Raw genomic sequence first — 50,973 nt, forward strand, 5'->3', positions numbered from 1 at the left:
GTCAGCACCGGCCTCGGGCTCGTCCACCTCGGGCCCAGCTTGGGCAGTCTCGTCTTCGTGTTGGGTGGCTTCGAGGAGGAGTTGGAGGAGTTCGGCGGGGCGTCCCAGCCAGCCGAACGCTTGGGAGCGGAGCAGGTCGCGGCCAGTGTCGGGGTGGCGGGTGGCGAGGATGTCGGCGACGCGGTCCACGGTGGCGTCGACCCAGGCGGCGTCGCCGGCGGTGACCCGGGCGATCACGTGGCGCAGGCCGGCGGCGTCGGTGCGGGTCAGGGACACGTAGCGCCGTGCCTGTTCGGCCGCGACCCGTTCGGCGTGCGCGGCGGGGTCGGCCTCGATGATCTTGGCCGCGCAGATCGCCAGCACCCGCGAGGGCGACTCGGTGGCCACACAGGCCGCGACCGCGGCATCGACCAAACCCACGACCGCGTGCGGGAGCTCGCGGGTCAGGGTCGCGATCTTGCACACCAGCCACTGCTCCACGGCCCCGGTGGTGAACCGGGCCCAGGTCAACGGCAGGCGGTGGCGCAGGTCGAGGACGTCGGCGGTGACCTTGCGCGCCGCCAGCGGGTGGCACTGGCGGGCTACCGCGAGCTCACACAGGGCGAGCTCACGCACCCGCGGGGTGCCCTCGCCCCCGACCTGGACCAGCCGGTCCCCACCCACACCTGCGCTCCTGGACCCTGATTTCCTGGACCCTGATCCGCCGGCCCAGACGCGGCGGCCGTTGGCGCCGGGCTCGGTGCGTGGATCGCTGGCGTGCAGGTCGGCCCAGTGCGCGACCAGCAGCAGGTCCTCGACCTGCAGGGCGCGGCGCCGGGCGGTCATCGACTCCAGCCCACCCAGGGTCGCGGCCGGGTCGAGGTCATCGACCCAGGCGTCCTCCTCACGGGGCTCGCCGAGGAGCTCTGCGAGGACCTCGCCGAGGTCGGGGCTGGTGGTCATGGCCCCGACTCTTCCCGACCCGCATCTGCGAACACAAGAGCGAAAACAGAATCTGTGGATACTGTTTCCCCAGGTCAACGCCCGATCGGACGATCCCGACGCGCTGCTCGCAGGTGGCTGTCACCAGCCTCCCACCCACCACCGACACCCGCCCCCCAGCACCCGCACACGTCGTACCCCTGGGGATTACTTCCGCCGGGTCAGCGAGATCTAGAGCCGGGTCAGCGAGATCTGGCGCCGGGTCAGCTGAGGGCGGCGGCGGTGAGGGCCACCGACGTCAGGCGCTCCTCGAGGTGCGGGGACTGGTGGGCGACGATGAGCTCGTCGGCACCGGCGGCGGTCGCGAACTCGGTGAGGTAGTCGCCCACCTGCTCCGGTGTCCCCACCGCGGAGTAGCGCAGCATGTCGGCGAGCTGGCGCCCGTCGGGAGTGGTGAGGAAGGCGTCGATCTGCTCGTCGCTGAACTCGGGCGCGCTCGCTCCCGGAGCGGCGGGGCGGCTGACCATCCCGCGGACGAAGTCCCGGCGGCGCGACTCGAACTGCTCGCGAGCGTGCTCGGCGTCGGGGGCGGCCACGACATTGACCCCGGCGATGACGTGCGGCTCGGTGAGCTGGCGCGAGGGCTTGAAGTCGCGGCGATAGGTGGCCACCGCGTCGTGGAGCGCGGCGGGGGCGAAGTGGGACGCGAAGGCGTAGGGCAGCCCCATCGCGGCGGCGAGCTGGGCGCCGAAGAGCGAGGAGCCGAGGATGTAGAGCGGCACATCCGTCCCGGCGCCGGGCACGGCCTGGACGCCGGGGATCAGCGACTCGCCGCGCAGGAAGCCCTGCAGCTCCTGGACGTCCTGGGGGAACTGATTCGCCGAGGCCGGCGTACGACGCAGCGCGCGCATCGTGTTCTGGTCACTCCCGGGCGCCCGCCCGAGACCGAGGTCGATGCGCCCCGGGTGGAGGGTCTCCAGCATGCCGAACTGCTCGGCGATGGTCAGCGGGGAGTGGTTGGGCAGCATCACGCCGCCCGCGCCGAGACGGATCGTGCTCGTGTGAGCTGCCACGTGCGCGATGAGCACCGACGTCGCCGACGACGCGATGCCGGGCATGTTGTGGTGCTCGGCATACCAGACCCGGCGATAGCCGTGGGTCTCCGCGGCCTGGGCCAGCGACACGCTTGCGGCGAGGCTCTGCGCCGCGGTCTCGGTCGGGGCGATGGGGGCGAGGTCGAGGATCGAGAGCGGGACAGACATACCCCCCACGGTACGAACTTGGCCAAACCAATGAACCCTGTCCACGCCTCCCTTCTCCCCCGCGGTGATGTGATGCGGCGTACATTGGTGGCGACCGCGCGGGCCCTGCTCCTCGTCGCGGCAAGGGGAGAGAGGTCGTTGCACATGCCCAACACGAACGGCGGGCGAGCCCGACGCACCCCCGATCGGCCGACCGGCGGGGACGCCTCCGCGGCCGAGCTCTGGGAGGCCGTCCTGCAGGCCCGCGAGGTGCTGGCGCACGAGCGCACCCAGCCCCGCAGCTCTTCGGCGACCGAGGCGCGGGTCACGCTCCTGCACGCACTGGAGGCCTACGTGGACCATCTCGAGAGGCACCGCCGCCCGATCCCCTACGCGATCCGCGACGAGCTTCGCCTGCAGCGGCTCACCTCGTCCTGAGTCGTCGCAGCACGGCTGATCCCGAGCCGTCGCCCCCGGTGACCTAGCCTTCCTCCATGGACGACGCCGAGCGCTCCCTGCATCACCTGCTGGAGGAGTCCCACACCGCCAACCCGGACGACCTCGCCGACCTGGTCGCCCGACACGCCCGGGACCTGGGCGCCCACGACGCGGTGATCCACCTCGCCGACCTCCAGCAGCGCGTCCTGATCCCGATGATGCCCAACGGCACACCACGGCTCACCGAGTTCCACCCGCCTCTCGGCGTGGACTCCACGGTGGCCGGCAAGGCCTTCCAGCAGCTGCGGGTCCTCACCCAGGAGGCGCCGCGCACCGACGAGCGCACCGAGCACACCCGGGTCTGGCTGCCGCTCCTCGACGGCAGCGAGCGGCTCGGCGTGCTCGGCGTGACGCTGAGCGCCGAGGACGCCCACCGTCTCGACGACGGACTCCACGAGGGCGGCCCGTTCGCCACCCGCCTCACGAGCCTCGCCACAATCGTCGCCGAGCTGGTGATGAGCAAGACCCAGTACGGCGACTCGATCGTCAACCTGCGCCGGACGGCGCCGATGGGGCTGGCCGCCGAGATCCAGTGGTCACTGCTTCCACCGTTGACCTTCAGCAACGGCACGGTCACGATCGCCGGCGGCCTCGAGCCGGCCTACGAGGTCGCCGGCGACTCGCTCGACTACGCCGTCGACGACGGGACGGCGCGCTTCGCGGTCTTCGACGGGATGGGCCACGGCATCGTCAGCGCCCAGCTGGTCAACCTCGTCGTGGCGGGCTACCGCAACGCGCGCCGTGCGGGGCTGTCCCTGCACGAGACCGCCGACCACATCGAGTCGGCGGTCTCCACGGTCTTCCGGACCGAGTCGTTCTCCACCGGCCTGCTCTGCGAGCTCGACACCGCCGGCGGCGTGCTGCGCTGGCTGAGCGCCGGACACCTGGAGCCGCTGCTGCTGCGTGGCGGCCGGCTCATCCGCGCCCTGCAGGTCGAGCCCCGCCTGCCGTTCGGCCTCAACGAGGGGCTGGCGGGCACCGAGGCGGGCCAGGTCGGCGTGGAGCAGCTGGAGCCCGGCGATCTCGTGCTGCTCTACACCGACGGGATCACCGAGGCCCGCTCCCCCGACGGCGAGTTCTTCGGCCAGGAGCGTCTCGTGGACCTCGTCGTCCGCAACCTCGCTGCCGGTCTGCCGCCGGCCGAGACCATGCGCCGCGTCGTCCAGGCCCTGCTCGAGCACCAGTCCGGAGACCTCGACGACGACGCCACGCTGCTGCTCGTCTCCTGGCACGGCGGCTCCACGGACAGCTGAGCCGGGCGGCTGGTCACCGGGAACGGCGACTCTCAGACACGCCTCAGGCTGGGCTGGCACAGTGGACGCGTGAGTGCCGCCGCGAAGCCCCGGGTCCTCGTCGTCGATGACGACAAGGCGGTGCGCGAGTCACTGCGCCGCTCCCTCGAGTTCAACGGGTACGACGTGGCGCTGGCCACCGACGGAGCCGACGCGCTCGCACGCTATGCCGGCGTCGCGCCCGACGTCGTGGTGATGGACGTGATGATGCCCCGCCTCAACGGCCTCGAGGCCACCCGCGCCCTGCGCGCCGCGGGCCACGACGTACCCATCCTCGTGCTCACCGCCCGCGACGCCGTGGGCGACCGGGTCGACGGGCTCGACGCGGGGGCCGACGACTACCTGACCAAGCCCTTCGCGCTCGAGGAGCTGCTCGCCCGCTTGCGCGCGCTGCTGCGCCGCGTCGTTCCTCGCGACAGTGTCGACGAGGTGCTCTCCTTCGCCGACCTGAGCATGGACCTCGCCACCCGCGAGGTCCGCCGCGGCGAGCGGATGATCGAGCTGACCCGCACCGAGTTCACGCTCCTGGAGATGTTCCTGCGCCGGCCGCGTCGGGTGCTGGAGCGGGCGTTCATCCTCGAGGAGGTGTGGGGCTACGACTTCCCGACGACGGCCAACTCCCTCGAGGTCTACGTCGGCTACCTGCGCCGCAAGACCGAGGCGGAGGGCGAGGCGCGCCTGCTGCACACGGTGCGCGGCGTCGGCTACGTGCTGAAGGAGTCATGAGCGTCCCCGCCCCTCATGCCCCCGCCCCTCGTGAGTCCCTCCCTGACGAGCGCGCCGACCTCGCCAACCGGTGGGAGGAGCGGCGCTGGCACTACCGCCGCTCGCTCGCGAGCCGGGTCACCCTGCTGAGCACGATCGCGGTGGGCCTCGCCGTCGCGTTCGTCGCGCTGGGCGCCTACGGCACGGTGCGCATGCAGAGCATGGCCGCCCTCGACGAGTCGCTGCTCGAGCGCGCCGAGCGGGCCGCCGAGGCCGACGTGCTGAGCGGCACCCGGGTGCCCTCCTGGGCGCTGGGCGCGGCCGACGTGCAGATCCTCTTCATCACCGAGGACCGCCGTTGGCGGGCGCTGGGCGACGTCGCCCAGCTCAACCTCGGCGAGCCGGAGCTCGCGGTCGCCTCCGGCACCAGCGACCACTCCATCCGCACCCTCGTGGCCACGGACGGGGTGCGCTATCGGGTCGTCACCTGGCCCACCGACGAGGGGCAGGCGCTGGTCCTCGCCCAGTCCCTGGAGCCCCAGGACAGCACCTTGCGCAAGATGGGCACGGTCATGCTCGTCATCGGCGGGATCGGCGTCCTCGCCGCCGCGCTCGCCGGGTGGGCGGTGGCCCGCAACGGGCTGCGCCCGGTGCGCCGGCTCACGGTCGCGGTCGAGGAGATCGCCCGCACCGAGGACCTCCGGCCGCTGACCGTCGAGGGCGACGACGAGGTCGCCCGGCTCGCCACCTCCTTCAACACCATGCTGATGGCGCTCGCCGCCTCCCGCGACCGGCAGCGCCAACTGATCGCCGACGCCGGCCACGAGCTGCGGACCCCGCTCACCTCGCTGCGCACCAACCTCGACCTGCTCGCCCAGGCCGACGTCATCGGCGGGCTCCCGCCCGAGGCGCGCGCCGAGCTGCTGGCCGACGTGCGCGCGCAGATCGCGGAGTTCACCACGCTCATCGGGGACCTCGTGGAGCTGGCGCGCGACGAGCCGCTGCAGTACGTCGTGGAGGGCGTCGACCTCTCCGAGACCGTCGAGCGCGCGATCGCCCGGGTGCGCCGACGCGCACCCGGCCTGGCCTTCGAGGTCTCGCTGGCCCCCTGGTGGGTGACCGGCGAGCCGCCGGCGCTGGAGCGCGCGGTGCTCAACCTGCTCGACAACGCCGCCAAGTGGAGCCCCGACGGCGCCACGGTCCGCGTGCACCTCGAGGACGGCTGGCTGGTCATCGACGACGAGGGCCCCGGCATCTCCGAGGAGGAGCTCCCCCACGTCTTCGACCGGTTCTGGCGCTCCACGGAGTCGCGGGCGCTGCCCGGCTCGGGGCTCGGCCTCTCGATCGTGCGCCAGGTCGTGCTGCGCCACTCGGGCACCGTGGAGGCCACCCGGTCGCCGTACGGCGGGGCGCGGATGCGGCTGTGGCTGCCCGGGCGCCCGGACGGTGCCGAAGATGGAGGCGCCGGAGTCGGAAGTGCCAGAGTTGGAAGTGCCGGAGTTGGAGGTGCCAGGGATGAAGGAGCCTGAGATGAGGTTCGGAGTGGGCGCGCGTGGGGCAGGCTTGGCGCCATGAGCCAGCCGCCGTACCCCCCGCAGCCGCCCCAGGGCGGGCCCTACCCGGGTCCCCAGCAGCCCTATCGTGGCCCGCAGCAGCCGCCCTACCAGCCCCAGCCCGGCCAGCAGCCCGGCCAGCCCGGCCAGCAGCAGTGGGCCCCCTACCAGCAGGGCCAGCCCCAGCCCGGCCAGCCCCAGCCCCAGCCAGGGGGAGGGCGTGACCGCGTCGACCGGCGCAAGCCCGGCGGCGGCGGCAAGGGCGTGCTCGCGGGTGTGCTCGCCGGCGGTCTCCTGCTCGGGGCCCTCGGCGGCCTCGGCGGCGCCTGGGCCTTCGACGCGTTGGACGACGACGCCGAGAGCGTCCAGGTCGGCGGCGGCGACGTCGACACCAGCGAGCTCGACCCCCTCGACCTGGTCTCGGTCAACGTCGTGGCCCGGGAGGTGCTCCCGGTCGTCGTGAAGATCGACGCGCGGGACGCGCGCGGCGGCGGAGGCAGCGGCTCCGGGATCGTGATCAGCGATGACGGCGAGATCCTCACCAACCACCACGTGATCGCGTCCGCCATCGACGGCGGCAGCATCACCGTGTCGTTCGACGACGGATCGGTGGCCGAGGCCGAGGTCGTCGGCTCCGATCCCGGCACCGACACCGCACTGCTGAAGGCCGAGGGCGTCTCCGACCTCGACGTCGCGACCCTGGGCTCCTCCGACCTGTCCGAGGTCGGGCAGGCGGTCGTCGCGGTGGGCTCGCCCTACGGACTTCAGGCGACGGTCACCGCCGGCATCATCAGCTCGCTGCACCGCCCGATCGTGATGCCGCAGCAGGACGACGTCACCCGACGCGTGGTCTACGGCGCGATCCAGACCGACGCCGCGATCAACCCCGGCAACTCCGGCGGCGCCCTGGTCAACATGGCCGGCGAGGTCGTCGGCATCAACGCCTCCATCGAGCTGGCCCGCAACTCGTCGGGCACCGGGGGCGACCTGGGCTCGATCGGCATCGGCTATGCCATCCCGATCAGCGACGTGCTGCCGATCGTCGAGCAGATGCGCGCCGGGGAGACGCCCACCCACCCGCGGATGGGCGTGGTCGCGGAGGACGCCGAGTACACCGTCGGCGTCCCGTCCGGCGCCCTGATCACGGAGCTCGAGTCCGGCGGCCCGGCCGACGAGGCCGGCATCGAGGAGGACGACGTGATCACCGCGCTCGACGACCTCCACACCGGCAGCTCCGACGCCCTGATCGCGACGATGTACTCCTACCGTCCCGGTGACACGGCCACGGTCACGCTGGTGCGTGACGACGAGGAGATGACGGTGGAGATCACCTTCGGGAGCGACGACGAGTGACCCGTGCTCGTCGTCTCCTCGTCTCCCCCGCGGTGCTGCTGGTGGTCCTCGCCGGCGCGCTCGCGGGGTGCGGTGACGGCGACGATGCCGGGTCCGCTGCCGAGCAGAGCGCTCCGACGAACCCCCACACCGGCTCCGCCGGCGCCGGGGTGGGGGTCGCGAGCCCCTGCGAGACGCTCCCCGCCGCCGACGCCGGACGGCTGCTCGGCACCAACGTCACCGCCGTCCCCGACGAGCGCGACTCCGCGGTGTTGACGTCGTGCAGCTATGCGGCCGAGGACCCGGAGTCCGGCGTCTCCCTGGACGTGAGCTCGCTCTTCTTCGAGGGGGACTTCGAGGAGGCCTGGGCGACGATGGCAGGCAGCGTCCAGGGCAGGGTCTCCCGCATCGACGTCGAGGGCGCCGACGCCGCGCGGCTCGTCGTACAGCCACAGGGGGAGGCGCTGCTGGTCACCGGTTTCGTCCAGCACGGCAGCCAGGTGGACACCGCCAACCTGGTCGACCTCTCCCCGGAGAGCCCCGCGGCCGTGCGCGCCACCATGGGCGCGGTGCTGGCCCGGCTGGTCAGCGGCTGAGTACGGCGAGCAGCCGCTCGGCCTTCCACCGCGACTCGGCCCACTCGCCGGCGACGTCGGAGTGGACGGTGATCCCCCCGCCGGTGCCCAGCTCCCACGCGCCGTCGCCGGCGGTGGTGAGCGAGCGGATCACGACGCCGAGGTCGGCGCGCCCGTCCGCGGCGATCCACCCGAACGCCCCGGCATAGACGCCGCGCGGCGTCGCCTCGACCGCCTCGACGATCTCCATCGTGCGCAGCTTGGGCGCCCCGGTCATCGAGCCGGCGGGGAAGAGGGCGCGCAACGCGGTCGGCGTGGACACCTCGCTCCGCAGCCGCCCCCGCACGGTGGAGACCAGCTGGTGCACCGACGGGTAGGACTCCACGTCCATCAGCACCGGCACCTCCACGCTCCCCACCTCGCAGACCATCGCGAGGTCGTTGCGCAGCAGGTCGACGATCATCAGGTTCTCGGCACGGAACCGCTCATCGGTGGCCAGCTGCCGGCGCGCGGCGTCGTCGTCGGCCGGATCGGGGGCACGCGGGGTGGTGCCCTTGATCGGCTTGGTCTCGATGGTGCGCGTGCCGTCGCCCGCACGGCGCACCACGGCGTACCGCTCCGGCGACGAGCTGAGCAGCCAGGCCCGGTGGCCGGGGACGTCGTGTTGCAGCAGTCCGGCGTACGGCGCGGGGTTGCTGGCCCGGAGCGCCCGGTAGGCCGCCAGCGGGCTGAGGTCGGAGGCCGCGCGCAGGCGGTAGGTCAGGTTGACCTCGTAGGAGTTGCCCGCGCGCAGCTGCTCCTGCACCTGGGCGAAGGCGGCCGCGTAGGAGGCGGGGACCGGCTCGTGGGTCGCCGGAGCCGGCCCGGTGGGCGGCGGGGCGGGAGGTGGGCCGTGGTCGAAGAGCCGGAGGTGCCGCGGTCGCATCCACACGGCGTCCGGCAGCCGACCCTCACCCGGCGGCGCGACCTCGGCCGGCAGGTCGGGGCGGGCCGCGTAGCCGAAGTAGCCGAACCACTGGTCGGTCGAATCTCCCGCCAGCTCCGACTCCAGGACCGCGAAGATGTCGTCCCCGACCACGCGCGACGTGCCGCCCGCATGGCGGCGGACCTCGCCCAGCGCGGCGTCGTAGGTGAGCGACACGTCGTCCTCGTCGAGCCAGCCCACGAGCGACCGGCTCCCCGACCACTCCCGCGCGCCGCCGCCGTCGAGCCAGAAGCAGCGAGGATGGGCGGCCGACACGTCGGTGAAGCAGAGCTCCGGGTCCTCAGTCCTCATCCCGGCCCCCGCAGGAAGTTGGCCACCAGCTCCGCGCCCCAGGCGCTGAGCACGGACTCAGGGTGGAACTGCACACCCTCGAGCGGGAGCGAGCGGTGCCGCACGCCCATCACCACCGCCTCGCCCGTCCCCGCCGCGCCCGCCCCCGCCCCTGCTCCCGCCCCAGGCGTCGTGGCGCTCTGCTCCAGGCAGTCCGGCAGCTCCAGCGCGGCGAGGGAGTGGTAGCGCACCGCGGCGAAGTCCTGGGGGAGCCCGGCGAAGACGCCCCGCCCGTCGTGGCGCACCGGAGCCACCACGCCGTGGGCGGGCGCGACCCGGCCGACGCGACCGCCGTACGTCGTGACCAGGCCCTGCAGGCCCAGACAGACGCCGAGGACCGGACGGGTGGCCGCCCTCAGCACCTCCGTCCCCACCCGGAAGTCGCGGACGTCCGTGGGGTGGCCGGGGCCGGGCGAGAGCACGACGTGGGAGTGGGCGAGGACCTCCTCCGGCGTGGTCTCGTCGTGCTGGACCACGCGGGGCAGCACCCCGGTCACGCCCGCGACGAGGTGCACGAGGCTCCACGTGTAGGAGTCGTGGTGGTCGACGACGACGACGTCCGGGCGGGCCACGGGAGAAACCTACTGGGCAAACCTGCTGGGCAGCGGGAGCCTTCACTGCCCCTCGGCGGCCGACAGCGCACGGCAGGCCGGCGAGACCCGGTCGTCGCGGGTCGCGGCGGCGCACGCGTCGAAGCCCTCCAGCCGGCGGGTCAGCTCCCGGATCGTGTCGCGGTGCCGGGGCTGGCCATAGGTGTTGGTCCTCTCCCACCCGGTCTCGGAGTAGTCGTAGAACTCCCAGGCGTACGACGTCTCCTCCCAGTCCGGGTCGAGGTCGACGCGCACAAGCAGGGCGTCGCGCGAGCGCACCGCGACGTACGACGGGATCAGGTCGATGGTGCCGCCGGCGTAGGGCCGGTCGGGATCGTCGCCCAGCGAGGGCGCCCAGGTGTGCTCGAAGAAGACGTAGTCACGCCCCTCGGGACCCTGCGGCGCCTGCAGCTGCCGGTCGCCGCGCAGCGTGGCCGCGATCGACCGTCCGCCGCGGAACCTCTCGGGCCGCAGTCCGGCGAGCTCCTCGAACGTCGAGGCGAAGTCGATCGAGCTGACCACCACGTCGCGCTCGCCCTGCTCGACCCCGGGCCCGGTGACGATCAGCGGCACCTGCGCGTCGGTCGCGTAGGGCGCGCCCTTGCCTCGTCCCAGCCCGTGCTGCCCCACGTGGAAGCCGTTGTCGGAGGTCAGCACGACGTAGGTGTCCTCCGAGACGTTCGCCAGGATCTTGCCGAGCATCCGGTCGACCGACTGCGCCATCCGGGCCCGGTCGCGCAGCGTCTTGATCGCCTGGCCCTTGGTCATCGCCGGCGGCACTCCCTTCCACGAGGCGGCTTCGGTGCCGTCCTCGAGGCGGGGGGCGTTGTCCTGCTGGTCGTCGCCGAACCCGGGAAGGTCGTCGATCGTCAGCTCGCCGCACCGGACGACACCGCAGTTGCCCATCGGCCGACCGGGCCGCGGCCGGTCCCGGAACGCCGGCGGGAAGATCGGGTCCCCGGCATAGGCGCCGGTCGGGTTGGTCCGGCTGTGCGTGGCGTAGGGCGAGACCTGCAGGAAGTACGGCGACTCGTCGTCGCGTCGGTCCCGGATGAACTCCAGCGCCCCGCGCTCGATCACCGAGCCGACGTACTGCTTGTCCTTCTCGGCCGCGCTGGCCTCTGCGGGCGGCGCGAGGTGCGACTTGAGGTGGACCAGGCCGTCCTCGACGTAGGTGCTCTCGAAGTCCCAGCCGTCGTAGGCGGACCCGAACACCACCCGCCAGTCGTCCCAGCCCGGTGGAGGCGGCGGGATCTCGCCGCCGGGGACCCACTCGTACTGGTTGAGGTACTTGCCGATGAACCCGGTCGTGTAGCCGGCCTGCTGGAGACGGACGTTGACGGCGCGCTCGTTGTTGCCGTGCTCGACGAACGCCTCCCACCCCCCGATCGGGCCGACGTCGTTGGGCGTGTTGGCGGTGTTGGTGAAGACGCCGGTCTGGTGGGGGTACTGCCCGGTCGCGATGCTCGCGCGCGAGACACAGCACAGCGAGTCGACGACGAAGGCGTGCGGGTAGGACGCGCCCTTCTCCTGCATCCTCGCGGCGTTCGGCATGGTGGGCAGCAGGTCCATCGAGAAGTCGTCCATCAGCACCAGGACGATGTTCGGGTCCCGGGTGTCCGCGGCCGCGACCGGCGTGGCCGGCTGGACCTCCTCCGGGAGCGCGGTGGGCTCGATCTGGGAGACGCTCTCGCGGTCCTCGCTGCACCCGGCCAGCACGAGCAGCACTGCCAGCAGCGCAGCGCAGCGCCGCACCATCCGATTCATCGATCCCCCGCCCCGTCTGCTCCATCCTTCACGAGACAGACGCGCGGGGAGGCGAAATGGTTGCCCGTGCGGCCCAGAAATCTGGGAGATCCGAACCCGCTCAGCGGCGGAGCAGACCACCGACGAGCTCGTGGATCAGCTCGAAGCCACGCTGGGTGAGGATCGACTCGGCGTGGAACTGGATCCCGCGGTAGTGCGGTCCCCGCACGAGGTGGATGTCCCCGGTCGCCTCGTCCGCCTCGACCTCGACGCCCTCGGGCAGCCGGTCCCCCGCTCGCGCGACGAACGTGTTGTAGAAGCCGACCCGCTCCGTGCGCCCGTCGATCGTGACCGCCGACTGGGTGCCCTGGAAGACGATGTCCTTGTAGACCAGCGGCATCCCCAGCTCGTGGCACAGCGCCTGGTGGCCCAGGCACACCGCCAGGAACGGGCGCTGCTGCTCGAGCAGCTCGGCGACGGCCGCGCGCAGGCGGGCCATCTTGGGGTCGGCGTCGTCGCGCGGGTCGCCGGGACCGGGGCCGACGATGACCAGGTCGAAGCCGTCCAGCGCCCCCGCGACGTACTCCTCGTGCCGGAGCACCTCGCTGGTCATCCCGAGCACGCTGAGCGCGTGGCGCAGCATGTTCACGAAGTCGTCCTCGCCGTCGAGGATCACCGCGGACTTGCCCGCCAGGGCCGGGTCGGGCTCGGAGCCACCCTGGTCGGTCAGCCAGAAGCTGGACAGCCTCCGGTTGCGCGCGTTGAGGGCGATCAGCACGTCCTCGTCGCGGGTCAGCTCGGCCAGCCCGCCGGCGGGGGCGACCGCGGCGGGCACCAGTCCGAAGGCGCTGAGGATGCCGCCGGCCTTGGCGTGGGTCTCGGCGACCTCGTAGGCGGGGTCCGAGTCGCGGACCAGGGTCGCGCCCGCGGTCACCTTGAGGTTGCCGGCCGGGTCGACGTCGGCGGTGCGGATCACGATGGGGCTGTCCGCGGTGGGATGGCCCTGGGCATCACGGCCGAGCAGGGCCAGCGCGGCACCGTAGTAGCCGCGGCCCTCGGCCTCGTAGGCCTTGATCAGCTTGCAGGCGTTCTCCACCGGGCTGCCGGTGACCGTGGCGGCGTACATCGTGTCGCGCAGCACCTCGCGCACGTCGCGGCTGGTGCGGCCGGCGAGGAGGTACTCGGTGTGCACGAGGTGGGTCATCGGCTTGAGGAACGGGCCGAGCACCTGGCCCCCTTCGTTGCAGATCTCGCACATCATCTTGAGCTCTTCGTCGACGACCATGAAGAGCTCGTAGATCTCCTTCTCGTCGGCGAGGAAGTCGAGGAGACGGGTCTTCACGTCGTCGCCCGAGCCGTCGCCCACCCGGAAGGTGCCGCTGATCGGGTTCATCCGCACGTCGCCGCCGTGGATGCTGACGTGCCGCTCGGGGCTCGCCCCCACGAGGAACCGGTCGCCGGTGAAGAAGCAGAACGTCCAGTAGGCCCCGCGCTCGCGGGCCAGCAGGCGGCGGAAGACCGTCAGCGCCTTGTCGGGGCCCCAGTCGGCGACGACCGCGCGGTAGTGCCGGCCGACCACGAGGTTGGCGCCCTCGCCCTGACCGATCTCGTCGCGGATGATCGCCTCGACCACGACCGCGTAGTCCTCGTCGGTGGTCTCGAAGCCGCCGCGGTCGGTGAACTCCACCTTGGTGTCGGGCAGCGCGGCCAGCACGTCGTCGACGGAGAGCTCGGACTCGGTCTCGATGTCGACCACCACGAGCGGCGTGCCGTCGTCGTGCGCCTCGAACCCGCGCTCGGCCACCTGGCGGAACGGGATGGCGAGCAGCCGGTCGAAGTGGCGGCCGGCCGGCGGCGGACCCTCCTCGAGCGGCACGTCGAGGAGGCTGGCGACCTCCGAGCGGGTGCCGCCCACCAGCGTCACCGTGGTCCCGTCGGTCCCCAGGGTCTGGCTGCGCCGGATCACCGCCCACGCCTCGTGCCCCTGAAGCTCGTCGAGCGCTGCTCGTGCTTCCTGGGCTGCCGGGCTGGGGGTCTCAGACATGGCCAAACCCTACTGGCCGCCGGCCGTCGACCTCCCCCGGTCTCACCCACCCCGATCGGCCGCCGTAGCAGCTGACCGACGAGTAACTGGAGATCTCCACGCACCAAGTGCTGGGGATGCTCCAGTTACCTGCCGGTAGTCCTCACTCAGCGACAGGCTCGCGGTTCCAGGCGTAGTCCATCAGGCGCGCGGTGTCCGTGGCGATCTCCTCGTCGGTGATCAGTGACACCAGCTCCAGGGCGAGGTCGAGGCCGGCGGAGATGCCGGCGGAGGTGAACACCTGCCCGGCACGGACCCAGCGCGGGCCGTCGACGACGTCGAGCGCCGGGAAGCGCTCGGCGAGCTCGGCGACGTCGTCCCAGTGGGTGGTGACTCGCTGGTCGACCAGGAGGCCCGCCTCAGCCAGCAGGAACGCTCCGGTGCAGACCGACGCGACCCACGGCGTACCGGCGCGCGAGGCGATCCACGCGACCACGCGCGGATCCTTCTCGACCTCGGCGGTGACGCCGCCGGGCACCAGCAGCACGTCGAGCGCCGGCGCGTCCTCGAGACCGTGGTCGGGCAGCAGTCGGAGACCACCACGGGCGCGCACCGGCCGGGTGGCGTCGGCGGCGACGAGCACGACCTCGAACGGCGGCGCCGTGGCGCGGTCGCGACGCACCGCGACGCGGGACGCCGTCGAGAAGACCTCGAACGGGCCGCAGGCGTCGAGGACCTCGACGTCGTCGAAGACGAGGATGCCTACCCTCATCTGCTCTCCTTCGCCGGCGGCCGGGTGCGGACCATGCCGACGGTGCGGGGCGAGGGGTCCTCGAAGCCGTACGACGCGTAGAGGCGCCGGCCGGGCTCGTCGCCCATCAGCGTGACGTAGGGGTCGGGCGGCGCGTCGGCGTCGATCCGGGCGAGCAGCGACTCGAGCACGCGGGCACCGAGACCGCGGCGCTGGTGGTCGGGGAGGACGGCCATGTCGACGATGTGGAAGTACCACCCGCCGTCGCCCAGCACCCGGCCCATCGCGACCGGCTGCCCCGTCGACTCGTCGAGCACCGTGACCGCCGCCCAGTGCCCCGCGAGGGCGCGCTCGGCCTGCTCGCGCGTCCTCGGCGACAGCCCCGACTCGGCACGCAGCCGCAGGTAGTCGTCGACCCCCGGCGCCTCCTCGACCAGTCGGTAGCCCGGCGGCAGGCCCCTGGTCAGGATGGGGTTCGGGCTCACGAGATCGTGGTGAGCAGCTGCGTGGCGCGCGTGAGCACGACGTACAGCGTGGCGCGTCCGGTGGCGGACTCGTCCTCGATCTCCTGGGGACGGACGACGACGATGCCGTCGAACTCCAGGCCCTTGGTGTCGAGACCGGTCAGCACGACGACGCGGTCCTCGCCCGAGGGGGTCGCCGAGGAGTCCACTGCGGCCTTCGCGCTGGGGGCGTCCTCGGCGAGCTCGGGCCACGAGGCGAGCCAGGCGTTGACCTCGGAGCGGCGCGCGACGGGTACGACGATGCCGACGGTGCCGGCGACCTCGCCGGCGAGCTCGAGGACCGCCTCCCGGGTGGCCGCCTCGAGGTCGGGCACGTCCTCGACCACCAACGGGTCGATCCCCGTCGAGCGCACGGCCGTGGGCAGGTCGGCGTCCAGGCCGACCCGGCGGGCGTAGGCCTCGGCGTGGGCGTAGATCTCGGAGGAGTTGCGGTAGTTCGTCGACAGGTGGAACTCGTGCAGCACCTTGCCGTCGAGGGCCGCGGCGCGCGCGGCGGCCGACTCCTCGGGCACCGGCCAGGACGACTGCGCCGGGTCGCCGACGATCGTCCACGACGCGGTGCGCCCGCGGCGGGCGACCATCCGCCACTGCATCGGCGTGAGGTCCTGCGCCTCGTCGATGAGCACGTGGGCGAAGGGGTCGTCCTCCATGCGGTGGGTCGGCGGGGACCAGGGCCGGCTGTTCGGGGCGTACTCCCGGTCGGAGGCGGTGGTCAGCTCCTTGAGGTCGACCCCGCCCTCCTCGGCGGTGAGCACGTCGTCGAGCTGCTGGTCGGCGTCGGTCTGCTCCGGCACGTCGCCGAGCGCGTAGCGCAGCTCGTCGACGAGCGCGATGTCCTCGATGGTGAGTCCCGCGGCGGGGGTGTCGCCGCGGTGGTCGGACCACGCCTTGCCCAGCAGCGCCTGCTCGTCGTGGCTCAGGATCCCGTCGCCGACCCGCGCGAGCATCTCCGGGTCGTGCAGCCAGCCCAGGACCGTGACGGCGTCGAGCGGCGGCCACCACGCGACGGCGAACTCCACGAACGAGCGGGTGGTGAGCATGTCCTCGTTGAACTCGACCCGGCCGCGCTCCCGGCCGCGCTCGCTGCGCACCTGACGCCACATCGCGTCGAGCAGCGTGTGCGCCACGCGCGGCAGCTGCCGGTTGCGACGGCCCTGGCCCATCAGCTGACGACGCAGCCGGCCCAGCAGCTGGCGGTCGAGCACGATCGTGTTGTCGCGCCAGAAGATCTTGAACTCCTGCGGGCTGCCCGGGGCCTGCTGGCGCGCCGTACGACGCAGCACCTCGGCCATCCGCGCCGAGCCCTTGACGTCGGCCACCGCCGGCTCGTCGTGCCGGGTCGCGCGCATCCCGTCGACGACCTCGCCCAGCGAGCGCAGGGCGACCGCGGTCTCGCCGAGGCTGGGCAGCACCCGCTCGATGTAGCGCATGAAGACGCCGCTGGGCCCGACGATGAGCACGCCGCCACCCTCGAAGCGGCGCCGGTCGTTGTAGAGCAGGAACGCCGCGCGGTGCAGCGCGACCACGGTCTTGCCGGTGCCCGGTCCACCCGAGATGGTGACGACGCCCTTGGAGGGGGCGCGGATCGCCTTGTCCTGCTCGGCCTGGATCGTGGCGACGATCGAGTGCATCGACCGGTCGCGGGCCCGCGAGAGCTGCGCCATCAGCGCGCCCTCGCCGACGATCGGGAGGTCGGCGTCCATCCGCTCCAGCGCCTCGGAGTCGAGCAGCTCGTCCTCGACCCCGACGACGCGGGGGCCGTCGTTGCGCAGCACCCGACGCCGTACGACGCCGCTCGGCTCGGCGGCGGTGGCCTGGTAGAACACCGCGGCCGCCGGGGCGCGCCAGTCGATGAGCAGCGAGTCGCGCTCGTCGTCGCGCAGCCCGATCCGGCCGATGTAGCGGGGCTGGGGGTCGCGCTCGGGCTGCAGGTCGAGGCGCCCGAACACCAGGCCCTCGTGGGCAGCGTCGAGCTGGGCGATGCGGCGCGCAGCCTGGAAGACCATCGCGTCGCGCTCGACGAGGCCACCCTCGTGGCCGAGCTTGCCGCGCTCGTGGCCCTCGCGGGCCAGCTCGCGCGCGGCCTTCGCGGACCTCTCCAACTGAAGGTAGACGCGATCGACGAACTGCTGCTCACGCGCGACCTCGCGCGCTGCGACGTCCTCGGTCAAGGGATCCCCACCACACACTCGAACCCGTCGCCGGCTGCGACTCGGAAGGGAACAAGATTACTCGCCCCCGCTGGTCGTCGTGGAACCGCCCGGGCCGCGCGCCCGCGAGGGCGGCACGGATTCCGACATTCCCCGCGCTCCCGGGGCCGGCTGAGGGGATACTCGTCGACACACCGTCCTCCTGCCCCCCGGGGCCGCGCCCGATCGGACCCCCATGACCCACCGGCTCGGAGCCCGCCTCCTGTCCGTCGCTCTACTCACCACCATTGCGCTCGGCGTCCCCGCGGCGGCCCAGGCCGACCGCAGCGTCACCCGGGACGCCGCTCGTGACGCGATCGTGGTCGACTCCGCCGAGGACCTCGACGCGTCACACCCGGCGCCGTCGTTCACCTCGGTGGACATCGTCCGCACGATCGTCGACCACCGAGCGGCCCGGCTGCGGGTGTCGGTGCGCTACCGCGACCTGCGCCGCACGCCGATCCACTCGACGATGTTCCGCATCGCCACGCCGCAGGCCCCCTACTGGCTCACGGTCGACCGTGCCCTCGGCGAGGAGACCGCCGAGCTGACCACCCGTCGGGGCCGCGTGGTGACCTGCGAGGGGCTGCGCTGGTCCGCCGACACGAGCACCGAGCGGGTGTCTGCCACGGTGCCGGCAGGCTGCATCGGGTCCCCGCGCTGGGTCCGGATCGGCTCGGGCGCGATCAGCGCCGGGCCGGGCGCCGTCGCCGACCTCCCGGACTTCCGGATGTATGCCGACGACGGTCACCGCACCGGCACCGTGGGCGACACCCTGCGACTGGGCCGCAGGGTGTCCCGGGGCTGACGCGGGGTTCAACGCGGGGAGCGCTACTTCTTGCGCGACAGGAAGGCCAGCATGGCCTCGTGGGCACCCTCGGAGCCGAAGAGGCGGGCGCTCAGCTCGGCCACCTCGTCGCGCTGGGCGTCGATGCGGGCGAGCAGGTCGCGTGCCAGCAGCGCCTTGGTCTCCCGCAGCCCCTGCGGGTGACCGGTCGCCAGCGACGCGCAGACGGCCGCCACCTCCTCGTCGAGGTGGGCGGCCGGCACCGCCTTCGTCACCAGGCCCATCGCCACGGCGTCGCTGCCCGAGAAGACCTCGCCACCCAGGCACGCCAGCGCGGCGGCACGGCTGGTCATCCGCGGCAGCACGGTGAGCGAGATGACCGCGGGGGTCAGGCCGAGCTTCACCTCGGTGAGCGCGAACGTCGACTCCTCGGCGGCGACCACGATGTCGCAGCTGGCGATGATGCCGATGCCACCGGCACGCACGGGGCCGGCCAGCGAGGCCACGACCGGCTTGTCGAGTCCCACGATCAGCCGCTGCAGGTCGACCAGCGCACGCGTGCCCTCCTCCATGCTCCCGTCGGACGCCTCCGACAGGTCCGCACCGGAGCAGAAGACGCGACCCGACGAGCGCAGCACGACGACCTTCGCCTCCGGGTCGGCCTCAGCGGCGCGCAGGCGCTCGAAGAGCTCCGTGACGAGCTGGCGCGAGAGCGCGTTGCGGTTGGCGGGCGAGTCGAGGGTGATGGTGGCGACGGAGTCAGCCACGTGGAGGTGCACGAGTTCGGTCATGGGCGACATCCTGCCGGAAACCTCGTCAACCCATCCGAAAAGGCCCTCCGCAGCGAACCACTCCTATGAAGCGCCCCTCCGCATCCGCCCTGGCCCACGCCGGCGCCGGTGTCCTCGCCACCGTCACGGGCATGGCCGCCGGACACCTCGTGGCCGCCCTGACGGAGCCGGCCGCCTCGCCCGTGCTCGCGGTCGGGTCCACCGTCATCGACAACACCCCCACCCCCGTCAAGGAGTGGGCGATCCGCGAGATGGGCAACGCCGACAAGCCGGTGCTGATCGGCAGCGTCATCGCCGTGACCCTGCTGCTCGCTGCACTGGCCGGCGTCCTGGCGCGGCGCCGCTTCGCCCTCGGCGCGGGGCTGCTCCTGCTGCTGGTCGCCGCGGCCGGCACCGCGGCCCTGCTCCGCCCGGCGGCCGAGGCGGGCGCCGTACTGCCCTCCGTCGCGGCCGCCCTCGTCGGCGTCGGCGCACTGCTGTGGCTGGTCCGCGCGCTCGCCCCGCAACGGGCACACCTGCCCAGCGGGGCGGCGCATCCCGACTCCCGGGGCGCGACCCGGCGCGGCGTGCTGGTCGCCGGCGGCGTGCTGGCCACCGCGGCTGCCGTGATGGGCGGCGCCGGCCAGTGGGTGATCGACCTCAGCAAGCGCATCGGCGACATCGTGCTCCCGAAGCCGCAGCAGCCGATCGCGGCCCTGCCGACCGGGCTCGAGGAGCAGTACCCCGAGATCACGGCGTTCCGGACCCCCATCGACGACTTCTACCGCGTCGACACCAACCTGGTCGTGCCGGTCGTCGACCACGACTCGTGGGAGCTCACCATCGACGGTGACGTCGAGCGCGAGGTGACGCTCACCTACGACGACCTGCTCAAGATGCCGATGATCGAGCGCGACATCACGATGACCTGCGTCTCCAACGAGGTCGGCGGGACCTACGTCGGGGCCGCGCGCTGGCTCGGGGTGCCCCTGAACGACGTGCTGGCGCTGGCCGGTGTCGGCTCGAAGGCCGACCAGATCCTGTCCACCGCCGTGGACGGCTTCACGATCAGCACGCCGCTCGAGGTCGCCACCGACGGGCGCGACGCGATGGTCGTGGTCGGCATGAACGGCGAGGTCCTGCCCCGCAAGAACGGCTTCCCCGCACGACTGATCACGCCCGGCCTCTACGGCTACGTAGGCGCCACCAAGTGGCTCGAGCGGCTCACGCTCACGACGTACGACGAGCAGGAGGCCTACTGGACCGAGCGCGAGTGGGCGATCGAGGGACCGATCAAGATCGCCAGCCGCATCGACACCCCCCGGCCCCTCGCCACGCTGGACGCCGGCGAGCAGATCATCGGCGGCATCGCCTGGGCGCAGGACCGCGGGATCGGCAAGGTCGAGGTCCGCATCGACGGCGGCGCCTGGCAGGAGGCCGAGCTGGGCCCCGACGCCGGCGTCGACTACTGGCGCCAGTGGTTCCTGCCGTGGGATGCCGCCGAGGGTCGCCACGACCTCGCGGTCCGCGCGACCACCGAGGACGGCGAGGTCCAGACGGCGGTGCGTGCGGCGCCGTTCCCCAACGGCTCCAGCGGTCTTCAGGAGATCGTCGTCACCGTCTCCTGACCCACCGCCCCGCCCCGGCTCAGTCTGCCCGCTCGTAGAGCACCAGCGCCACCCGCCCGCTGCCGGGCTGCGCGTCCGAGGCGAGCTCGACCTGGCCGGTCCCCGGTGACACCAGCGTGGTGCCGACGCTCCCCTCGTCGTCCAACTGGTAGCCCTGGGCCTGCCTGCCGTCCACGAACAGGTCGAGGCCGGTGCGGCGCTGCAGCCGGAAGACGGACTCCACGATGAAGGGCCCCTCCCCGTCGAGCCGCGCGACGAGCCGCTCCCCCACCGGACCCTCGAGATGCCGCGCGTAGACCCATTCATGGCCGTATGCCTCGATCACCGGGGCGACCTCCGTGCCGAGCACCCGCACCGGGTCCTCGACGGCGGTGTACAGGCCGAGCCCGAGCAGCACCTGGGAACGGTCGACGTCCGCAGCACCGGCGCCGTCGCTCAGCGACATCCGTGCCGTAGTCCGCTCGCCGGGCTCGACCCCGATGCCCGACCGGTGGACCAGCCACCCTCCGCCGTGGCCCGGGTCGGAGACGATCTCCTCCGAGCAGCTGATCTCCGCTCCGCCCAGCTCGCCGACGTCGATGTCGACCATCACGTCGTCGGGGAGGCCCGCACAGAAACCGGCGATCCGGACCTCGCCCTCGGGCGCGACGAACTCGAACTCGAACGAGAGCTCGTCCGCAGCCCCCTGCGCGAAACCGGCGTTCAGCAGCCGCACCCCAGGGACCTCCGAGCGAAACGTCACCCCGTGGCCCGAGACCCCAGCCGGGGCGTCGTCGGTCAACTCGTAGACCGCCAGCGCCACCCCCGGCTCGACGGCGCGCGCGACGACGTCGCCCTCGGTGCCGGGCGGGAGCAGGAGCCAGTCCTCGAAGTCCCCGTCCGTGGAGCGGTATGCCTCGGCGTTCGGCTGCTCCACCTGCACGTCGTCCGCTCCGGTCGTGGCCCAGGTGACCAGCCGGGGCTCGTCGGAGACGGCCAGCTCGTCCGACACCCTCCGGGCCGAGTCCGCGCTGACGGCCTCGACGAAGCGGTAGGTGTAACCCGCCGCCGTGAGCGTCTCGGGCGCCTCCATGCCCAGCACTGTGCGCTCCCCGCCGGCCGGCGAGACGTCCGGCTCCGCTCCCGGCAGCATCGTCAGTCCACCCACCGCCGCCAGGACGGCGGCCGCCGCACCCGCGACCGCGGCCCGGCGCCGACGTCGTACGACGCGCACTCGCTGATGGATCGACACCGACCGGACGAGACCCGCGTCGGGGCCCGTCTCGTGGACGTCTCCGGCGTGGGCGTCGAGCGTGTCGCGCAGCTCGTCGATGCTTCTCATCACTGCACACCTCCGGTGGTCTCGTCGCTGGCCAGCCCTGGATCGGTCGGGTCGGGATCGCTCAGGGCGGGATCGATCCGCAGCTTGGCGAAGGCCTTGCTCGTCTGGCTCTTGACCGTGCCGACCGAGCAGCCGAGGATCCGCGCCGTCTCGGCCTCGGTCAGGTCCTCGAAGTAGCGCAGCACGACGACCGCCCGCTGGCGGCGCGGCAGGTTGCCCATCGCGGTCCACAGGTCGTGGCTCTCGCCCGCCCGGTCCGTCGCGTCCCGCGCCCCGTCGTACGACGGCTCCGGCAGCTCGTCGGTCGCGTGCTCGCCGTTCCACTTGCGGCGCCACCAGCTGGCGTAGGTGTTGACGAGCACCCGGCGCACGTAGGGCTCCGGGTGGCCCTCGATGCGCGACCAGGCGAACCACGCCTTGGTCAGCGCCGTCTGCAGCAGGTCCTCGGCGAGGGCGTGGTCGCGCGTGAGGAGGTACGCCGTGCGCAGCAGGCTGGCGGAGCGGGCCGCGACGAAGTCGTCGAAGGCCACCTCGGCCATCCTGTCCCCCTGCAGCGTCGCGGTGGTCGTGGTCATGCCTGCAAGGACCACCCGACCCTGCCCGATGGTTGCCCCGACTCGGCGCTATTCGTCGCCGGTGAGGTTGAAGCCGCGCAGCCGGTTGCCGGTGAGCCAGGCGCCGCCCACGATCACCACGGCACAGGCCACCGCCGCGTAGACGAGGTCCATGTCGCCGACCAGGTTGGGCCGGTCGGCCAGCTCGCCGGTGATCGCCGCCGCCCAGCGCCGGATGCTGAGCCAGCGCACCCCGTCGAGGAGCCCGCCGAGCAGCCCCTCCCAGATCAGCAGGTAGAGCAGCCCCGCCACCACGGCGTGCCGCGTCATCACCGAGGCCCACGCGAAGAGCGAGCAGTAGGCCAGCCCGCCGACGAGCGAGCCGAGCGCATAGCCGGCCGCGAGGCGTGGCTCGCCGAGCACCAGCCCCGCGACGAGCATCGGCAGGGCTCCGAAGAGCAGCACGCTGGTGGCTGCCACGATCAGCTTGCTGGCCACGATCGTGTGCCGCGAGATCGGCTTCGCCAGGAGGTAGGCGATCGAGCCGTCGTCGATCTCGGGGGCCAGGACGCCGGTCGTGCCGATCAGCGCGACCAGAGGCACGATCACCGCGAGCCCCAGGGCGTTGAGCGTCCCGCTGGCGGCGTCGGGGTCCTCACCGACCAGCACGCGCACGAGCACGGCGACCGCGATCAGCACCAGCGGCAGCACGAACATCAGCACCCCGCGCCGGCGTCCGAAGAGGCTGCGCATCCCGAGCCGGACGATGGTCGGCGAGAGGGGCGCGCTCATGCCGACACCAGGTAGGCGAAGACGCTCTCGAGCGACTCGTCGGTCGGCGTCACCTCGAGCAGCCGCAGCCCGTGCTCGCGGGCCAGCCGCGGCAGCACCTCGCTGAACCGGCCGAAGTCCGAGGCCTCGACCTCGATGCCGCCCTCACCGCGCAGCCGGGCCCCGCGGACCGAGGCGTCGGCGAGCAGCACCGAGGCCATCCGCCGGTCGTCGGAGGTGCGCAGCACGAAGCGGTTGGGCCGGTCGGTCATCAGCCGGCGGATCGCGCCGAAGTCGCCGGAGGCGGCGTGGCGACCCGCGACGACGACCTCGATCTGGCGGGCCACCTGCTCGACCTCCTCGAGGATGTGCGAGCTGAAGAGCACCGTGCGGCCCTGCGCGCCCATGCTGCGCAGCAGCTCCATCAGGTGCATCCGCTGGCGCGGGTCCATGCCGTTGAAGGGCTCGTCGAGCAGCAGCACGGCCGGGTCGTGGACAAGCGCGGAGGCCATCTTGACCCGCTGCCGCATGCCCTTGGAGTACGTCGAGATCGTGCGGTCCTGCGCGTCGGTCATCTCGATCAGCGCGAGCGCCCGCTGGGCGGCGGCGCCCGGGTCGGCCAGCCCGTGCAGCTCCGCGTTGGCCACCACGAACTGGCGACCGGTGAGGTAGTCGAACAGCGCCTCGCGCTCGGGCACCAGCCCGAGCTTGCGATAGACGTCCTGGTTGCGCCACAGCGGCTCGCCGTCGAGGGTCACCGTGCCTGCGGAGGGCGCCAGGAACCCCGACATCAGCGCGATCAGCGTCGACTTGCCGGCGCCGTTGGGGCCGAGCAGCCCCGTCACGCCGGGACCGATCGTCATCGACACGTCGTTGACGGCGACGACGTTGCGATACCACCGCGACACGTGGTCGAGCCGCAGCGTGCTCATCCGCTCACCTTCCGATAGCGCAGCAACAGCAGGGCGACCGCGCCGAGCACCATCGTCAGCGCGGCCGCGAGGTAGAACGCGCCCATCGCCGCGCCCTCCGGCGGCGTCGGCGTGGCGCTGGTCGAGTCGAAGAGGAACACCTGCACCCCGTCGACGAGCGTGTACGGCGAGAAGACGCCGGCCACCTCCCCGACGCGGAGGTTGTCGGTCTCCCAGGCGATGCCCTGGATCGTCGTCACCACGGTGTAGCTGACCAGCAGCACCACGATCACCGAGGCGACCGCGAGCCCGCGGCGGATGGTCAGCGCCGACACCAGCGCGGCCAGCCCGGACAGGGTCGCGGCGAGGAGCAGCGTGCCGAGCATCGCGGCCAGGAAGTCGCCGGTCTCCCGTCGGAACGGCAGGTCTGCGAGCAGCCCCCCGACGTACATCAGCAGGATCGGTGCCGCGATCAGCAGGAAGGTCGCGGCCACCAGCGAGGCCAGCCGGACCAGGACGTACGTCGCGCGCCGGCCGGGGCGGGCGAGGTAGAGCGTGATCGTGCGGAAGCGCAGGTCGCGCGAGATCAGCGCCGGGGCCTGGGCGGCGACGAAGACCGAGATCAGCAGCTGCGTGGTGGTCGGATAGACCGAGAACGGCACGATGTGCTCGTCGAGGCCGAGGAGCTGGCCGGCCTGCACCAGCACACCCACCAGGATCAGCGCCGGCAGCAGCATCAGCGCGAGCAGGCCAAGCGGCAGGATCTTGGAGCGGCCCGAGCGGCCCAGCCCGAAGCAGTTGCGCAGGCCGGTGACGAAGAACGCCCACGCGATCGCGCCCTCGCCGAGCCGCGGCCCGCCGTACGGGCGGTAGCCGATGTCGTGGATGACCGCGCCGGAGGGAGCGGCGGAGGTCGTCTCGGACGTGGAGTCAGACGGGCTGGACACTGCCGGCACCTCCGTTGCGGAAGACGTCCTCGATGCGGTGGTGGCGCTCCTGCATCCGGACCAGTCCGAGCCCGAGGTCGACGGTGAGGTCGCGCACCACGTCGGGGGTGGTCTCGTCGACCACCTCGACCTCGATCATCCGGCCGTCCGCCGGCCAGGCCCGCAGCCCTGCCTCCACCAGCGCCTGTCCGAGCAGCCGGTCGGCGTCGGGTCGGCCCTGCACCTCGACGAGCAGGTTGCCGGTCGCGTGCAGGAAGTCGGTGGTCGCCGAGGAGCGCAGCAGCCGGCCGCCGTCGAGGACGACGACGTGGTCGCTGATCCGCTCGAGCTCGCCGAGCAGGTGGGAGGTGACCAGCACCGCAATGCCGAACTCGGTGCCGATCCGGCGCACCAGCGCGAGCATGTCGTCGCGCGAGGAGGGGTCGAGCCCGTTGGTGGGCTCGTCGAGCAGCACCAGGCGGGGGTCGTGGACCAGGGCCTGGGCGAGCTTGACGCGCTGCTTCATGCCGGTGGAGTAGCCGCCGATCGGGCGGTAGCGCTCCTCGGCGAGGCCCACGTGGCGCAGCACGTCGGAGGCGCGCTCGCGGGCGGCGGGATAGGGCAGGCCGGACATCTGTCCCATGTGGACCACGAGGTCGCTGGCGGAGACGTCGGCCGGCAGGCAGTCGTGCTCGGGCATGTAGCCGACCAGCGCCCGGATCTCCGCACCCTGGGTCGCCACGTCGTGGCCGAGCACGTGCGCGCTCCCGTCACTGGCGGGGATCAGCCCCAGCAGGATCTTGATCAGCGTCGACTTGCCCGCGCCGTTGGCACCGACGAGCCCGGTGACGCCGGAGCCCACCCGTACGTCGAGATGGTCGAGGGCGGTCACGCCCGGGTAGTGCTTGGTCAGGCCCATCGCACTGATGACCGCCGCATCGATGACGGTCTCGTTGACTCCCACATCCACCAACCTAGCGGCCAGCTTCGCGACGAGACGCCTGATCGCGCGTGTGCACCCGTCTAGATCAGGTGACCTGATTCACCGCACGTGCGGTGACGACCCACTAGCCTCGCTGCGACCAGCCGCCCGGCTGTGCCACGTACTCCCAGGAGCTTCCATGTCCCAGCCCTTCCCGCCCAGCCCCGCCGGCCCCCCGGCCGGCGGCCTGTCCGACAAGAGCAAGGTCGTCGCGGGCATCCTCGGCATCCTGCTCGGTGGCTTCGGTGTCCACCAGTTCTACCTCGGCAACTCCAAGAAGGGCGCCATCCAGATCGGTGTCACGCTGGTGACCTGCGGCGTCGGCTCCCTCTGGGGCTTCGTCGAGGGCATCCTCTACCTGATCGGCAAGGAGGGCTTCACCACCGACGCCCAGGGGCGCACGCTCCAGGGCTGATCGCCCGCTGCTCACCGCTCCACCCGCCCGGCCCGCGACGTACGACGTCGCGGGCCGGCGGTGTTTCCGCACGACTTCTCGAGATTTCTCGGCTCCGCACCAATCCGCCCTCCGACCTGCGGCGAATGACCCATGTAGGCAAGCCCGGCAGGGGCTCCACCAACGGAAGGCACCGAGATGAAGCTCAACACCGTCACCCGCACCGGCGGACTCGCCACCCTCGCACTCACCCTCTCGCTCGGCCTCGCGGCCTGTGGCGGCGACGACGAGGACACCACGTCGAGCGCCTCCAGCGACACCTCCTCGGAGACCATGGAGGAGTCGCCCATGGAGGAGTCCTCCGAGCCCGCGATGGAGGAGGGCGCCATGGCGCAGACCTTCGGCGAGGCGTGCTCCGCGGTCCCGAAGACCGGCGCCGGCTCCTTCGACGGCATGGCCACCGAGCCTGTCGCCACCGCCGCGTCGGCCAACCCGCTGCTCGAGACCCTGGTTACCGCCGTCGGCGAGGCCGGCCTGGTCGACACGCTGAACTCCGCCGAGGCCCTCACGGTCTTCGCGCCCACGAACGACGCGTTCGCCAAGATCCCGGCCAAGGACCTCGAGGCCGTGCTCGCGGACAAGGAGACGCTGACCCAGATCCTGACCCACCACGTGGTCGCCGGCCAGCTCGGCCCGGACGAGATCGCCGGTGAGCACGAGACCCTGAACGGCGACATGATCACCGTCGAGGGCTCCGAGGAGATGTTCACCGTCGGCGACGAGATGTCGTCGGTCCTCTGCGGCAACGTGCCCACGGCCAACGCGACGGTCTACGTCGTCGACACCGTGCTCATGCCCTGAGTCCACACCGTCACTGTTTGAACGCTGAACCACACGGAAAGATCCAGTCGTGGACTCCTCCCGCCCTGCCGCCCCCGGCGCCGCCCCTCACGGGCCGGCGCCGGGGGGCGCCAGCCCCCCGGACCTGACCGACCTGCTCAAGCGCGCCGGAAGGGGTGACGAGCAGGCCTTCGCCGCGCTGTACGACGCCACCGCGCCGCGTGCCTACGGGCTCGCGGTCCGCGTCGTCCGCGACCCGGCCCAGGCCGAGGAGGTGACGCAGGAGGCGTTCTTGGAGGCGTGGCGACACGCCGGGCGCTTCGACCCCGCCAAGGGGAGCGCCAACGCCTGGCTGATGACGCTGGTCCACCGCAAGGCGGTCGACCGGGTCCGCTCGGCCGAGGCGTCCACGCGCCGCGACACGTCGTACCACCAGCACAACCAACCGGTCCCGCACGACACCACGGCGGAGGCCGCCCAGGCCTCCCTCGAGGCCAAGCGGGTCCGCAACGCGCTGGCCGCCCTGACCGCGGTCCAGCGCCAGGCGGTGGAGCTCGCCTATCTCGGGGGATATACACATACGGAGGTGGCCTCGATGCTCGACCTACCGGTCGGCACGGCCAAGACCCGCATCCGGGACGGACTGATCCGGCTGCGCGACACGATGGGAGTGGGGCAATGACCGAGTCAATCCACTTCCTCGCCGGCGCCTACGTCGTCGATGCACTCGACGACGTCGAGCGTGCCGACTTCGAGGAGCACCTCGCGGGGTGCGCCGACTGCCAGTCGGAGGTCGCCAGCCTCTCCGAGGGCGCTGCCGTCCTCGCCGACGCCGTCTCGATCGCCCCTCCACCCGGCCTGCGTGACCGCGTGCTCGCCGACATTGCGACCGTGCGTCCGCTGCCTCCGCTGGAGGAGCAGCACGACACGACTCCCGGGGTGCCCGCCACCACCGAGCACCCCGGTGCCACCGTCACCCCGCTCGCCCCTCGTCGCCGACGCGGGTTCGCGCTGCTGGCCGCCGCGGCAGCCGTCGTGGCCGCCGTGGGCGTGGGCGCCGTCTGGCAGCCGTGGGACGACGGCGGTCCCGGGCAGAGTCCGGCCCAGCTCGTGATGGCCGCTCCCGACGCCGAGCGGGTCTCGCTGGAGTTCGACGGTGGCGCGCGAGCGACCGTCGTCCACTCCGACGAGCTGGCCAAGTCGGTGATCATCACCGAGAAGATGCCGCCTCCCCCGGAGGGGAAGGTCTACCAGGTCTGGCTCAACATGCCCGACGACGGCATGGTCTCCGCCGCCGTGATGCCCATCAAGGAGGACCAGACCGTGCTGCTCGAGGGCGACGCGGCCAAGGCCGTCGGAGCGGGGATCACCGTCGAGCCGGAGGGCGGGTCCACGGAGCCGACCACCGCTCCGATCGCGCTGTTCGAGTTCGACAGCGCTTAAGGGGGGCCTGAGACCGGCCCGGGTCGGGGCCCGGGCCTGCTTGACGCACCGCACGGTGTCGGACTTCAGTGGAGCCATGGGCTCCGCTGGTGCCGACGCCGTGCGTGCTGCGTTCGAGGCGACGCCGCGCGAGGGTTTCCTGCCCCCGCGCGAGCGCCGGCGCGCGTCGTACGACGGGCCGCTGGCGATCGGGCACGGGCAGACCAACTCGCAGCCGCGCACCGTCGAGGCGATGCTGCGGCTGCTCGACGTGCGCCCGGGCCAGCGCGTCCTCGACGTCGGGGCCGGGTCCGGCTGGACGACCGTGCTGCTGGCCCGTCTCGTCGGCCCCACCGGCGAGGTGCTCGGGGTCGAGCTGGTGCCCGAGATCGCGGCCTTCGGCGCCGACAACGTGACGCGCGCAGGGGTGCCGTGGGCGAGCATTCGACCGGCCGAGCCCGGCGTGCTGGGGTGGCCGGGCGCCGCGCCGTACGACCGGATCCTGGTGTCCGCCGAGCCCGCTCAGCTGCCCGCCGCCCTCGTCGAGCAGCTGGGCGACGGGGGACGGATGGTGATCCCCGTGGCCGGGACGATGCGGTGCGTGCGGCGGCAGGAGGACGAGGTCACGGTGAGCGAGCACGGGCACTACCGGTTCGTGCCGCTGATCTAGCTCGGAGGCGACCACCCCTCGCTACAGTGCGATCGTGTCTCTCTCAACGCCGCGCCCCGACGAGTCGCGCGAGCTGCTCCGCCTCGCCTCGGCCGACAACTTCCGCGACGTCGCCGGGCCGGGTGAGGGCTGGCGCCTGCCGGACGGCGGGCGGGTCCGTCGTGGGGTCTTCTACCGCTCCAACGAGCTGCGGCTGACCGACGAGGACGCAGCCGCCGTGTCCGGGCTCGGCCTGAGCATCGTCCACGACCTGCGCAGCCCGCACGAGATCGCCGAGCACCCCGACCCGGAGATCGCCGGCGTGCGCTGGCAGAACCTCGACGTGCTGGGCATCCCGATGGCCGAGGTGACCGGGCTCGGCGACCGCGGCGAGAGCCTGGCGCTGATGGCGCGCGTCTATCGCGGGTTCGTGACCGACCCTGGTGCACGGGAGGGGTTCGGCCGGCTGCTGACCGACCTCGCCGACCAGCCGGCCCCCCAGCTGTTCCACTGCTCCGCCGGCAAGGACCGCACCGGCTGGGCCAGCGCGCTCGTCCTCCACGTCGCCGGGGTCGACGAGGAGCAGGTGATGGCCGACTACCTGCTCACCGACGACTACGCGCGCAGCAGCCGCGAGCGCTACCTCGCGATGATCACCGAGTCCTGGGGTCCTGAGCGCGCAGCCGTCTTCGAGCCGGTGCTCACGGTGAGCCCCGACTACCTCGACGTGGCCCGCGCGCAGGCGGACGCGTCGTACGGCGGCCTCGACGGCTACCTGGCCGAGGGCCTGGGCCTCAGCGGGGCGACGCTCGCCCGCCTCGCCGCCCGCCTCCGCCCCTGACCGCCCGCCGCGCCGCGCCGCGCCGTACCCCCACCCAGCTGTAACGCGGGGTTATCTGATCTACCTCAGCGCTATTTCGCTGTGGTGGACCCGATAACCCCGCGTTACAAGCGGGCGGGGCGGGCGGGGGGGGTGGGCGGTACGGCGCGGCGCGGCGTCGCTCAGTAGGACTTCGGCAGGCCCAGCGAGTGCATGGCCACGAAGTTCAGGATCATCTCGCGGCTGACCGGGGCGATCCGGCCGAGGCGGGCGGCGACCAGCATGTTGGCCAGGCCCAGCTCGGTGGTCAGGCCCGAGCCGCCGTGGGTGTGGACCGCGACGTCGGTGGAGTTGCAGGCCACCTCGCCGGCGGCGTACTTCGCCATGTTCGCGAACTCGCCGGCACCCATGTCGTCGCCGGCGTCGTAGAGCGCCGCCGCCTTCTGCTGCAGCAGCTTGGACTGCTCGAGCTCGATCTTGATCTTGGCCAGCGGGTGCGCGATGCCCTGGTGGCTGCCGATGGGACGGTCCCGCCACACCGAGCGGGTCTTGGCGTACTCGACGGCCGCGTTGAGCGCGAAGCGCGACATGCCGTTGGAGTAGGCCGCACCCATGATGCGCTCGGGGTTGAGCCCGGCGAAGAGCTGGAGCAGACCGGCGTCCTCGTCGCCGACGAGCGCGTCGGCGGGCAGCCGGACGTCGTCGAAGAAGAGCGTGAACTGCTTCTCCGGGGCGTCGAAGGTCATGTCGATGACCTGCTTCTCCAGCCCGGCGACGTCGGTCGGGACGACGAAGAGGCACGGCTTGAGGTTGCCGGTCTTCTCGTCGGCCAGGCGACCGACGACCAGGATGCCCTGGGCCTCGTCGACACCGGAGATGTAGGTCTTGGAGCCCTTGAGCACCCACTCGTCACCGTCGCGCTTGGCGGTGGTGGTGATGTTGTGGGAGTTGGAGCCGGCGTCGGCCTCGGTGATCGCGAACGCCATCGTGTAGGAGCCGTCGGCGATGCCGGGCAGCCACCTCTTCTTCTGCGCGTCGGTGCCGAAGCGGCCGATGACCGAGCCGCAGATGGCCTGCGAGACGACCATCATCAGCATCGGGGCGCCCGCTGCGGCAGCCTCCTCGAGGACCGCGGCGAGGTCGCCGATGCCGCCGCCACCGCCGCCGTACTCCTCGTCGATGTTGACGCCGAGGAAGCCGTGCTTGCCCATGTCCTCCCACAGCTCGGTGACCTTGCCACCGGTCTTCGCCTTCTCGGCGACGTAGGAGTGGCCGTACTTCGAGGCGAGGGCGAAGACCGCCTTGCGCAGCTCGCGCCGCTCCTCGGACTCGGTGAAAGCGTTGTCGCTCATGCCTGTGCTGCTCATGCGGGGGCTCCTTCGGTTGCGTCGTCGCCGTCGACGACTGCCAGGACGTCACCGGCACCCACCTGCGACCCGGTCTTGACGTTGATCTCGGAGACGACGCCGTCGGTCGGCGCGCTCACGGTGTGCTGCATCTTCATGGCCTCCATCACGAGGATGGTCTGGCCGGCGGTGACCTGCTGGCCGACCTCGACGGAGACGCTGAGGACGCTGCCGGGCATCGGCGCGAGCAGCGACCCGGTCGCGACCTGCTCGGACGGGTCCACGAAGCGCGGCACCCGGTTGAGCCTCACGTAGCCGAGCGTCGAGTCGACGTGTACGACGGGAGCCGTGAGCGAGCCGCTCGCGTCCACGACGACGGAGTACGTCGTGGCGACGCCGTCGTGCTCCAGGGTCACGCTCGACGGCGAGGCGGCGAGCACGGTGACGCCGGCATCGCTGTTGGCGCCGGTGTAGCCGTCGCGCCCGCCGAACCACTCGACCCGGATCGGTTCGTCAGCGCCGTCGAGCACGAACTCGGTGACCTGGGGCGCGGAGAGCACGTTGCGCCAGGCGACCGGGATGCCCCGCTGGACCGTGCGCGCCTCGCGCGCCGTCTCGGCCAGCGCGACCGCGGCGGCGAACGCGGAGCGGGCCACCGCGGTCTCGTCGACACCGGCGCTGCGGGTGGCGAGCTCCTGGGTCTCGAAGAAGTCGGTGGAGACGTCGCCGGCGACGAACGTCGGGTGACGCAGCACCTCGACCAGCAGGTCGCGGTTGGTGGTGAGGCCGTGGACCTTCGACTTGGCCAGGGCGCCGGAGAGCTGGCGCAGGGCCTGCTCACGCGTGGGCGCCCAGACGATCACCTTCGCCAGCATGGCGTCGTAGTGGGTGCCGACCTCGGAGCCGGCGACGAAGCCGGTGTCGAGGCGGATCCCGCCCTGACCGGACGCAGCGCCGGTCGGGTTCTCGAACTCGGCTCTCACGCCAGGCACCTCGAAGGAGGTCAGCGTCCCGGACTGCGGCTGCCAGTCGTTGGCCGGGTCCTCGGCATAGAGACGCACCTCGACGGCGTGACCCTTCGGCTCCCCGGGCAGGTACGGCGTGACCGGGTGGCCCTCGGCCACCGCGATCTGGGCCTCGACCAGGTCGACCCCGAAGATCGCCTCGGTGACCGGGTGCTCCACCTGGAGACGGGTGTTCATCTCCAGGAACCAGAAGCGGCTCGGGTGGTTCGCGTCGACCAGGAACTCGACCGTGCCGGCGCCGACGTAGTCGATCGCCGAGGCGGCGCTGCGGGCCGCCTCGTGCAGGGCGGCGCGGGTCTCGTCGGAGAGCCCGGGGGCCGGGGCCTCCTCGACGACCTTCTGGTGGCGGCGCTGGATCGAGCAGTCGCGCTCGCCGTAGACGGCCACGGTGCCGTGGGAGTCACCGACGACCTGGACCTCGACGTGGCGGCCGTGCTCGACGTACGGCTCGACGAAGACGGTGCCGTCGCCGAACGCCGAGGCGGCCTCGGCCGACGCCTTCTCGACCTCGCTGGGCAGGTCGGCGAGGGCCCGGACGATCCGCATGCCGCGGCCACCACCACCGGCGCTGGCCTTGACCAGCAGCGGCAGGTCGGCCTCGGTCGCGGTCTCGCCGAGGTCGGCCAGGACCGGCACGCCGGCGGCCTCCATCAGCTTCTTGGACTCGATCTTGGAGCCCATCGAGACGATCGAGGACGGGTCCGGACCGATCCAGACCAGGCCGGCCTCGGTGACGGCGCGGGCGAAGTCGGCGTTCTCGGAGAGGAAGCCGTAGCCGGGGTGGACCGCGTCGGCACCCGACTTGCGGGCGGCCTCGATGACGAGGTCGGCGCGCAGGTAGGTCTCGGCCGGGGTGTTTCCCGGAAGGCGTACGGCGGCGTCGGCCTCTGCCACGAAGGGCAGCAGGGCGTCGGCGTCGGAGTAGACGGCCACGGTCTCGATGCCGAGACGGCGGGCGGTGGCGAAGACACGACGGGCGATTTCGCCTCGGTTCGCGACGAGGATTCTGTTGATGGTCATCTGTCACTCACATCCTGAAGACGCCGAAGCGGTCGGTGCCCTCGGTGGGCACCGTGTCGATGGCTGAGAAGGCGATCCCGAGGATCGTCCGGGTGTCGCGCGGGTCGATGACGCCGTCGTCGTAGAGCATCCCGCTCAGGACGTAGGGCAGCGACTGCTCCTCGACCATGTTCTCGACGAAGGCGCGCATCCCGGCGTCGCCCTCCTCGTCGTACTCCTTGCCCTTGGCCTCGGCGGCGGCGCGCGAGACGATCGAGAGGACGCCGGCCAGCTGCGCCGGGCCCATCACGGCCGACTTGGCGTTGGGCCAGGTGAAGAGGAAGCGCGGGTCGTAGGCCCGCCCGTTCATGCCGTAGTTGCCGGCTCCGTAGGACGAGCCGATCAGCACGGAGATGTGCGGGACGGTCGAGTTGGAGACCGCGTTGATCATCGCCGCGCCGTGCTTGATGATGCCGCCCTGCTCGTACTCCTTGCCGACCATGTAGCCGGTGGTGTTGTGCAGGAAGAGCAGCGGGGTGTCCTTGGCGTTGGCCAGCTGGATGAACTGCGTCGCCTTCTGGGCCTCCTCGCTGAAGAGCACGCCCTGGGCGTTGGCGAGGATGCCGATCGGGCGGCCGTGCAGCTTGGCCCAGCCGGTGACCAGCGACGAGCCGTACAAGGGCTTGAACTCGTCGAAGGGCATTTCGTTGCCGGCCGAGACGCCGTCGACGATGCGCACGATCACGTCGCGCGGGTCGAAGGGCTCCTTGAGGTCGGTCGGGATCAGGTCGAGCAGGGACTCGGGGTCGTACGCCGGCTCCGCGTAGGTGCGCTCCCCCTCGGGACGCGCCTTGCGCCAGTTGAGACGAGCGACGATGCGGCGACCGATGCGGATCGCGTCGCGCTCGTCCTCGGCCAGGTAGTCGGCCAGACCCGAGATGCGGGCGTGCATCTCGGCGCCACCCAGCTCCTCGTCGTCGGTCTCCTCACCGGTGGCCATCTTGACCAGGGGCGGGCCGGCGAGGAACACCTTCGCCTGCTCCTTGACCATCACCGTGTAGTCGGACAGGCCGGGCACGTAGGCGCCCCCAGCGGTCGAGTTGCCGAAGACCAGCGCGATCGTCGGCTGGCGACGGCCCGACGCACGGGCGAGGTCGCGGAAGATCTTGCCGCCCGGGATGAAGATCTCCTTCTGGGTCGGCAGGTCGGCGCCGGCCGACTCGACCAGGGAGATCTGCGGGAGGTTGTTCTCCTCGGCGATCTGCGCGGCGCGGAAGGTCTTCTTCAGCGTCCACGGGTTCGACGCGCCACCCTTCACGGTGGGGTCGTTGGCCGAGATCATGCACTCGACGCCCTCGATGACGCCGATGCCGCAGACGGTGGAGGCGCCGACGGTGAAGTCGGAGCCCCAGCCGGCCAGCGGGCTCAGCTCGAGGAAGGCCGAGCCCTCGTCGATCAGCAGCTCGATGCGCTCACGAGGCAGCAGCTTGCCGCGCTTGTGGTGGCGCTCGATGTACTTCTCACCGCCACCGGCGACGGCCTTGGCGTGCTCGGCGTCGAGGTCGGTCAGCTTGGCCAGCAGGCTGGCGCGGCGCTGCTCCTCCACGCTGAGCTCATCAGCGGGCTCCGGCTGCGCCTGCTCGGCGCCTTCGATGATCGTGTCAGTCATTTCGCGTATCCCAACAGCTTGGCGGCAAGGTCAGTGAGTACTTCGGTGGCTCCGCCACCGATGGGCAGGAGCCGGGCGTCGCGGTAGTGCCGCTCGACCTCGGTGCCGTGCATGTAGCCGGTCCCGCCGTGGAGCTGGACTGCCTGGTCGCAGACGTACGTCGCGGCGTTGCAGGCGGTCTCCTTCGCCAGGCAGGCCTGGGCGATGACGGACTCGTTGACGCCGCCGGCGTCGACGTACTGCTGCGCGACGGCGTGGGTGAACGCCTTGGCGGCCTCCACCTGGCGACGCATCTCGACGAGCTTGTGGCGCACGACCTGGCGCTTGATCAGCGGCTCACCGAAGGTGGACCGCTGGCGGCAGTAGTCGGCCGTGAGCGCCAGCGAGCGCTCCGCGATCGCGTAGCCGTGGATGGCCAGGGCCATCCGCTCGACGACGAACTGCTCGGCGATGTACCAGAAGCCGGCGTTCTCGTCGCCGACCAGGTTGGTCACCGGCACCCGCACGTCGACATAGCTGAGCTCCGCGGTGTCCGAGCTGTGCCACCCCATCTTGGCCAGCTTGCGGTCGACCGTGAAGCCCGGCGTGGACGTCGGCACGACGATCAGCGAGATGCCGCCGCCCCCGGGACCGCCCGTGCGGCAGGCGGTGGTCACGAAGTCGGCGCGGGTGCCCGAGGTGATGAAGGTCTTGGAGCCGTTGATGACCCACTCGTCCCCGTCGCGGACCGCGGTGGTGCGGATGTTGCCGACGTCGGAGCCGCCACCGGGCTCGGTGATGCCGAGCGAGCCGATCATCTCCCCGGCCACCGTGGGGCGGACGTAGGTGTCGATCAGCTCGGTCGAGCCGTGCGCGACGATGTGCGGCACGGCGATGCCGTGGGTGAACAGCGCCGACATCAGGCCGCTGGTGGCGCCCTCGGAGAACATCCCCTCCTGCATGGCGATGGTGTCGAGCAGACCACCACCTGACCCCCCGGCCGACTCGGGGACGCTGATCCCCATCAGGCCGGCCGCGGCCGCTTTCTTGTGCAGCTCGCGGGGGATCGCGCCGGCGTCCTCCCACTCCTGCATGTGCGGGGCGATCTCGCGGCGGGTGAACTCCGCGGCGGCCGCCTTCAGGGCGGCCCGATCCTCGGCCGTGGAGACCTCTTCGACAGCGGTGGTCACAGCAGTGCTCCTTCGACAGCGACGTGACGTGAACGGACCCACTCGCCGAGCCCCTTGGCCTGCGGGTCGAAGCGGGTCGACGAGGCCACCCCCTCGCCCAGCAGGCCGTGGATGAGCACGTTGACGCCGCCCAGGTTGGGCAGCACGAAGACCTCGATGTCGAGCCCTTCGGCCTCCGGGACGAGCTCGCGCACCTTGCGCGGGGTGATCAGCTTGGTGAGCCAGCGCACCCGGTCGTCGTACTTGTCGGACCCGTCGTGGGCGACCCACAGCCCGAGGTTGGCGTCGCCGCCCTTGTCGCCCGAGCGGGCGTGGACGAACGCCCCGAGCGGGGCCCGGCGGGTGACCGAGTCGACGGGGGCCGGGAACGGCGAGGGACGCAGGCCGTGGTGGTCGGGCGAGAGGGTCTCCTCGCCGGGGGGACCGCCCACTCCCGGCGGGTCGGCGACGATCTCGCGGCGACCGTCGGCGTGGACGACCGTGTGGGTGACGGCGTCGCGGTCGACGTACGCCGCCTTGTAGACGCCGTACGGCGCGGGGGCCGACGGCGGCGCGGTCATCGTGAAGCCGGGGTAGGACCCCAGCGCGAGCTCGACGACGGCCGAGGTGAAGGGCTTGCCGACCGGCTTGGCGTCGGCGTCCTTGACCACGCAGCGCAGCAGCACCGACGCGGACTCCTCGGTGGGGGCGTCGACCGGCTGCGGACCGAGCTCGCTCCAGTGCACGGAGGCGGGCGCGCCGGTCGGCGACGCGGCGAGCGCGCCGTCGACCTGGGTGCGGATCCACTCCGCCTTGGCGCCGAGGTCGAGCCCGGTCAGGACGAACTCCGCGGTGTTGCGGAAGCCGCCCAGCTCGTTGACGCACACCTTGAGCTGCGCCGGGGGCGCGCTGCCGGTGACGCCGCTGACGCGGACCCGGTCGTCGCCGGCCTGCTCCAGGGTCATCGAGTCGAGGTGGGTGGTGACGTCGGGGCCGAGGTAGCGCGTCGACTGGATCTCATACATCAGCTGCGCGGTGACGGTGTCGACCGTGACCATGCCGCCGGTGTCGTCGTGCTTGGTGACGACGAACGAGCCGTCGGCCTCGATCTCGGCGAGCGGGAAGCCCAGGCGCCTGCCGTCGCGCGGCAGCTGCAGGAAGCCGGAGAAGTTGCCACCGGTGGCCTGCGTGCCGCACTCCAGCACGTGCCCGGCCAGGACGGCCCCGGCCAGCTCGTCGTACGCCGTGGGGTCCCAGCCGAAGTGGGCGACCGCGGGGCCGACCACCAGCGAGGCGTCGGTGACGCGGCCGGTGACGACGATGTCGGCGCCGGAGGTGAGCGCAGAGGCGATGCCGAGCCCGCCGAGGTAGGCGTTGGCGGTGAGCGCGTTGGGCAGGCCGAGGGCGCTCAGCGCGTCGGAGCCACGCAGGTCGTCACCCTCGACATGGGCCACGGCGACGTCGAGACCGAGCCCGGAGGCGACCTCGCGGACCTTGTCGGCCAGGCCGGCGGGGTTGAGCCCGCCCGCGTTGGCGACGATCTTGACGCCGCGCTCGATGGCCAGGCCCAGGGAGTCCTCGAGCTGGCGCACGAAGGTCCGCGCATAGCCCAGCGAGGCGTCGCGCATGGTGTCCTTGCCGAGGATCAGCATGGTCAGCTCGGCGAGGTAGTCCCCGGTGAGCACGTCGATCCCGTGCCCGTCGACCGAGCCCTCGAGCATCTCGCGCATCGCCGACAGGCGGTCGCCGTAGAAGCCCGAGCAGTTGCCCACCCGCAGGGCGGTCATGCTGCACCCCCCGCAGCCGCGCGGCCCTCACCAGGAGGCCCGGCGAAGCACTGCGCGATCGTCAGCCACTTCGCGGCGTCGTCACCGGTCGCCACCAGGTCGGTGTCGTCGCGGTGGCGGCGCTGGGTGACCAGCAGGCAGAAGTCCTGCGCGGAGCCGGTGACCCGCTGCGCGGCGTCCTCTGGACCCCATGACCAGAGCTCGCCGGAGGGAGCCTTCAGCTCGACGCGGAACTCCTCGGCCGGTGCCTCCAGCTGGTGCACCGAGTAGGAGTAGTTGCGGGTGCGCACCCCCAGGTGCGCGATGTGGCGGACCCGGTCGGTGACCTCGGGGGTCTCGCCGAGCGCCTCGTGGACGTCGAGCGAGTGCGCCCATGTCTCCATGAAGCGCGCGGTGGCCATCGAGGTCGCCGACATCGGCGGGCCGAACCACGGCATCTTCTGCCCCTCGGGCAGGTTGCGCAGCGCCTCGACGAGCGTCGGGCGGGCTGCGCGCCAGCGGGTCAGCAGCTCCTCGGGCGGCACCCGGCCACCGTCGAGGGCGGCGTTGTCGACGACGCCCGTGGGGTCGGCGATCGCGGCGAGGACGAGGTTGTCCCACGCCTCCTTGTCGGTGGCGGCGGCCAGCGCGGCCTCGTCGGTCCACGCGAGGTGCGCGACCTGGGTCGCCACGTCCCAGCCTGCGGCGGGGGTCGGGGTCCGCCAGCCGGCCTCGTCGAGGCCGGCGACGAGCTGCTCGAGCCGGTCACCTTCCGCGGCGAGGTCGGTGAGGACCGCGTTGAGTACGTCGTTCATCGAATCAGGACTCCTTCAGGACGGCGTCGAGGGTCGTCGCCCACTGGTCGAGGATCCGGCGGCGGCGGCGAGCGTCGTCGGAGATGGTGTTGGCCAGGCCCAGGCCGCGGACCAGGTCGAGGGTCGCCTGGACGAGCTCGCGGGCCCCGGGCCTGGACTCGTCGACCCCGAGCAGGTCGACGGTCAGCTTGTGGATCTCGCGGCCGACCCGCTGCTCGAGCGGTCCGACCGCGGCGAGCAGCTGCGCGTCGGTGCGCGCGGCCACCCACAGCTCGAGGGCGGCGGTGAAGACCGGGCTGGTGAAGTGCTCGGCGAGCATCTCCAGCACCGCGCGGGTGCGGCGCGGCCCGGTGGGCAGCCCCTCGGCGGCAGCCTCGATCTCGGCCGCGCGCACCTGACTGAGGTGCTCGACGGCCGCGATGACGAGGTCGGTCTTGCTGGGGAAGTGGTGCAGCTGCGCTCCCCTGCTGACGCCCGCCCGCTTGGAGACGAGCGTCGTCGACGTGCCGCTCAGCCCGTGCTCGACGATGCACTCCACCGTCGCCTCGAGCAGACGGGCCCGCATCACGCGGGTGCGCTCCTCCTGCGGGACACGGGTCCCCGACGGCGTGGTGGTCTGGCTCACGGGCCTCATCCTGGGCCCTCATCAACAAACAGTCAAGCCTGACTTTTTATGAATTGGTGAAAGCGCGCGTCGTACAGGCGCCGACTCGGCTAGTCCTGGCGGGCGAGCAGGGGGGTGCTCGAGCGGGCGCTCAGGGCGACCACCGCCGCGGTGAGCAGGGGGAGACCGACCACCACGGCGGCGACCAGCAGCCAGGGGATCGCGAGGAACTGGTCCGGCAGCGGCTCACCGTCAGCGTCCGCCGTCAGCCAGGAGTCCCCGGTCAGCGGATAGGTGACGGCGATGCCGGGGACCAGCCCGGCGAGCGCGCCGAGCAGCGCGCCGACCACGCCGATGACCAGTGCGTACGCCGCGGCGACGCCGCGCCGCAGCCGGGGCGAGGCTCCGACCGCGGCGAGGGTGGTGAGATCAGGGCGGGCGTCGGAGAGCGCCAGGAAGGTGGCGGTCAGCGTGCCCCCCAGCATCAGCGCCGCCCCGAGGCCGCCGAGGACGAGCTGGACCAGCATCACCTCGCCATCGCCCTGATAGCCACGCTCGACGTAGACGTCGCTCCGGCGCTCCACCGCGACCGCAGCCGCCTCGAGGTCGCGCTCTCCCTGCTCGTCGACGGCCGCCCCGGCGACGTGCAGGCCGACCGTCCCCACCGGGCCGCCCAGGGACTCGACGGCCTCGCGAGCGATCACCGCTCGGCCCTGGGCGTGGGAGTTGGGGACAGTGACGAAGTAGGCGGGGAAGCTGTCCGCCGAGAGCGAGCGCTCGGCGCCCCGGCCGGTGCGGGCCGTGACCCGGACGCTGCGGTCGGTCACGTCGGCGGAGGTGAACACCACCACTCCTCCCGCGGCCAGGGTCTCCTCCGCCCGCGCGACGTCCACCCACGGGGTCTCGCGCAGAGAGGTCGGCCACGTCCCGTCACTGACGAGGTAGTCGGTGCTCAGCAGGCCCCCCCACGAGTCGAGAGGCACGACGGCGCCGTCGCCGCTCACCCCGACCCGGCTCAGGTCGAGCGACGTGGACGCACCCCTCGGCTGCGGGGCGACCCCCACGATCGGCGTCACCGTGGCGTCCGGGAGAGCGCCGGCGACGGCCGCCTCGAGGACCTCCCAATCGGTCTGCCAGCCGCGCGCCGTGGTCACGCTCGCGGCCCCTTCGCTCAGCATCGGCACATACTCCGCCTCGGACTGAGCCGCGTCGCTGCTCGTCGCGATCCCGATGGCGACGACGCCACACACGGTCGCTGCCACCGCGGCGACGGCCGGGACCGTGCGGGCGCGGTGGCGGGCCGCGTCGCGGGCGGCGTAGCGCAGCGTCAGCGGGAGCCGGCGTGAGGCCCGGGCCAGGGCACTCAACACCACCGGCACGACCAGGATCATGCCGAGCACGACGACGACAGCGGCCGCCGAGATCACGTACTCCCCCGACGACGCACGCTGCGCGCCGTACGCCGCCCCGGCGACGCCGACTGCCAGTAGCGCCACGCCCAGCAGCGGGAAGCCCAGGCCGGCCGGACGCTCGCCGCGGCGACCGGCGAGCACCGCGACCACGTCCTGACGCGAGGCGAGCCAGGCCGGGACGAGGGCTGCGAGCATCGCACTGACGAGGCCGAAGGTCGCGATCCCGCCCACCTCGAACCACCGCACGTCGAAGGGGCCCATCGGGTTGTCGGACCAGTGGCCGATGACGGGCACCAGGAGCCACGCCGCCGCGACCCCGAGCGCGACGGCGAGCAGGGTCGCGACGCCGCCCAGCACCACCGCGCCGGCCAGCACGACGCGCCGTGCCTGCGCGGGACTCGCTCCTTGCGCGGCCATCATCGCCAGCAGCCGCGACTGACGCCGCGCGCCAACGGCGAAGGCGGGCCCCGCGAGCAGCACTACCTCGAGCAGGGCCATCACGACGACGAGCACGACGGCCGCGAAGTCCTCCTGCGCCACCCCGCTGGAGGCGACGACGTCGGGATGCAGCTCCTCGTCCGACGGGGGGTCCTCCAGGACTGCGCGCGACAGCACGGTCACACCCAGGTCGTTGAGCGCACGAACCTCCACCCACGTCACCGGCCCGGCGTCGATCAGCCAGGTCCGTGCGCTGTGCGCCTCCACGCCGAGGCTCCCCGGGGCACCGGCGACGATCGGGTAGCCCCGGGCGCTGGAGGACTCCATGGTGCCGACCACCGTCCGCGTCTCGCCGCGGACGATCTCCAGCCCGTCACCCACCTCCAGGCCCCTCCTCGCGAGGTCGCCGTTGACGACGACCTCACCGGTCGCGCCGGGCCAACGGCCGGAGGTCAGCTCGAAGAGTCCGTCGGCGAGAGGGTCGGCGAGGTCGAGCTCGACGGCCTCGGCCCACGCGACGCCGTCCGGGGTGCGCACTCGAGCACTCCCCTCGCGGTACTCGAGCGCGCGCACCCCCTCGCCCAGGACGTCGGCGACTTCGTCGAGCCCGGCCGCGACCGCGTCGTCCTGGTGACTCGCCGACCAGTAGCCGCGCCCCGGATCCGCCGCCTGGACGACCTGTCCCACCCCGGGCTCGACCCTCACCCGGGCGTCCGCCGCCCCCAGCCGCCGCTCGAGCGCCTCACTGCCGGAGACCTCGCTGGTCCGGAGCACCACGTCGGCCGCGGTGACCCCCAGCACCGGCAGCGCGATCATCACCAGCACGAGCACGCTGCGGCCCTTCGAGCGCAGCGCGTCACGCCGCGCGATCCGCAGCGCGGCGCGCCAGCCCCTCACCCGCCAGCCCCTCAACCGCAGGGCCCGCCCGAGCCCGTCCGGAGCAGCACGTCGACCGGGTCGGCGCCCGACTCGTCGACGACCACGCCGTCGCGCAGGAACACCACCCGGTCGGCCCAGGCCGCGTGCCGGGCCTCGTGGGTGACCAGCACCCCCGCCGCCCCGGCGTCGCAGCGCGCCCGCAGCAGCTCGAGCACGTCCTCGCCGGTCTCGGTGTCCAGCGCTCCGGTGGGCTCGTCGGCGAGGATCAGCCGCCGGTCGCCGACGACCGCGCGGGCGATCGCCACCCGCTGCTGCTGGCCGCCGGACATCTCGTCGGGGAAGCGGTCCGCGAGGTCCAGCAGGCCGACCTCCTCGAGCACCGTCAGCGCCGCACGTCGCGCCGAGCCGGCACGCTCCCCATCGAGCTCACGCGGCAGCGCGACGTTCTCGGCGGCGGTGAGGGCGGGGATCAGGTTGAAGTCCTGGAAGACATAGCCGATCGACGTACGCCGCATCCGCGCCCGCCCGGCGACGCCGAGCCCGGCCAGGTCGGCGCCCTCGACCCGCACCGCGCCGCTCGTGGGCGTGTCGAGCCCTCCGGCCAGGGTCAGCAGCGTGGACTTGCCGGAGCCGGATGGCCCCATCACCGCCACCAGCTCACCGGCCTGCGCCCGGAAGTCGACCCCGCGCAGCGCGTGGACCTCAGTGGGTCCGGCGCCGTGCACGCGGGTGACCTGCTCGACCTCCAGCAGCAGGCTCACCGGGCGTCCTCCGGCCGCGGCTGTCGAGTCCTGACCGGCGCCTTGGCGAAGCGCTCGGCCGCACTCACGGCGCGTGTCTGCGCAGCGGCCCGTCGCAGTCGGGACTCGCAGTGGTCGAGCCAGCGGATCTCGGCCTCAGCCGCGAAGACGAGCGAGTCCAGCACCAGGCTCCAGGCGAGGTCGGCGCGCTCCTGGGCGTCGACCGGGGTGCCGCCGGCGGCGGGCGTACCGCGCTTGAGTCGGGTGTAGTCCTGCAGGGCCGCCATCGTGGCGCCACGCTGGCGCTGGATGACGGCGCCGACGTCGACCCCGGGCACGGTGACCGCGACCGCGAGCTTGATCGCGAGCTCGTCGCGCGGCGGCTGGGTGCGGGCGACCGGCGTGGTGAACCAGGCGGCCACCTCCGCGCGGCCGCTCTCGGTCACGCGATAGGTCACGTGTCCGTCGGTGCCGTCGGCCGCCTCGCCGGCCTCGACCAGGCCGTCGCGCTCCAGGCGGGCGAGGGTCGTGTAGACCTGCCCGACGTTGAGCGGCCAGGTGCCGCCGGTGCGCGCCTCGAACTCGCTGCGCAGCTGGTAGCCGTACATGGGCTCCTGCTCGAGCAGCGCGAGCAGCGCCTGCTTGACCGACATCGGGGTCCCCTCTCCCACGACGGGCACCCGACCCGCGAATACTCCGTATGTATACCACGTATGCAGGGGTCTCGACGTCGGTTGCTGCGCAACCTGCTCGACCACCGAGGAGGTCGGCGCTACGCAACCTGCTCGACCATCGAGGAGGTCGGCGCTGCGCAACCTGCTCGACCACCGATCACGCGGGCAGCGGAGCCACTAGCCTGGGGCCACGTCGGCCCGAACGGGTCCGATGCCGGCCGCTTTCGCAGGAGACACCTTGTCGCAGTATGGAAACCCGCCCCAGGACCCCTATGGCCAGCAGCCCCAGCAGCCGCAGCAGCCCGGCCAGCCCCAGCAGCCGCCGTACGGCCAGCAGCCCGGCTACGGCCAGCAGCAGCCGGGCTACGGCCAGGCGCCCTACGGTCAGCAGCCGGGGTACGGCCAGCAGCCCTACGGTCAGCCGGGGCAGCCCTACGGCCAGGCTCCGGCGTACGGCGCGCCCTACGGCCAGCAGCCGGGCTTCGGCGGCCAGGGCGCCTACGCCACCTGGGGCCAGCGCGTCATCGGCACGCTGTGGGACTTCCTGATCATGTGGCCGGCCATCCTCCTGGGGATCGTCGGCTACGGGCTGTTCATCGCCGCGATCGCCACGTCCGAGACGGACGCCTACGGCAACACGACCGACACCAACGGGGGGCTGCTGGCGATCGGCGGGCTGCTCCTGCTGGCCAGCTTCATCGTCGGGCTGGTCATCTGGATCCGCAACTACATCCTGCGCCAGGGCCGCACCGGCTACAGCTACGGCAAGGCCAAGGTCGGCATCCGCCTGATCGGCCAGCAGGACGGCCAGCCCGTCGGCCCGGGCATGGCGTTCGTGCGCTACCTGCTGCACAGCGTCATCAACCAGGCCTGCTACATCGACTACCTGTGGCCGCTGTGGGACGAGAAGAACCAGACCCTCACCGACAAGGTGCTCAACACCGTCGTGATCCAGCAGCCCGAGCAGCGCTGACCCGGTCCTGAGCCGGGAGCAGGAGGGCGGCAGCGTCAGGCCGGCTGGAACAGGCCGACGCTGTTGCCCTCCACGTCCTTGATGTACGCCGTCCAGCCGTGGTCGCCCATCATGTGGCTGCCGAGCAGCACCTTGCCCCCGAGGGCGGTGACCCGAGCGAGCGCGGCGTCGATGTCGTCGACCTCGATCACGACGATCGGCCCCTCGCGGGGGTCCTCACGGCGGATCAGGCCGCCGTTGACATAGCCCGTCTCCGAGGGCCAGCTGCCCTCCGAGGGGCCGGTCTCGGCGAGCGTGTATCCGGTGTCGGGCAGCGAGGTCATCCGCCAGCCGAAGGCCTCGCGATAGAACGCCTCTGCCCGCTCCCTGTCGTCGCAGGGGATCTCGAAGTGCACGACCCGTCCCGTCATGGCTGGGACCCTACTGCGAGACTCCGGCCCATGCCGAAGAACATCCTGATCACCGGAGCCAGCTCGGGACTGGGCGCCGAGATGGCCCGCCAGTTCGCCGCCCTCGGCCACGACCTGGCGCTCTGCGCGCGCCGTACCGACCGGCTCGAGGAGCTGCGCGCCCAGATCCTCGCCCGGCACCCGGAGCGCCGGGTCGCGATCCGCCCGATGGACGTCACCGACGACGACGGCGTCTTCGAGGCCTTCCGCGGCTTCCGGGCCGACCTCGGCACGATCGACCGGGTCGTCATCAACGCGGGCCTCGGCAAGGGCGCCCCCCTGGGCACCGGGCACTACGACGTCAACCGCGAGACCGCGATGACCAACTTCGTCGGCGCCCTGGTCCAGGCCGAGGCCGCCATGGAGCTCTTCCGCGCCCAGAACGCCGGCCACCTGGTGATGGTCTCGTCGCTGTCCGCGGTGCGCGGCATGCCCAAGTCGATGACGACGTACGCCGCGACCAAGGCCGGCGTCGCCCATCTCGCCGAGGGCCTGCGCACCGAGCTCCACGGGACGCCGATCAAGGTCTCGGTGATCTACCCCGGCTACATCGCCTCGGAGATGAACGACCACGTGACCCACCGCCAGCCGCTGATGGCCTCCACCGAGCGAGGGGTGCGGGCGATGGTCGCCGCGATCGAGAAGGAGAAGGCCTCGGCCAACGTGCCCCCGTGGCCGTGGGCGCCGCTGTCGGTGGTGATGCGGCACGCGCCGCTGCCGATCTTCAAGAAGCTGATCTGATCCCCGGACCGGGGCCGAGCCGAGGTGTCACACTTCGTCGGTGAGCACCGGCCCGGGTCCCCTTGCGGAGGACGGCGCCTCTGAGGAGGCGCGGGAAGGGTATGCCCAGCGGCTGACCCGCCCGGGCGGCCTGCCCTCGCTGAGTCAGGTGTCCGAGCGGGCGGCCGACCTTCTCGGGGCCGGCTCGGCCCAGGTGTCGCTGATCTCCGACGTGCACACCGTGATGGGCGGCGCCGGGGCGGCCACCGACACCGTCGGAGACGAGGGGCACCCGTCCGACTCCCTCTGCCTGCTGACGGTCACCGGCGCGGCGCCTCTCCTCATCGGCGACGCGCGCCGCGACGCCCGCGTGGCCCATCTGCCCCCGGTCGCGGCGGGCCGGGTGGGCTCCTGCCTCAGCGTGCCGGTCGTCGCGAGCGGGCTCGCCGTCGGCGCGCTGTGCGTGACGGACGACGAGCCCCGCACCTGGACCCCGGAGAACGTCGCGCTGCTGGAGATCCTGGCCGGACAGGCCGCCGCCGAGCTCGAGCTGGCAGCCCTGGGGGCGGAGTACGACGAGGAGCGGGTGGCCTGGCAGCTCGCCGTGGATGCCGCCGGCGTCGGCGCCTTCGACTGGAACCTCGTCACCCGGGAGCTTCGCTGGGACGAGCGGCTGCTGGAGCTCTTCGGGACGGACCGCTCGACCTTCGGCGGGACCATCGAGGCCTTCGACACGCTCGTGCACCCTGAGGACCGCTCGCGGGTGAATCGGGCACTGCGCGAGGCCGTCTCGACCTGCGGCACCTTCGCCGCGGAGTACCGCGTGCTGATCCCCGACGGAGGCACGCGCTGGGTCAGCGCCCGGGGTCGCGCGCTCGCCGGGCCCGAGGGGACCGCGGTCCGGCTCCTGGGTGCCGCGATCGACACCACCGCCGTCCAGGCGGGCGAGGCGCTCGTCTCCCGTGTGCTGGAGGCGATGCCGACGGCGTTCTACCACGTCGACCCCGCCTGGCGTTTCACCTACCTCAACACCGAGGCGGAGCGCCTGCTCGACGCCACGGAGGCCGACGTCGTCGGCCGCGTGGTGTGGGACCTCTTCCCCGCGACCGTGGGCAGCGACTTCGAGCAGTACTACCGGCTCGCGGTCGAGAGGGGGAGGCCGGTGACGTTCGAGGCCTACTATCCCCCGCCCCTCGACAGCTGGTACGAGGTGCGCGCCTGGCCGACGTCCGACGGACTCTCGGTCTACTTCCTCGACGCCACCGACCGGCACCGGGCGCAGGAGGCGGTCGCGCACGCCGCGCGCCGTGCCGAGCTGCTGGGGAACGTCACCTCGGCCCTGACCGACACCTTCGATCCCACCGAGGCCGTGGCGCGCCTCGCCCAGCTCATCGTGCCGCACGTCGCCGACTGGTGTCTGGTGACGCTGGTGGAGGAGCCGGGCATCACCTTGCACCCGGAATGGCGACGCGGTCTGCGTGACGTGGGCTGGTGGCACGAGGATCCGGAGCTGCGGCCGCTCGTCGAGCGCTACACCCAGGTCCGCATCCCCGCGTTGACCGACGCCTCCGTCGTGGCCCGAGCCCTCAACGGGGAGCGCTCGGTGGCGATCGCCAAGCGCGCCGCCGACAAGATCGCCCAGGTGCTGGTCCCGGGTGAGGCGCGTGACCTGTGCCTGCGTCTGAACCCGTCCTCGGCGTTGGTGATCCCGCTGCGTGCGCGCGGCCGGACGCTGGGCCTGCTCTCCGCCTTCCGCGACCCCGCGAGGCCGGCGTTCGACCCCGACGACATCGCCACCCTGGAGGAGGCGGCGGGCCGAGCGGGGCTGGCCCTCGACAACGCCCGTCTCTATGTCCAGCAGCGCGAGCTCGCCGAGACGCTCCAGCGCAGCATGATGACCGCCCCGCCGCAGCCCGACCACCTCGAGGTCGCGGTGCGCTACGCCTCGGCCGCCGAGGCCGCGCAGGTCGGCGGCGACTGGTACGACGCGTTCCTGCAGGCCGAGGGGTCGACGATGATCGTGATCGGCGACGTCGTCGGGCACGACACCGCCGCGGCCGCAGCCATGGGTCAGCTGCGCAACCTGCTGCGCGGGATCGCCGTCACCACGGGCGCCGGCCCGGCGGAGGTGCTGCGACGCGTCGACGAGGCGATCTCGCTGCTGCAGATCGACACCACCGCCACCGTGCTCGTGGCCCGCCTCGAGCAGACCGCCGAGGAGCGCGAGCAGGGCGTCACCCGGCTGCGCTGGTCCAACGCCGGACACCCGCCGCCGATGATCGTGGAGCATCCCGAGACCCTGGACGCCCCGGCCGGACAGGCCCAGGTCCTATGGGCCACGTCCCCGGACCTGCTCCTGGGACTCAACCCTCGGGCCGAGCGGGGCGAGGCCGTGCACGTCCTCCCGCGTGGGTCCACCGTGCTGCTCTACACCGACGGCCTCGTCGAGCGCCGCGGACAGTCGCTCGACGAGGGCATCGAACGTCTCGCTGCGGTCCTCACCGAGCTGGTCGACGCCGACCTGACGCTGGACGAGATCTGCAACGCCCTGCTCCTGCGGATGCTGCCCGACCAGCCCGAGGACGACGTCGCTCTCGTCGCTGTCCGCCTGCACCGCGAGGACCAGCCGCGCCCGCCCGAGGCCGGACCCCGCGACGAGCCCGACCTCTCGCTCTAGGCCCCCTGCTCGCGACAGAGGCTCAGCGGCGACGCCAGGCGCGCAGCGCGCCCGTGCACCACAGCGCCCACAGCACCAGCACCGGCTGGAAGACCAGGCGCACGGCGCGTTTGCGGTCGGTGTCGAGCCCGAAGGCGTCCTCGCCGGTGAGGTACTGCGAGACGTTGCCCGGGAAGATCACCACGAAGAACGCCGCGAGCAGGAAGCCCAGCTGCACCCGGCGCTCGCCGCGTGCGGCGAGCAGGGCCGCACCGATGCCGAGCTCGACCACGCCGGAGGCGTAGACGATCGCGTCGCGGGCCGGGAAGAACGGCGGCACCTGCGCGCGGAACTCCTCGGTGTTGGCCATGTGGCCGACGCCGGCCAGCAGCATCGCGCCGGCGAGGGCATAGCGCCCGACGGTGCGCGGCACCCCGTCCGGCTCGGCGGCGGCGCGATCGGTGCGAGTCGAGGTCATGGCCCGACGCTAGCCGGTGGGGTGGTGCCCCCTCTAGCGGTAGGTGAGCGGTCCACCCTCGAGGTGGCTGTGGTCGTTGAAGGTCACCAGCGTGGTGCCCCGTCGTCCGACGACGACCTTGCTGATGCCGGAGTTGACGGCCACGGTGTTGAGCCGGGCCCAGGCGGCGGCGTACGGCGCGGGTCCCTCGCCGCGCTCCCAGTCGTTGACCAGTGCCACCGCGCTCCACGCCACCGGACCACCGGAGGTGACCACCAGCGCCGTGCCACTGGGCGCGACCCGCTCGGAGGCCCGCTCCAGGGCGGCGACCACCCGCTCGGTGAAGGCGCTGAACGGCTCGTGGTACTCCGCGTCGTGGTCGCCCGAGGACCAGCGGCGCATCGCGGCCTCGAACCACGCCTGGAACTGCTGGCGGTCGAGCTCGTCCTCGATCTGCTCGTCGTGGCGGGCCAGCACCGCCAGGTGGTCGAACTCGTCCCAGGCCCCGTCGACCTCGGTCGGCACCTCCCAGCCGGCCCCCTCGGCGATCGCCTCCGCCGTCTCACGGTGGCGGCGCATGTCGCCGCGGATGACGAGGTCGGGACGGGTGCCCCGAGCGGCCAGCGCGCGCCCGAGGAGCCGGCCCTGCTCCCAGCCCAGCGGGGAGAGCACGTCGTAGTCGTCGGTGCCCCACGACGCCTGGCCGTGGCGGACCAGCAGCAGCGAGCCCATCAGAGCCCCAGCAGGTCGCGGCAGCGCGACTCGAGATAGCCGACAGCAGGTCCGAACATCGCGTAGGCCTCATTCGTGGTCTGGGCGTGGAAGTAGCGGTAGTGGATCTGCTGCGCGATCACCGCGACCCGGAACAGGCCGAAGACCTCGTAGAACAGCCACTGCTCGGGCGTCACGGTGCGGCCGGTGCGCTCGCCGTACGCCGCGACGACCTCGGCGCGAGTCCACATGCCGGGGGCGGTGGTCGGCTGGCGCCGGAAGGCCTGGAAGAAGTCGTCGTCGTCGGCCTCGACCCAGTAGGCCAGGGCGCTGCCGAGGTCCATCAGCGGGTCCCCGACGGTGGCGAGCTCCCAGTCGAGCACGCCGACGACGCGCAGCGGGTCGTCGGCGTCGAGGACCAGGTTGTCGAAGCGGAAGTCGTTGTGGATCAGGCAGCTGCCGACGTCGTCGGGGCGGTGCGCCTCCAGCCAGGCCATCACGTCCTCGAAGTCCCCGACGTCCTCGGTGCGCGCCGTGCGGAAGCGACGCGACCAGCCGCCGACCTGGCGCTCGACGTACCCCGGGCCGCGGCCGAGCGAGCCGAGGCCGGCCGCCTCGACGTCGACGGCGTGCAGGTCGACGAGCACGTCGAGGGCGTTCGAGCACAGCGTCGAGGCGTCCTCGGGGGCCAGCTCGGCCGGCAGGTCCCGGCGCAGGATCGTGCCCTCGATCCGCTCCATGACGTAGAACGGCGCTCCGAGGACGCTCTCGTCCTCGCACAGCGCGACCATCGTCGGCACCAGGGGGAAGGTCGGGGCGAGCGCGGCCTGAAGGCGGAACTCGCGGGTCATGTCGTGGGCGCCCGCCGCCTTGGTGCCGACCGGCGGACGGCGCAGCACCAGGTCGCGCTCGGGGTAGCGCAGCAGGTAGGTGAGGTTGGAGGCGCCTCCGCCGTACTGGTGCACCTCGGGCGTCTGCGCCAGCTCGGTGCGGTCCCCCGCGGCGTGCTCACGCAGCCAGTGGGCGGCCGCCTCGACGTCGAAGGCGTCCTCCTCGCGGAGGCCGCGGGTGGGGTTTCCCTCGTTAGAGCGCACGGTCACGGGGCCATTGTGCGCCACCGCGCACCGAGTCGGGCCGGATGGGTCAGAATGGCCTCGTGACGCCTCCCGAGCACCCCCACGTGCGCTGGGCACTCGAGGTCATCGACGATCTCCTGGAGGGCGACAGCACCCCCCACGACTTCGAGCACGCCTGGCTGGCACGCTGGTCGGCCACGCCCGAGGAGCTGAGCCCGGAGGCGCGCCAGATCTTCGAGGACCTGTTCTGGGCGGTCGAGGACTACGTGTTCCACCGCGACCGGCAGGGCGCGAGCCCGGTCGACGTGGAGCCGCGGCTGCTGGCCGCCGCCCGGCGAGCGCGCCGGCGCCTCGACGAGCTCGGGTGAGCGCATCGAGGCGGCGGG

Annotated in this window: 47 protein-coding genes and 1 pseudogene; 18 read left to right on the forward strand and 30 right to left on the reverse strand. The window is 72.5% G+C overall.

The window, feature by feature from the left end; translation table 11 throughout:
- Both ACYU7L_RS03615 and ACYU7L_RS03620 read right to left on the reverse strand, forming a co-directional pair.
- Positions 1-942: DUF222 domain-containing protein (locus ACYU7L_RS03615; protein ID WP_460793858.1), on the reverse strand; the 942-nt coding region annotated here is incomplete at its 3' end.
- 242 nt (positions 943-1,184) lie between these two features.
- On the reverse strand, positions 1,185-2,183 hold the full coding sequence (locus ACYU7L_RS03620) for an LLM class flavin-dependent oxidoreductase (protein WP_460793859.1): 999 nt from the start codon (positions 2,181-2,183) through the stop codon (positions 1,185-1,187).
- Positions 2,184-2,327: 144 nt separating this feature from the next.
- On the opposite strand from ACYU7L_RS03620, the gene ACYU7L_RS03625 reads away from it, so the two are divergent.
- The 6 genes from ACYU7L_RS03625 (at position 2,328) to ACYU7L_RS03650 (ending at position 8,138) form a co-directional block, all read left to right on the forward strand.
- Positions 2,328-2,600 (forward strand): hypothetical protein, encoded by a 273-nt coding sequence (locus ACYU7L_RS03625; protein WP_460793860.1) that lies wholly within the window; start codon positions 2,328-2,330, stop codon positions 2,598-2,600.
- 56 nt (positions 2,601-2,656) lie between these two features.
- Entirely contained in the window at positions 2,657-3,913 is a 1,257-nt protein-coding gene (locus tag ACYU7L_RS03630; protein ID WP_460793861.1) for a PP2C family protein-serine/threonine phosphatase, read from the forward strand.
- A gap of 69 nt (positions 3,914-3,982) precedes the next feature.
- Positions 3,983-4,678: a response regulator transcription factor gene (locus ACYU7L_RS03635; protein ID WP_460793862.1), complete on the forward strand. Its 696-nt coding sequence runs from the start codon at positions 3,983-3,985 to the stop codon at positions 4,676-4,678.
- Complete coding sequence (locus ACYU7L_RS03640) at positions 4,675-6,186, forward strand: sensor histidine kinase (protein WP_460793863.1); 1,512 nt, start codon at positions 4,675-4,677, stop codon at positions 6,184-6,186. The genes ACYU7L_RS03635 and ACYU7L_RS03640 overlap by 4 nt, the downstream gene beginning before the upstream one ends.
- A gap of 42 nt (positions 6,187-6,228) precedes the next feature.
- The gene (locus ACYU7L_RS03645) at positions 6,229-7,563 is read left to right on the forward strand and encodes a S1C family serine protease (protein WP_460793864.1); all 1,335 of its coding nucleotides are present in this window, start codon (positions 6,229-6,231) and stop codon (positions 7,561-7,563) included.
- On the forward strand, positions 7,560-8,138 hold the full coding sequence (locus ACYU7L_RS03650) for a hypothetical protein (protein WP_460793866.1): 579 nt from the start codon (positions 7,560-7,562) through the stop codon (positions 8,136-8,138). Before ACYU7L_RS03645 ends, ACYU7L_RS03650 begins: the two co-directional genes overlap by 4 nt.
- Here the strand turns inward: ACYU7L_RS03650 and ACYU7L_RS03655 are convergent.
- The 7 genes from ACYU7L_RS03655 to ACYU7L_RS03685 form a co-directional block, all read right to left on the reverse strand.
- Entirely contained in the window at positions 8,128-9,393 is a 1,266-nt protein-coding gene (locus ACYU7L_RS03655) for an anthranilate synthase component I family protein (RefSeq protein ID WP_460793867.1), read from the reverse strand. The genes ACYU7L_RS03650 and ACYU7L_RS03655 overlap by 11 nt on opposite strands.
- Positions 9,390-10,004 (reverse strand): anthranilate synthase component II, encoded by a 615-nt coding sequence (locus tag ACYU7L_RS03660; protein ID WP_460793868.1) that lies wholly within the window; start codon positions 10,002-10,004, stop codon positions 9,390-9,392. Before ACYU7L_RS03660 ends, ACYU7L_RS03655 begins: the two co-directional genes overlap by 4 nt.
- A 42-nt stretch (positions 10,005-10,046) precedes the next feature.
- The gene (locus tag ACYU7L_RS03665; protein WP_460793869.1) at positions 10,047-11,789 is read right to left on the reverse strand and encodes a sulfatase-like hydrolase/transferase; all 1,743 of its coding nucleotides are present in this window, start codon (positions 11,787-11,789) and stop codon (positions 10,047-10,049) included.
- A gap of 100 nt (positions 11,790-11,889) precedes the next feature.
- Positions 11,890-13,812 (reverse strand): anthranilate synthase family protein, encoded by a 1,923-nt coding sequence (locus ACYU7L_RS03670; protein WP_460793870.1) that lies wholly within the window; start codon positions 13,810-13,812, stop codon positions 11,890-11,892.
- A gap of 142 nt (positions 13,813-13,954) precedes the next feature.
- A complete protein-coding gene (locus ACYU7L_RS03675) occupies positions 13,955-14,563 on the reverse strand; it encodes a DJ-1/PfpI family protein (protein ID WP_460793871.1) in 609 nt (202 codons plus the stop codon).
- Entirely contained in the window at positions 14,560-15,027 is a 468-nt protein-coding gene (locus tag ACYU7L_RS03680; protein WP_460793872.1) for a GNAT family N-acetyltransferase, read from the reverse strand. The genes ACYU7L_RS03675 and ACYU7L_RS03680 overlap by 4 nt, the downstream gene beginning before the upstream one ends.
- Positions 15,024-17,237: a HelD family protein gene (locus ACYU7L_RS03685; RefSeq protein ID WP_460793874.1), complete on the reverse strand. Its 2,214-nt coding sequence runs from the start codon at positions 17,235-17,237 to the stop codon at positions 15,024-15,026. Before ACYU7L_RS03685 ends, ACYU7L_RS03680 begins: the two co-directional genes overlap by 4 nt.
- Positions 17,238-17,451: 214 nt before the next feature.
- Here ACYU7L_RS03685 and ACYU7L_RS03690 point away from each other — a divergent pair, with 214 nt between their 5' ends.
- On the forward strand, positions 17,452-18,063 hold the full coding sequence (locus tag ACYU7L_RS03690; protein ID WP_460793875.1) for a hypothetical protein: 612 nt from the start codon (positions 17,452-17,454) through the stop codon (positions 18,061-18,063).
- A 23-nt stretch (positions 18,064-18,086) separates the two neighbouring features.
- Here ACYU7L_RS03690 and ACYU7L_RS03695 read toward each other — a convergent pair whose 3' ends face one another.
- Complete coding sequence (locus ACYU7L_RS03695; RefSeq protein ID WP_460793876.1) at positions 18,087-18,833, reverse strand: enoyl-CoA hydratase-related protein; 747 nt, start codon at positions 18,831-18,833, stop codon at positions 18,087-18,089.
- 65 nt (positions 18,834-18,898) lie between these two features.
- Here ACYU7L_RS03695 and ACYU7L_RS03700 point away from each other — a divergent pair, with 65 nt between their 5' ends.
- Positions 18,899-20,440 carry a molybdopterin-dependent oxidoreductase gene (locus ACYU7L_RS03700; RefSeq protein ID WP_460793877.1) on the forward strand — a complete coding sequence of 514 codons (1,542 nt, stop codon included), beginning with the start codon at positions 18,899-18,901 and terminating at the stop codon, positions 20,438-20,440.
- A 19-nt stretch (positions 20,441-20,459) separates the two neighbouring features.
- Here the strand turns inward: ACYU7L_RS03700 and ACYU7L_RS03705 are convergent, their stop codons facing one another.
- From ACYU7L_RS03705 to ACYU7L_RS03730, 6 genes and pseudogenes are all read right to left on the reverse strand, one after another.
- Positions 20,460-21,761, reverse strand: a complete 1,302-nt coding sequence (locus ACYU7L_RS03705; protein WP_460793878.1) for a hypothetical protein — start codon at positions 21,759-21,761, stop codon at positions 20,460-20,462.
- The gene (locus ACYU7L_RS03710; protein WP_460793880.1) at positions 21,761-22,336 is read right to left on the reverse strand and encodes a SigE family RNA polymerase sigma factor; all 576 of its coding nucleotides are present in this window, start codon (positions 22,334-22,336) and stop codon (positions 21,761-21,763) included. The genes ACYU7L_RS03705 and ACYU7L_RS03710 overlap by 1 nt, the downstream gene beginning before the upstream one ends.
- 48 nt (positions 22,337-22,384) lie before the next feature.
- A complete protein-coding gene (locus ACYU7L_RS03715) occupies positions 22,385-23,107 on the reverse strand; it encodes an ABC transporter permease (RefSeq protein WP_460793882.1) in 723 nt (240 codons plus the stop codon).
- Positions 23,104-24,018 carry an ABC transporter ATP-binding protein gene (locus ACYU7L_RS03720; RefSeq protein WP_460793885.1) on the reverse strand — a complete coding sequence of 305 codons (915 nt, stop codon included), beginning with the start codon at positions 24,016-24,018 and terminating at the stop codon, positions 23,104-23,106. The genes ACYU7L_RS03715 and ACYU7L_RS03720 overlap by 4 nt, the downstream gene beginning before the upstream one ends.
- A complete protein-coding gene (locus tag ACYU7L_RS03725) occupies positions 24,015-24,944 on the reverse strand; it encodes an ABC transporter permease (protein ID WP_460793886.1) in 930 nt (309 codons plus the stop codon). The genes ACYU7L_RS03720 and ACYU7L_RS03725 overlap by 4 nt, the downstream gene beginning before the upstream one ends.
- A pseudogene (locus tag ACYU7L_RS03730) lies at positions 24,928-25,770 on the reverse strand (ABC transporter ATP-binding protein); the annotation flags it as partial. The gene ACYU7L_RS03725 and the pseudogene ACYU7L_RS03730, both read right to left, overlap by 17 nt.
- A gap of 274 nt (positions 25,771-26,044) precedes the next feature.
- On the opposite strand from ACYU7L_RS03730, the gene ACYU7L_RS03735 reads away from it, so the two are divergent.
- The 6 genes from ACYU7L_RS03735 to ACYU7L_RS03760 all read left to right on the forward strand — a co-directional run bounded on the left by ACYU7L_RS03735 (position 26,045) and on the right by ACYU7L_RS03760 (position 30,051).
- Positions 26,045-26,320 carry a TM2 domain-containing protein gene (locus ACYU7L_RS03735; protein WP_460793888.1) on the forward strand — a complete coding sequence of 92 codons (276 nt, stop codon included), beginning with the start codon at positions 26,045-26,047 and terminating at the stop codon, positions 26,318-26,320.
- A gap of 177 nt (positions 26,321-26,497) precedes the next feature.
- Positions 26,498-27,160 (forward strand): fasciclin domain-containing protein, encoded by a 663-nt coding sequence (locus ACYU7L_RS03740; protein ID WP_460793889.1) that lies wholly within the window; start codon positions 26,498-26,500, stop codon positions 27,158-27,160.
- A gap of 49 nt (positions 27,161-27,209) precedes the next feature.
- Positions 27,210-27,821, forward strand: coding sequence for an ECF RNA polymerase sigma factor SigK (gene sigK / locus ACYU7L_RS03745; RefSeq protein ID WP_460793891.1), 612 nt, complete (start codon positions 27,210-27,212; stop codon positions 27,819-27,821).
- Positions 27,818-28,582, forward strand: a complete 765-nt coding sequence (locus tag ACYU7L_RS03750; RefSeq protein WP_460793892.1) for an anti-sigma factor — start codon at positions 27,818-27,820, stop codon at positions 28,580-28,582. Before sigK ends, ACYU7L_RS03750 begins: the two co-directional genes overlap by 4 nt.
- 76 nt (positions 28,583-28,658) lie before the next feature.
- The gene (locus ACYU7L_RS03755; protein ID WP_460793893.1) at positions 28,659-29,231 is read left to right on the forward strand and encodes a protein-L-isoaspartate O-methyltransferase family protein; all 573 of its coding nucleotides are present in this window, start codon (positions 28,659-28,661) and stop codon (positions 29,229-29,231) included.
- 34 nt (positions 29,232-29,265) lie between these two features.
- Positions 29,266-30,051, forward strand: coding sequence for a tyrosine-protein phosphatase (locus ACYU7L_RS03760; protein WP_460793894.1), 786 nt, complete (start codon positions 29,266-29,268; stop codon positions 30,049-30,051).
- A 161-nt stretch (positions 30,052-30,212) separates the two neighbouring features.
- On the opposite strand, the gene ACYU7L_RS03765 is transcribed toward ACYU7L_RS03760, so the two are convergent.
- From ACYU7L_RS03765 to ACYU7L_RS03810, 10 genes are all read right to left on the reverse strand, one after another.
- Positions 30,213-31,397, reverse strand: coding sequence for an acyl-CoA dehydrogenase family protein (locus ACYU7L_RS03765; protein WP_460793895.1), 1,185 nt, complete (start codon positions 31,395-31,397; stop codon positions 30,213-30,215).
- Positions 31,394-33,421: an acetyl/propionyl/methylcrotonyl-CoA carboxylase subunit alpha gene (locus ACYU7L_RS03770; RefSeq protein ID WP_460793896.1), complete on the reverse strand. Its 2,028-nt coding sequence runs from the start codon at positions 33,419-33,421 to the stop codon at positions 31,394-31,396. Before ACYU7L_RS03770 ends, ACYU7L_RS03765 begins: the two co-directional genes overlap by 4 nt.
- Positions 33,422-33,428: 7 nt before the next feature.
- Positions 33,429-35,069 carry an acyl-CoA carboxylase subunit beta gene (locus tag ACYU7L_RS03775; protein ID WP_460793897.1) on the reverse strand — a complete coding sequence of 547 codons (1,641 nt, stop codon included), beginning with the start codon at positions 35,067-35,069 and terminating at the stop codon, positions 33,429-33,431.
- Complete coding sequence (locus ACYU7L_RS03780; protein WP_460793898.1) at positions 35,066-36,238, reverse strand: acyl-CoA dehydrogenase family protein; 1,173 nt, start codon at positions 36,236-36,238, stop codon at positions 35,066-35,068. Before ACYU7L_RS03780 ends, ACYU7L_RS03775 begins: the two co-directional genes overlap by 4 nt.
- Positions 36,235-38,004, reverse strand: coding sequence for an acyclic terpene utilization AtuA family protein (locus ACYU7L_RS03785; protein ID WP_460793899.1), 1,770 nt, complete (start codon positions 38,002-38,004; stop codon positions 36,235-36,237). Before ACYU7L_RS03785 ends, ACYU7L_RS03780 begins: the two co-directional genes overlap by 4 nt.
- Entirely contained in the window at positions 38,001-38,798 is a 798-nt protein-coding gene (locus ACYU7L_RS03790) for a TIGR03084 family metal-binding protein (protein WP_460793901.1), read from the reverse strand. The genes ACYU7L_RS03785 and ACYU7L_RS03790 overlap by 4 nt, the downstream gene beginning before the upstream one ends.
- 4 nt (positions 38,799-38,802) lie before the next feature.
- Positions 38,803-39,423, reverse strand: coding sequence for a TetR/AcrR family transcriptional regulator (locus ACYU7L_RS03795; RefSeq protein WP_460793902.1), 621 nt, complete (start codon positions 39,421-39,423; stop codon positions 38,803-38,805).
- Between the two features lie 89 nt (positions 39,424-39,512).
- A complete protein-coding gene (locus ACYU7L_RS03800) occupies positions 39,513-42,149 on the reverse strand; it encodes an FtsX-like permease family protein (RefSeq protein WP_460793906.1) in 2,637 nt (878 codons plus the stop codon).
- Between the two features lie 11 nt (positions 42,150-42,160).
- The gene (locus ACYU7L_RS03805; protein WP_460796566.1) at positions 42,161-42,886 is read right to left on the reverse strand and encodes an ABC transporter ATP-binding protein; all 726 of its coding nucleotides are present in this window, start codon (positions 42,884-42,886) and stop codon (positions 42,161-42,163) included.
- A 2-nt stretch (positions 42,887-42,888) separates the two neighbouring features.
- Positions 42,889-43,524, reverse strand: coding sequence for a PadR family transcriptional regulator (locus ACYU7L_RS03810; protein ID WP_460793908.1), 636 nt, complete (start codon positions 43,522-43,524; stop codon positions 42,889-42,891).
- A gap of 259 nt (positions 43,525-43,783) precedes the next feature.
- On the opposite strand from ACYU7L_RS03810, the gene ACYU7L_RS03815 reads away from it, so the two are divergent.
- Positions 43,784-44,518, forward strand: a complete 735-nt coding sequence (locus tag ACYU7L_RS03815) for an RDD family protein (RefSeq protein WP_460793909.1) — start codon at positions 43,784-43,786, stop codon at positions 44,516-44,518.
- Between the two features lie 35 nt (positions 44,519-44,553).
- On the opposite strand, the gene ACYU7L_RS03820 is transcribed toward ACYU7L_RS03815, so the two are convergent.
- Positions 44,554-44,928, reverse strand: a complete 375-nt coding sequence (locus ACYU7L_RS03820) for a VOC family protein (protein ID WP_460793910.1) — start codon at positions 44,926-44,928, stop codon at positions 44,554-44,556.
- Positions 44,929-44,958: 30 nt separating this feature from the next.
- Between ACYU7L_RS03820 and ACYU7L_RS03825 the strand changes: the two genes are divergently transcribed.
- Positions 44,959-45,708: an SDR family oxidoreductase gene (locus tag ACYU7L_RS03825; protein ID WP_460793911.1), complete on the forward strand. Its 750-nt coding sequence runs from the start codon at positions 44,959-44,961 to the stop codon at positions 45,706-45,708.
- A 40-nt stretch (positions 45,709-45,748) separates the two neighbouring features.
- Positions 45,749-48,364, forward strand: a complete 2,616-nt coding sequence (locus ACYU7L_RS03830; RefSeq protein WP_460793912.1) for a SpoIIE family protein phosphatase — start codon at positions 45,749-45,751, stop codon at positions 48,362-48,364.
- A gap of 22 nt (positions 48,365-48,386) precedes the next feature.
- On the opposite strand, the gene ACYU7L_RS03835 is transcribed toward ACYU7L_RS03830, so the two are convergent.
- From ACYU7L_RS03835 to ACYU7L_RS03845, 3 genes are read right to left on the reverse strand one after another with little or no spacing between them, the layout of a single operon-like run.
- Positions 48,387-48,821, reverse strand: a complete 435-nt coding sequence (locus ACYU7L_RS03835) for a DoxX family protein (protein WP_460793914.1) — start codon at positions 48,819-48,821, stop codon at positions 48,387-48,389.
- Positions 48,822-48,854: 33 nt separating this feature from the next.
- Positions 48,855-49,532 carry a histidine phosphatase family protein gene (locus ACYU7L_RS03840; RefSeq protein ID WP_460793916.1) on the reverse strand — a complete coding sequence of 226 codons (678 nt, stop codon included), beginning with the start codon at positions 49,530-49,532 and terminating at the stop codon, positions 48,855-48,857.
- Positions 49,532-50,611 carry a phosphotransferase family protein gene (locus tag ACYU7L_RS03845; RefSeq protein ID WP_460793917.1) on the reverse strand — a complete coding sequence of 360 codons (1,080 nt, stop codon included), beginning with the start codon at positions 50,609-50,611 and terminating at the stop codon, positions 49,532-49,534. Before ACYU7L_RS03845 ends, ACYU7L_RS03840 begins: the two co-directional genes overlap by 1 nt.
- A 56-nt stretch (positions 50,612-50,667) precedes the next feature.
- Here ACYU7L_RS03845 and ACYU7L_RS03850 point away from each other — a divergent pair, with 56 nt between their 5' ends.
- Positions 50,668-50,955, forward strand: a complete 288-nt coding sequence (locus tag ACYU7L_RS03850) for a hypothetical protein (protein ID WP_460793919.1) — start codon at positions 50,668-50,670, stop codon at positions 50,953-50,955.
- The last annotated feature ends 18 nt before the right edge of the window (positions 50,956-50,973 follow it).

It is taken from the genome of Nocardioides pacificus (assembly GCF_054775955.1).

Coding starts and splice junctions, on each gene's coding strand:
- ACYU7L_RS03705 (WP_460793878.1), bottom strand. CDS start 21,761: ATGAGAAGCATCGACGAGCTGCGCGACACGCTCGACGCCCACGCCGGA.
- ACYU7L_RS03620 (WP_460793859.1), bottom strand. CDS start 2,183: ATGTCTGTCCCGCTCTCGATCCTCGACCTCGCCCCCATCGCCCCGACC.
- ACYU7L_RS03715 (WP_460793882.1), bottom strand. CDS start 23,107: ATGAGCGCGCCCCTCTCGCCGACCATCGTCCGGCTCGGGATGCGCAGC.
- ACYU7L_RS03765 (WP_460793895.1), bottom strand. CDS start 31,397: ATGAGCAGCACAGGCATGAGCGACAACGCTTTCACCGAGTCCGAGGAG.
- ACYU7L_RS03700 (WP_460793877.1), top strand. CDS start 18,899: ATGAAGCGCCCCTCCGCATCCGCCCTGGCCCACGCCGGCGCCGGTGTC.
- ACYU7L_RS03790 (WP_460793901.1), bottom strand. CDS start 38,798: ATGAACGACGTACTCAACGCGGTCCTCACCGACCTCGCCGCGGAAGGT.
- ACYU7L_RS03640 (WP_460793863.1), top strand. CDS start 4,675: ATGAGCGTCCCCGCCCCTCATGCCCCCGCCCCTCGTGAGTCCCTCCCT.
- ACYU7L_RS03810 (WP_460793908.1), bottom strand. CDS start 43,524: ATGTCGGTCAAGCAGGCGCTGCTCGCGCTGCTCGAGCAGGAGCCCATG.
- ACYU7L_RS03695 (WP_460793876.1), bottom strand. CDS start 18,833: ATGACCGAACTCGTGCACCTCCACGTGGCTGACTCCGTCGCCACCATC.
- ACYU7L_RS03735 (WP_460793888.1), top strand. CDS start 26,045: ATGTCCCAGCCCTTCCCGCCCAGCCCCGCCGGCCCCCCGGCCGGCGGC.
- ACYU7L_RS03710 (WP_460793880.1), bottom strand. CDS start 22,336: ATGACCACGACCACCGCGACGCTGCAGGGGGACAGGATGGCCGAGGTG.
- ACYU7L_RS03820 (WP_460793910.1), bottom strand. CDS start 44,928: ATGACGGGACGGGTCGTGCACTTCGAGATCCCCTGCGACGACAGGGAG.
- ACYU7L_RS03675 (WP_460793871.1), bottom strand. CDS start 14,563: ATGAGGGTAGGCATCCTCGTCTTCGACGACGTCGAGGTCCTCGACGCC.
- ACYU7L_RS03770 (WP_460793896.1), bottom strand. CDS start 33,421: ATGACCATCAACAGAATCCTCGTCGCGAACCGAGGCGAAATCGCCCGT.
- ACYU7L_RS03645 (WP_460793864.1), top strand. CDS start 6,229: ATGAGCCAGCCGCCGTACCCCCCGCAGCCGCCCCAGGGCGGGCCCTAC.
- ACYU7L_RS03690 (WP_460793875.1), top strand. CDS start 17,452: ATGACCCACCGGCTCGGAGCCCGCCTCCTGTCCGTCGCTCTACTCACC.
- ACYU7L_RS03740 (WP_460793889.1), top strand. CDS start 26,498: ATGAAGCTCAACACCGTCACCCGCACCGGCGGACTCGCCACCCTCGCA.
- ACYU7L_RS03625 (WP_460793860.1), top strand. CDS start 2,328: ATGCCCAACACGAACGGCGGGCGAGCCCGACGCACCCCCGATCGGCCG.
- ACYU7L_RS03835 (WP_460793914.1), bottom strand. CDS start 48,821: ATGACCTCGACTCGCACCGATCGCGCCGCCGCCGAGCCGGACGGGGTG.
- ACYU7L_RS03630 (WP_460793861.1), top strand. CDS start 2,657: ATGGACGACGCCGAGCGCTCCCTGCATCACCTGCTGGAGGAGTCCCAC.
- ACYU7L_RS03775 (WP_460793897.1), bottom strand. CDS start 35,069: ATGACTGACACGATCATCGAAGGCGCCGAGCAGGCGCAGCCGGAGCCC.
- ACYU7L_RS03840 (WP_460793916.1), bottom strand. CDS start 49,532: ATGGGCTCGCTGCTGCTGGTCCGCCACGGCCAGGCGTCGTGGGGCACC.
- ACYU7L_RS03655 (WP_460793867.1), bottom strand. CDS start 9,393: ATGAGGACTGAGGACCCGGAGCTCTGCTTCACCGACGTGTCGGCCGCC.
- ACYU7L_RS03825 (WP_460793911.1), top strand. CDS start 44,959: ATGCCGAAGAACATCCTGATCACCGGAGCCAGCTCGGGACTGGGCGCC.
- ACYU7L_RS03785 (WP_460793899.1), bottom strand. CDS start 38,004: ATGACCGCCCTGCGGGTGGGCAACTGCTCGGGCTTCTACGGCGACCGC.
- ACYU7L_RS03750 (WP_460793892.1), top strand. CDS start 27,818: ATGACCGAGTCAATCCACTTCCTCGCCGGCGCCTACGTCGTCGATGCA.
- ACYU7L_RS03720 (WP_460793885.1), bottom strand. CDS start 24,018: ATGAGCACGCTGCGGCTCGACCACGTGTCGCGGTGGTATCGCAACGTC.
- ACYU7L_RS03665 (WP_460793869.1), bottom strand. CDS start 11,789: ATGAATCGGATGGTGCGGCGCTGCGCTGCGCTGCTGGCAGTGCTGCTC.
- ACYU7L_RS03755 (WP_460793893.1), top strand. CDS start 28,659: ATGGGCTCCGCTGGTGCCGACGCCGTGCGTGCTGCGTTCGAGGCGACG.
- ACYU7L_RS03670 (WP_460793870.1), bottom strand. CDS start 13,812: ATGTCTGAGACCCCCAGCCCGGCAGCCCAGGAAGCACGAGCAGCGCTC.